51 protein-coding genes and 1 pseudogene (2 of these 52 running past the window's edge) are annotated in these 56,462 nt (G+C 71.8%); 26 read left to right on the top strand and 26 right to left on the bottom strand.

The annotated features are described in order from the left end of the window. The 5 genes from OG519_RS31730 to OG519_RS31710 form a co-directional block, all read left to right on the top strand. Window positions 1-497, top strand: partial view of an ExsB family transcriptional regulator gene (locus OG519_RS31730; RefSeq protein WP_405591286.1) — the 3' portion only. It extends 283 nt beyond the left edge of the window; the window shows 497 of its 780 coding nt (coding positions 284-780); its start codon lies off the left edge, out of view; it ends in the stop codon at window positions 495-497. After that, window positions 487-1,305 (top strand): nickel pincer cofactor biosynthesis protein LarB, encoded by an 819-nt coding sequence (gene larB, locus OG519_RS31725; RefSeq protein ID WP_405591283.1) that lies wholly within the window; start codon window positions 487-489, stop codon window positions 1,303-1,305. Before OG519_RS31730 ends, larB begins: the two co-directional genes overlap by 11 nt. Further along, entirely contained in the window at window positions 1,302-2,588 is a 1,287-nt protein-coding gene (gene larC / locus OG519_RS31720; RefSeq protein ID WP_405591280.1) for a nickel pincer cofactor biosynthesis protein LarC, read from the top strand. The genes larB and larC overlap by 4 nt, the downstream gene beginning before the upstream one ends. A 156-nt stretch (window positions 2,589-2,744) precedes the next feature. Beyond that, the gene (locus tag OG519_RS31715; protein WP_405591277.1) at window positions 2,745-4,010 is read left to right on the top strand and encodes an MFS transporter; all 1,266 of its coding nucleotides are present in this window, start codon (window positions 2,745-2,747) and stop codon (window positions 4,008-4,010) included. 91 nt (window positions 4,011-4,101) lie between these two features. Continuing rightward, window positions 4,102-5,475 (top strand): hypothetical protein, encoded by a 1,374-nt coding sequence (locus OG519_RS31710; protein ID WP_405591275.1) that lies wholly within the window; start codon window positions 4,102-4,104, stop codon window positions 5,473-5,475. Between the two features lie 29 nt (window positions 5,476-5,504). Here OG519_RS31710 and OG519_RS31705 read toward each other — a convergent pair whose 3' ends face one another. Both OG519_RS31705 and OG519_RS31700 read right to left on the bottom strand, forming a co-directional pair. Then, on the bottom strand, window positions 5,505-6,284 hold the full coding sequence (locus OG519_RS31705; RefSeq protein ID WP_405591272.1) for a hypothetical protein: 780 nt from the start codon (window positions 6,282-6,284) through the stop codon (window positions 5,505-5,507). Next, complete coding sequence (locus OG519_RS31700) at window positions 6,281-7,078, bottom strand: hypothetical protein (protein WP_405591269.1); 798 nt, start codon at window positions 7,076-7,078, stop codon at window positions 6,281-6,283. Before OG519_RS31700 ends, OG519_RS31705 begins: the two co-directional genes overlap by 4 nt. A 265-nt stretch (window positions 7,079-7,343) precedes the next feature. Here OG519_RS31700 and OG519_RS31695 point away from each other — a divergent pair, with 265 nt between their 5' ends. Then, window positions 7,344-8,408, top strand: a complete 1,065-nt coding sequence (locus OG519_RS31695) for an LLM class oxidoreductase (RefSeq protein ID WP_405591267.1) — start codon at window positions 7,344-7,346, stop codon at window positions 8,406-8,408. Window positions 8,409-8,460: 52 nt separating this feature from the next. Here OG519_RS31695 and OG519_RS31690 read toward each other — a convergent pair whose 3' ends face one another. From OG519_RS31690 to OG519_RS31670, 5 genes are all read right to left on the bottom strand, one after another. Continuing rightward, on the bottom strand, window positions 8,461-8,829 hold the full coding sequence (locus OG519_RS31690; protein ID WP_405591265.1) for a DUF2267 domain-containing protein: 369 nt from the start codon (window positions 8,827-8,829) through the stop codon (window positions 8,461-8,463). Window positions 8,830-8,922: 93 nt separating this feature from the next. Then, complete coding sequence (locus OG519_RS31685) at window positions 8,923-9,996, bottom strand: HTTM domain-containing protein (RefSeq protein WP_405591262.1); 1,074 nt, start codon at window positions 9,994-9,996, stop codon at window positions 8,923-8,925. Between the two features lie 164 nt (window positions 9,997-10,160). After that, window positions 10,161-10,931 (bottom strand): DUF5819 family protein, encoded by a 771-nt coding sequence (locus OG519_RS31680; protein WP_405591260.1) that lies wholly within the window; start codon window positions 10,929-10,931, stop codon window positions 10,161-10,163. Window positions 10,932-11,145: 214 nt separating this feature from the next. Next, window positions 11,146-12,429 carry an ice-binding family protein gene (locus tag OG519_RS31675; RefSeq protein WP_405591257.1) on the bottom strand — a complete coding sequence of 428 codons (1,284 nt, stop codon included), beginning with the start codon at window positions 12,427-12,429 and terminating at the stop codon, window positions 11,146-11,148. A gap of 366 nt (window positions 12,430-12,795) precedes the next feature. Further along, on the bottom strand, window positions 12,796-14,688 hold the full coding sequence (locus OG519_RS31670) for a hypothetical protein (RefSeq protein ID WP_405591255.1): 1,893 nt from the start codon (window positions 14,686-14,688) through the stop codon (window positions 12,796-12,798). Window positions 14,689-14,903: 215 nt separating this feature from the next. Here OG519_RS31670 and OG519_RS31665 point away from each other — a divergent pair, with 215 nt between their 5' ends. Continuing rightward, window positions 14,904-16,157 (top strand): serine hydrolase domain-containing protein, encoded by a 1,254-nt coding sequence (locus OG519_RS31665; protein ID WP_405591252.1) that lies wholly within the window; start codon window positions 14,904-14,906, stop codon window positions 16,155-16,157. Between the two features lie 179 nt (window positions 16,158-16,336). Here OG519_RS31665 and OG519_RS31660 read toward each other — a convergent pair whose 3' ends face one another. Further along, a complete protein-coding gene (locus OG519_RS31660; RefSeq protein ID WP_405591249.1) occupies window positions 16,337-17,284 on the bottom strand; it encodes a beta-ketoacyl-ACP synthase 3 in 948 nt (315 codons plus the stop codon). An 89-nt stretch (window positions 17,285-17,373) separates the two neighbouring features. Between OG519_RS31660 and OG519_RS31655 the strand changes: the two genes are divergently transcribed. Then, the gene (locus OG519_RS31655; protein ID WP_405591246.1) at window positions 17,374-18,003 is read left to right on the top strand and encodes a TetR/AcrR family transcriptional regulator; all 630 of its coding nucleotides are present in this window, start codon (window positions 17,374-17,376) and stop codon (window positions 18,001-18,003) included. 78 nt (window positions 18,004-18,081) lie between these two features. Here OG519_RS31655 and OG519_RS31650 read toward each other — a convergent pair whose 3' ends face one another. Next, complete coding sequence (locus OG519_RS31650) at window positions 18,082-18,543, bottom strand: ATP-binding protein (RefSeq protein WP_405591243.1); 462 nt, start codon at window positions 18,541-18,543, stop codon at window positions 18,082-18,084. Between the two features lie 326 nt (window positions 18,544-18,869). Between OG519_RS31650 and OG519_RS31645 the strand changes: the two genes are divergently transcribed. The 4 genes and pseudogenes from OG519_RS31645 to OG519_RS31630 all read left to right on the top strand — a co-directional run bounded on the left by OG519_RS31645 (window position 18,870) and on the right by OG519_RS31630 (window position 21,889). Then, on the top strand, window positions 18,870-19,691 hold the full coding sequence (locus OG519_RS31645; protein ID WP_405593139.1) for a helix-turn-helix domain-containing protein: 822 nt from the start codon (window positions 18,870-18,872) through the stop codon (window positions 19,689-19,691). A 29-nt stretch (window positions 19,692-19,720) separates the two neighbouring features. Further along, window positions 19,721-19,936: pseudogene (locus OG519_RS31640) on the top strand (DUF397 domain-containing protein); the annotation flags it as partial. Between the two features lie 202 nt (window positions 19,937-20,138). Further along, a complete protein-coding gene (locus tag OG519_RS31635) occupies window positions 20,139-20,966 on the top strand; it encodes an SAM-dependent methyltransferase (RefSeq protein WP_405591240.1) in 828 nt (275 codons plus the stop codon). Window positions 20,967-21,091: 125 nt separating this feature from the next. Next, window positions 21,092-21,889, top strand: coding sequence for an SAM-dependent methyltransferase (locus tag OG519_RS31630; protein ID WP_405591237.1), 798 nt, complete (start codon window positions 21,092-21,094; stop codon window positions 21,887-21,889). Between the two features lie 67 nt (window positions 21,890-21,956). On the opposite strand, the gene OG519_RS31625 is transcribed toward OG519_RS31630, so the two are convergent. Both OG519_RS31625 and OG519_RS31620 read right to left on the bottom strand, forming a co-directional pair. After that, window positions 21,957-22,526: an FBP domain-containing protein gene (locus OG519_RS31625; RefSeq protein WP_405591234.1), complete on the bottom strand. Its 570-nt coding sequence runs from the start codon at window positions 22,524-22,526 to the stop codon at window positions 21,957-21,959. 144 nt (window positions 22,527-22,670) lie between these two features. Beyond that, entirely contained in the window at window positions 22,671-23,012 is a 342-nt protein-coding gene (locus tag OG519_RS31620) for a DUF5713 family protein (RefSeq protein ID WP_405591231.1), read from the bottom strand. A gap of 222 nt (window positions 23,013-23,234) precedes the next feature. Here OG519_RS31620 and OG519_RS31615 point away from each other — a divergent pair, with 222 nt between their 5' ends. Continuing rightward, window positions 23,235-23,525: a DUF4190 domain-containing protein gene (locus tag OG519_RS31615; protein WP_405591228.1), complete on the top strand. Its 291-nt coding sequence runs from the start codon at window positions 23,235-23,237 to the stop codon at window positions 23,523-23,525. A gap of 75 nt (window positions 23,526-23,600) precedes the next feature. Here OG519_RS31615 and OG519_RS31610 read toward each other — a convergent pair whose 3' ends face one another. Then, a complete protein-coding gene (locus tag OG519_RS31610) occupies window positions 23,601-24,344 on the bottom strand; it encodes a class I SAM-dependent methyltransferase (protein WP_405591225.1) in 744 nt (247 codons plus the stop codon). Between the two features lie 563 nt (window positions 24,345-24,907). Between OG519_RS31610 and OG519_RS31605 the strand changes: the two genes are divergently transcribed. Further along, complete coding sequence (locus OG519_RS31605) at window positions 24,908-27,526, top strand: protein kinase domain-containing protein (protein WP_405591222.1); 2,619 nt, start codon at window positions 24,908-24,910, stop codon at window positions 27,524-27,526. Between the two features lie 202 nt (window positions 27,527-27,728). On the opposite strand, the gene OG519_RS31600 is transcribed toward OG519_RS31605, so the two are convergent. Then, window positions 27,729-29,177, bottom strand: a complete 1,449-nt coding sequence (locus OG519_RS31600; RefSeq protein ID WP_405591219.1) for an amidohydrolase family protein — start codon at window positions 29,175-29,177, stop codon at window positions 27,729-27,731. 203 nt (window positions 29,178-29,380) lie between these two features. Between OG519_RS31600 and OG519_RS31595 the strand changes: the two genes are divergently transcribed. The 5 genes from OG519_RS31595 (at window position 29,381) to OG519_RS31575 (ending at window position 33,621) form a co-directional block, all read left to right on the top strand. After that, window positions 29,381-30,196, top strand: coding sequence for an IclR family transcriptional regulator C-terminal domain-containing protein (locus OG519_RS31595; protein WP_405591216.1), 816 nt, complete (start codon window positions 29,381-29,383; stop codon window positions 30,194-30,196). Between the two features lie 107 nt (window positions 30,197-30,303). Next, window positions 30,304-31,500, top strand: coding sequence for a CaiB/BaiF CoA transferase family protein (locus OG519_RS31590; protein WP_405591213.1), 1,197 nt, complete (start codon window positions 30,304-30,306; stop codon window positions 31,498-31,500). Beyond that, window positions 31,493-32,353 carry a citryl-CoA lyase gene (locus OG519_RS31585; protein WP_405591210.1) on the top strand — a complete coding sequence of 287 codons (861 nt, stop codon included), beginning with the start codon at window positions 31,493-31,495 and terminating at the stop codon, window positions 32,351-32,353. Before OG519_RS31590 ends, OG519_RS31585 begins: the two co-directional genes overlap by 8 nt. Before the next feature lie 45 nt (window positions 32,354-32,398). Further along, window positions 32,399-33,262 carry an extradiol ring-cleavage dioxygenase gene (locus tag OG519_RS31580; protein ID WP_405591207.1) on the top strand — a complete coding sequence of 288 codons (864 nt, stop codon included), beginning with the start codon at window positions 32,399-32,401 and terminating at the stop codon, window positions 33,260-33,262. Beyond that, entirely contained in the window at window positions 33,259-33,621 is a 363-nt protein-coding gene (locus tag OG519_RS31575; RefSeq protein WP_405591205.1) for a hypothetical protein, read from the top strand. Before OG519_RS31580 ends, OG519_RS31575 begins: the two co-directional genes overlap by 4 nt. A gap of 24 nt (window positions 33,622-33,645) precedes the next feature. Here OG519_RS31575 and OG519_RS31570 read toward each other — a convergent pair whose 3' ends face one another. After that, complete coding sequence (locus OG519_RS31570; RefSeq protein ID WP_405591202.1) at window positions 33,646-34,518, bottom strand: polysaccharide deacetylase family protein; 873 nt, start codon at window positions 34,516-34,518, stop codon at window positions 33,646-33,648. Window positions 34,519-34,995: 477 nt separating this feature from the next. Here OG519_RS31570 and OG519_RS31565 point away from each other — a divergent pair, with 477 nt between their 5' ends. Then, window positions 34,996-35,793, top strand: coding sequence for a LysM peptidoglycan-binding domain-containing protein (locus OG519_RS31565; RefSeq protein WP_405591199.1), 798 nt, complete (start codon window positions 34,996-34,998; stop codon window positions 35,791-35,793). A gap of 70 nt (window positions 35,794-35,863) precedes the next feature. Here the strand turns inward: OG519_RS31565 and OG519_RS31560 are convergent, their stop codons facing one another. From OG519_RS31560 to OG519_RS31545, 4 genes are all read right to left on the bottom strand, one after another. Next, the gene (locus OG519_RS31560; protein WP_405591196.1) at window positions 35,864-38,371 is read right to left on the bottom strand and encodes an ATP-dependent Clp protease ATP-binding subunit; all 2,508 of its coding nucleotides are present in this window, start codon (window positions 38,369-38,371) and stop codon (window positions 35,864-35,866) included. 161 nt (window positions 38,372-38,532) lie between these two features. Beyond that, the gene (locus OG519_RS31555) at window positions 38,533-38,715 is read right to left on the bottom strand and encodes a hypothetical protein (protein ID WP_405591193.1); all 183 of its coding nucleotides are present in this window, start codon (window positions 38,713-38,715) and stop codon (window positions 38,533-38,535) included. A 175-nt stretch (window positions 38,716-38,890) separates the two neighbouring features. Then, a complete protein-coding gene (locus OG519_RS31550; RefSeq protein WP_405591190.1) occupies window positions 38,891-39,868 on the bottom strand; it encodes an NAD-dependent epimerase/dehydratase family protein in 978 nt (325 codons plus the stop codon). Between the two features lie 198 nt (window positions 39,869-40,066). Further along, entirely contained in the window at window positions 40,067-41,080 is a 1,014-nt protein-coding gene (locus OG519_RS31545; protein ID WP_405591187.1) for a methyltransferase, read from the bottom strand. A 44-nt stretch (window positions 41,081-41,124) separates the two neighbouring features. Between OG519_RS31545 and OG519_RS31540 the strand changes: the two genes are divergently transcribed. Both OG519_RS31540 and OG519_RS31535 read left to right on the top strand, forming a co-directional pair. Next, complete coding sequence (locus OG519_RS31540) at window positions 41,125-42,288, top strand: helix-turn-helix transcriptional regulator (RefSeq protein WP_405591184.1); 1,164 nt, start codon at window positions 41,125-41,127, stop codon at window positions 42,286-42,288. A 472-nt stretch (window positions 42,289-42,760) separates the two neighbouring features. Then, window positions 42,761-43,789, top strand: a complete 1,029-nt coding sequence (locus tag OG519_RS31535; RefSeq protein ID WP_405591181.1) for a polysaccharide deacetylase family protein — start codon at window positions 42,761-42,763, stop codon at window positions 43,787-43,789. Window positions 43,790-43,918: 129 nt separating this feature from the next. On the opposite strand, the gene OG519_RS31530 is transcribed toward OG519_RS31535, so the two are convergent. Then, window positions 43,919-44,335 carry a hypothetical protein gene (locus tag OG519_RS31530; protein ID WP_405591178.1) on the bottom strand — a complete coding sequence of 139 codons (417 nt, stop codon included), beginning with the start codon at window positions 44,333-44,335 and terminating at the stop codon, window positions 43,919-43,921. Between the two features lie 242 nt (window positions 44,336-44,577). Between OG519_RS31530 and OG519_RS31525 the strand changes: the two genes are divergently transcribed. The 3 genes from OG519_RS31525 (at window position 44,578) to OG519_RS31515 (ending at window position 46,863) form a co-directional block, all read left to right on the top strand. Then, window positions 44,578-45,249 (top strand): HemK2/MTQ2 family protein methyltransferase, encoded by a 672-nt coding sequence (locus OG519_RS31525; protein ID WP_405591175.1) that lies wholly within the window; start codon window positions 44,578-44,580, stop codon window positions 45,247-45,249. A gap of 17 nt (window positions 45,250-45,266) precedes the next feature. Beyond that, window positions 45,267-46,292 (top strand): iron-containing redox enzyme family protein, encoded by a 1,026-nt coding sequence (locus tag OG519_RS31520; protein WP_405591172.1) that lies wholly within the window; start codon window positions 45,267-45,269, stop codon window positions 46,290-46,292. Between the two features lie 382 nt (window positions 46,293-46,674). Next, on the top strand, window positions 46,675-46,863 hold the full coding sequence (locus tag OG519_RS31515; protein WP_405591169.1) for a hypothetical protein: 189 nt from the start codon (window positions 46,675-46,677) through the stop codon (window positions 46,861-46,863). Between the two features lie 72 nt (window positions 46,864-46,935). Here OG519_RS31515 and OG519_RS31510 read toward each other — a convergent pair whose 3' ends face one another. The 4 genes from OG519_RS31510 to OG519_RS31495 form a co-directional block, all read right to left on the bottom strand. Beyond that, a complete protein-coding gene (locus OG519_RS31510) occupies window positions 46,936-47,565 on the bottom strand; it encodes an HAD-IA family hydrolase (protein WP_405591166.1) in 630 nt (209 codons plus the stop codon). Between the two features lie 222 nt (window positions 47,566-47,787). Further along, on the bottom strand, window positions 47,788-48,585 hold the full coding sequence (locus tag OG519_RS31505; RefSeq protein ID WP_405591164.1) for an aldo/keto reductase: 798 nt from the start codon (window positions 48,583-48,585) through the stop codon (window positions 47,788-47,790). Between the two features lie 124 nt (window positions 48,586-48,709). Further along, a complete protein-coding gene (locus tag OG519_RS31500) occupies window positions 48,710-50,959 on the bottom strand; it encodes a histidine kinase dimerization/phospho-acceptor domain-containing protein (RefSeq protein ID WP_405591161.1) in 2,250 nt (749 codons plus the stop codon). 161 nt (window positions 50,960-51,120) lie between these two features. Beyond that, window positions 51,121-51,618 carry a carboxymuconolactone decarboxylase family protein gene (locus OG519_RS31495; RefSeq protein WP_405591158.1) on the bottom strand — a complete coding sequence of 166 codons (498 nt, stop codon included), beginning with the start codon at window positions 51,616-51,618 and terminating at the stop codon, window positions 51,121-51,123. A gap of 47 nt (window positions 51,619-51,665) precedes the next feature. Between OG519_RS31495 and OG519_RS31490 the strand changes: the two genes are divergently transcribed. Beyond that, complete coding sequence (locus OG519_RS31490; RefSeq protein ID WP_405591157.1) at window positions 51,666-53,105, top strand: PLP-dependent aminotransferase family protein; 1,440 nt, start codon at window positions 51,666-51,668, stop codon at window positions 53,103-53,105. On the opposite strand, the gene OG519_RS31485 is transcribed toward OG519_RS31490, so the two are convergent. The 3 genes from OG519_RS31485 to iolD all read right to left on the bottom strand — a co-directional run. Next, complete coding sequence (locus OG519_RS31485; RefSeq protein WP_405593137.1) at window positions 53,039-54,268, bottom strand: glycoside hydrolase domain-containing protein; 1,230 nt, start codon at window positions 54,266-54,268, stop codon at window positions 53,039-53,041. The two genes, OG519_RS31490 and OG519_RS31485, sit on opposite strands and share 67 nt — an antisense overlap. A gap of 121 nt (window positions 54,269-54,389) precedes the next feature. Further along, window positions 54,390-55,889, bottom strand: a complete 1,500-nt coding sequence (locus OG519_RS31480; protein WP_405591154.1) for a CoA-acylating methylmalonate-semialdehyde dehydrogenase — start codon at window positions 55,887-55,889, stop codon at window positions 54,390-54,392. Beyond that, window positions 55,886-56,462, bottom strand: partial view of a 3D-(3,5/4)-trihydroxycyclohexane-1,2-dione acylhydrolase (decyclizing) gene (iolD, locus tag OG519_RS31475; RefSeq protein WP_405591151.1) — the 3' end only. It continues 1,493 nt past the right edge of the window; 577 of the gene's 2,070 nt are visible here — the last part of the coding sequence; the start codon falls outside the window, past its right edge; the stop codon is at window positions 55,886-55,888. Before iolD ends, OG519_RS31480 begins: the two co-directional genes overlap by 4 nt.

Genomic DNA, 56,462 nt, shown 5'->3' with positions numbered 1-56,462 from the left:
GTCTCGCCCGTGTCGCGACGGGGACCAACGCGGACGACCTCGCCGACCCCTTCCGTCCCGGCATCCAGGCGGCGGCGCGCCACGGGGTGGTCACCCCGCTCGCCGACGCCGGGCTGACCAAGGAGCAGGTGCGTACCGCGAGCCGGGAGTGGGACCTGCCCACCTGGGACAAGCCCGCCTCGCCCTGCCTTTCCAGCCGGATCGTGCACGGCCTGGCCATCAGCCGGGAGCGGCTGGCCCGGGTCGACGCCGCCGAGCAGGCGCTCAGGGAGAGTCTGCGCCGGGCCGGCATCGACGCGTACGACCTGCGGGTCCGTGACCTCGGCGACCGGGCGGTGATCCAGGTGGACCGGTCAGCGGTGCCCGAGGTGCAGGCCTGTACGGAGGCGCTCGCCGCCGTCCGCGGCACCGGTTTCGACTCGGTGGAGGTCGATCCGGCCGGATTCGCCTCGGGGTCCCTCAACACGATCGAGGAGCGGCAGAGCGATGGATTGTGACGATGTCGGCGCGCTGCTGCGCAAGGTGGCCGCGGGGACGGAGAGCCCGGAGACGGCGCTGCGCGCCTTGCTGGCGGGGCCGTTGACCGGCCGGGCCGACCCGAGCGGCATCGAGGACCTCGGCTTCGCCCGCCTCGACACGGGGCGGGCCCCGCGCACCGGCGACCCCGAAGTGATCTACGGGGCCGGCAAGACGGCGGCCCAGACCGTGGCCCTGCTGCGGGCGCTCGCCCGGCAGCCGGGGCATCGCTCCGGCGTCGCCACCCGGCTGCCCGACGAGACGCTGGCCGCGGTCGCCGAGGCGTTCCCGCGAGCGCGTATCGACCCGGAGGCACGCTGCGCCGCGGTCGGCGGGCTGCTGGCGCCCCGGGGCCGGGTCCTGGTGGTCTCCGCGGGCACCTCCGACGAGCCGGTGGCACGTGAAGCGGCCTTTGTCGCGCGGGAGTTCGGCTGCTCGACGGGGATGGTGCGGGACGTCGGGGTGGCCGGCATCCACCGGGTGCTCGCGGTACGGGACGAACTGGACGCCGCCGACTGCCTGATCGTCGTGGCCGGGATGGACGGCGCGCTGCCGAGTGTGGTGGCCGGCCTGGTCGGCGCCCCCGTCGTCGCGGTGCCGACCAGTGTCGGGTACGGGGCCTCCTTCGGCGGTGTGGCCGCCCTGCTCGCCATGCTCAACTCCTGCGGTCCCGGCGTCGTGGTGTGCAATATCGACAACGGCTTCGGCGCGGCGGTCGCGGCGGCCAGGATGACCCGCCGCCCGGTACGGGCGGCCGCCGAAGAGCCCGAGCCTCGGGTGGGCCCGTGAACACGGCGGAAGGACTCACCACCGAGGCGGCCGGCGCCGCCTCGGAGACGCTCGCCTGGTTCGACTGCTCGACGGGGGCCGCGGGTGACATGATCCTGGGCGCGCTGCTCGATGCCGGAGCGCCGTTGGCGGCGGTCCAGTGCGCGGTCGACGCGGTCGCGCCCGGCGCCATCCGGGTCGACGTCGAAAAGGTGCTGCGCTGTGGCATGTCGGCGACGAAAGCTCAGGTCCGTACCGCCCCCGGCCCGCCGCACCGCACCTGGCACACCATCCGGGCGATGCTCACGGAGGCGGCGCTGCCCGAGCCCGTGCGGGACCGGGCGCGATCGGTCTTCGCCGCCCTCGCGCACGCCGAGGCCGCCGTCCACGGCATCGCCGTGGACGACGTGCACTTCCACGAGGTCGGCGCGCTCGACGCCATCGGCGATGTGGTGGGAGTGGCCGTGGCGCACCATGCGTTGGGCATCACCGGCGCCACCTCGACCCCGCTCACCCTGGGCAGCGGCAGGGCGCGAACCGCCCATGGGGACATCGCCGTTCCGACACCGGCCGTCCTGCGGCTCCTCGCCGATCACCAGGCGCCGGCCCGCTCCGGCGACCTCCCGTACGAGATGTGCACCCCGACCGGAGCGGCGCTCATCGTCTCGATCTGCTCCGAGTGGGGCGGTCTGCCCCCGCTCCGGGTGCGGGCCAACGGCGTCGGCGCCGGCACCCGCGACCTCCCCGGCACCCCGAACGTCGTCCGGGTCGTGCTCGGAACCGCCCAGCGGGACTCCCCGCCGGGCGGCCCGGCACTGACCGAGGCGGTGGTGGTCGAAGCGAACGTCGACGACCTCGATCCGCGGATCTGGCCGCACGTACTGACCCGGCTGCTGGCGATCGGCGCCTCCGACGCCTGGCTCACACCGATCCTGATGAAGAAGGGGCGGCCCGCCCACACCCTCTCCGTCCTCTGCGCACCGTCCGCGCTCGCCGCGGTGCGGGAGACGGTCATGACCGAGACCTCCACCATCGGCACCCGCGCCTACCGGGTGGGCAAGCACGAGTTGGCGCGCCAGACGGAGACGGTGGTGGTGGGCGGCGCCGCGGTCCGGGTGAAGGTCGCGCGGTATCTGGGCCGGGTCGTCAACGTCCAGCCGGAGTACGAGGACGTGGTCGCCGCGGCGGCGCGGCTGGGGATCCCGGTGAAGACGGCCCTGGCCCGCTCGATCGCCGCCGCGGCGCACCTCACGGAAAGCAGCACGGACAGCACCCCGGAAAGCCAGCGGTCGGATCCATCATGAAGCAGGTGATCGTGGCCGGGGCCGCGCAGTTCCTCGCACCCCTGGCAGGGGCGCACACCTCACCTTTCGCGACATCCCACCGCCCTGACGGGGCGCACACCTCACCCCTCGCGGGAGCGAAACCCCGCCCGACCCTTGCTCACCCTCTGGAGATCCATGTCCTTCCTGCGCCCCGGCTTCCGCGGTGAGCGTGCCCTGGTCACCGGAATCGCCATCGACGCGACCGGCTCCGGCATGTACGTCCCCTTCAGTCTGGTCTTCTTCCGCCACGTCACCGGGTTGCCGTTGACCGTGATCGGCCTCGTGCTCACCGCCACGGGGCTGGTCGGCGTCGCCGCGCTGCCGGTCGCCGGCGCGGCCGTCGACCGCTTCGGCGCCCGCGGCGTGCAGCTGTCCCTCTACGTCCTGCGCGGGGTCAGCTTCGCCTGCTTCCCGCTCGCCGACCACCTGCTCACCTTCGCCGGCCTGGCTCTGCTCACCGCGGTCGGCACCCGGGCCTTCCCCGCCGTGCTCCAGGCGAGGATCGCCGAACTCGTCGACGGCACCGACCGGGACCGGATGCAGGCGCTCCAACGCAGCCTCGGCAACGCCGGCCTCGGCGCCGGCACCCTGATCGCGTCGCTGCTGATCGCCACCGCCGGGGACGCCGGCTATCTCTTCGCCGCCTATCTGAACGCGGCCAGCTTCATCATCGCGGCGCTGCTGGCCCTGCGCACCCCGGTCAGCGTCGCCCCGGCCGCCAAGAACCCCGCCGCACCCGGCGGTTCCTACCGGATGGTCGCCAGGGACCGGCCGTTCCTCACCCTCATCCTCGCCAATCTGCTGGTGGCACTCGGCTACACGTCGCTGACCGTACTGCTCCCCATCTACGCCGTCGGCTGGCTGGACATGCCGCAGGGGCTCACCGGTGTCGCGTTCCTGGTCAACACGGTGCTCTGCGCGACCCTCGGCGTGCCCGTCGCGGCTCTGGCCCGGCGCCGTTTCACCACCCGGAGCCGGGCGGCGGCCGGCGGAGCCGCGATGTTCGCGACCGCCTTCCTCGTGCAGATCCTGCTCGGCACGGTCCGCCCGCACAACGTGCCGCTGCTGATGGCCGGGGTGCTGACGGCCGTGATCATCATGACGGCGGGTGAGCTGGTGCACAGCCCGGCCTCCGGCGCGCTCTCCCAGGCGGCGGCCCCGCGGGCGCTGCGCGGCCGCTACCTGGCGGCCTACCAGCTCTCCTGGTCGATCGCCTACGCACTGACGCCCACCCTTTTCACCGCGCTGCTCGCCGTCGACGGCCGCCTGCCCTGGCTGCTGGTCACGGTCACCACACTGCTCGGCGGCCTGCTGCTGCTGCGCGTCGAGCGCTCGCTGCCGGCCGAGGCGGTCCGCTATCCGGCGCCGCCCGTCACGGCCGCGGCGACCTCCCCCGCCTGATCCCGAGTTCGCCGACCCCCCGGCGGGCGGGCCCGGATGCCCGGTGCCGTCGATCCGACCGGCACCACAGAAGACGCAGAGAGAGGTTCGCATGGACCACGCCTCCTTGACGGCGGAGTACCTGGCCACACTGGAGAGCACCCGGCCGAGGGCGAGTGAACTGCTGGGAGCGCTGCCGGAGAACAAGATACTCAACAGCGACAAACCGGGCGGCGTGGGTCGGTGGCTCTCCCGCCCGGTGTTCCTCGGCGCCGCCGAGCACGCCCGGCTGGCGGCCGACCTGGACACCTTGCTGACCGCGCTGGCCGGCCTCCCCGACCGGCTCTTCGGCGGCGACTTCGCCGCCTTCGCCCGCGCGGTGGGACTCGACGAGGTCCAGGTCGCCGCGGTGCTGCGGGGCCGGGGCGCGGCCATGACGCGGCAGACCCGGGCGGACATGATCTTCGACGGCGCCGGGTTCAAGCTGCTGGAGCTGAACATCGGCAGCTCGGTCGGCGGGATGGACAACGTCGACATCTGCCGGGAGCTGCTCGAACACCCCGCGCTCGCCGGATTCGCCGAAACCCATGGGCTCGGCTTCGTGGACTCGCTGCGCGAGCAGGTGAACAACGTGCTGGTGGAGAGCGGGTTCGCGGCGGGCGACCGGCCGGTCGTCGCCCTGACCGACTGGCCGGGCAGCTTCGCGAAGGAGGTCTCGTACATGACCGCTCTGTGCGAGCGGTGGGCGGAGTTCGGGCTGGCGGCCTACCCCTGCCACCTTGGACATCTGGACGTACGGGACGGCCGGGTGTGGCTGGGCGACAAGGCGGTGGACATCGTCGTCCGCACCTTCCTCATCGGGGACGTGCTCTCGCCCGAGGTGCGGAGTCTCATGGAGCCGGTCTTCGACGCGGCGCGACGGGGCGAGGTCAGGATCTTCACTCCGATGGACACCGCGGCCTATGCCAGCAAGGGCGCGCTCGCGCTGCTCTCGGACGAGCGCAACCGTCATCTGTTCAGCGCGGCGGAGTCGGCGAGCCTGGACCGCGTCCTGCCCTGGACCCGGATGACCCGGCCGGGTCCGGTCGCCCTGGAGAGCGGCGAGCGCGTCGACCTCGTCGAGTACGCGCTCGCCCACCAGCGCGAACTGGTCCTGAAACCCACCTCGTTGTCCGGCGGCAAGGGCGTGCTGCTGGGCTGGGCCGACGATCTCACCCCCGAGCTGTGGCGGACGGAGATCACCGCGGCCCTCGACGGCCCTTACGTCATCCAGCGGCGGATCCGCGCCAACCTGGAGTCGTTCCCGGACGAAAGCGGTGAGCTGCGCCCCTTCCGGGCCGTCTGGGGCATCGTCACCGGCGTCAACGGCTTCGCCGGCGCCAGCGTCCGCGCCATCCCGGCGGCCGCGGGAGAGGTCGTGGTGAACGTGGCGAACGGCGCCCACGTGGGCGCCGTACTCCATCAGACGGCGCCGGCCGTCTCCTAGGCCGACACGCGACGCGCCCCGGCCGTCGGTCAGACGCCGACGGCCGTGTCGGAGGTCAGCAATGCCGTCAGCCGGTCGCGGACGCCGTCCTTGCCCTGGCCCCGGCTCGGCACCAGCCGGTCCTTGTCGCCCGGGTCCCGGGCGAGGACGTGCAGTTGTCCGTCGTGGCGGGCGAGGACGAGGTCGGTGCTGGCCCCGGCGACCTCGGCCGAACCCCGCGCCGTGTACTGGGTGACCGTGATCAGCGCGGACCGTTCGGCGGCGGCGAGCACCGCGTCGGTGTCGGTCGCCGGATCGGGGTCCGCTTCGGGCCCTTTCGGCAGCCAGTCGGTGAGCATGTCGAGGGCCCCGTCGAGTTTGTAGAGGCCGATCTGGTGGACGCCGAGCGCGTCGATCCGGACCATCAGCACGATCTCCTCGGGCTGCGGAAGCACCAGGATCCGCCAGGGCTCGCCCGGCACCGTCCCGGTCGCGCGGGCGTCGAGCACCCGCCGGGCCCGCTGCTGGAACGCCACCGCGATGCCCAGGTCGCCCCGTACCTGGATCTGCTCCCCGGTGGAACCGGCCAGCAGCAGTTGGCGCGCCGCCAGTGAGCGGACGGCCTCGGCGAGCACGTCGTCCGAAGGGCGCGCCTCGAGGAAGTCCACGATCGCGTCCACCGCGGTGAGTTCGGCGATGGTGTACGCGCCGAGCAGCACCGGTCCGGTGTCGACCAGGTCCACCACGGCCGCGACCAGCCCTTCGGGTACGGCCGCCTCGCCGGGGCCGCCCGGGGCCGACGCGGGAACGTTCCCTTCGTCGTCGGTCATGACGATCCTCCCGTCCGCGGCATGGTGAACGGCGGTGGCTGATGGGACTCGTGGAGGACCGCGGCGGCCGAGCGCGACGGCGTCTCGGTGACCCAGACCTCGGAGTTGCCGAACAGGCCCCGGCCGGACCTGCCGGAGAGGGCCTGGCCGAGTTCGCCGGCCAGATCGGCCCGGTCCGGCGGCGGGAACCGGCCCGCCAGGTCCTCGGACACGGCGGTCACGTCGTCGTCCAGCTCGATCCGGCGCAGCGACCGGGTGAGCGCCGAGGCGACCGGCGGGGTGAGGGAGGTGGGCAGCGCCAGGTTCGGCGACAGGTACATCGGGCGCCGCTCGGTCATCCGGGACAGGCCCCAGGGGCCGACATTGCTCCGGGTGAAGCGGTAGATCAGATAGTCCACCAGATGCCGCAGGTCGCTCGGGCTGGGCAGCTTGCGCGTGCCGAAGGCGGCCGGGGTCTTCTCCAACTGCACCCAGGTCCCCTGCCGGGTGCGCCCGTGCAGCTTCTCCCTGACCACCTGGCCGCGCATCCCGATGTCGGGGTAGCGCTTCTTGTCGATGTCGTGGTGGTGGCTGGACAGCCGCGGATAGCTGACCTTGGCGAACCGCCACTCCTCGTAGAGCCCCGGATCGTCCACCAGCACATGGCCGCCGCACAGCAGGTCGTGCAGTTGCGGCACCTGGAGGCCGTTGCGCTCCAGGTCGGTGACGATGACCGCCTCCTCGGGGCTGAGGGCCTCCGCCGCCGTCATCAGTCCCTTGCGGTACTCACCGGCCCGGGCGGTGATCTCGATCATCAGCCGGACCCTTTTGCGCACCTCGTCGGCGTGCCGTTCGCGCGCGGACCGGGGGGCCGCGGCACCGGGCCGCCCGGGGTGCGCGACGGACGAAAGGGGGTGTTTGGGGTCCACCCGGCCAGTACAGCACGGGGGACGGCGGGGCGCTCGCGCTGCGCGCCGGCCGGGCTCCGGGTGCGCGCCGCCACCGGCCGCGCCCGCCCCGAGCGGTCGGATCGGCGGCCGTCCCCAACAATGGAAGGGACCGGCGAGCGCGGGAGGATCCATGACCGAAGCGACACCGGCGCGCCACGGCCCCGTGGACGTCGAAGGCCGGACCAGGCGGCCGTTCTCCGAGCACCGGGCCATGGCCAGGGCGTACCCCGGCGGCAGGATGACGCTGGGGGCGATCGCGCCGCTGGAGGGCTATCGCGGCGCCGTACCGTCCCTGGCCGGGCACACCGAGCTCATCCAGCAGGCCGAACGGGCCGGGTTCGCCTCGGTGTGGGTCAGGGACGTGCCCCTGCTCGACCCCTATTTCGGCGACGCGGGCCAGGTCTTCGACCCCTGGGTCTATCTGGGCCACCTCGGCGCGTGCACCGGCTCGATCACGCTCGGCACCGCGAGCATCGCGCTCCCGCTCCGCCATCCGCTGCACACCGCCAAGGCGGCATCGACGGTCGACCGGCTCTCCGGCGGCCGGCTGCTGCTCGGCGTCGCCACCGGTGACCGGCTGATCGGGTTCCCGGCCTTCGGGCAGGACAGCGAGACCCGGGACGAACGGTTCCCGGAGTCGCTGGCCTACTTCCGGGCCGTACTGGAGCAGCGGTTCCCGGAGGTCGACTCACCGCTCGGCCGGACGCACGGCACGGATCTGCTGCCCAAGCCGGTGTACGGGCGGATCCCGGTACTGATGCGGGGTCGCGGCGGGCAGGACATCGATTGGATCGCGGAGAACACCGACGGACGGCTCTCCTACACCCCGCCGTTCCAGCAGCAGGCGGCGAACATCCGGGCCTGGCGTGCGCTGACCGGCGGCGACAGCGCCGAGACCGGCAGCGTGTTCAAGCCCTACGCGCAGGCCACCGCGCTCGACCTGAGCGAGAATCCGCTGGCCCTGCCGAGCCGTATCCACCAGGGCTACTCCGTGGGCCGCTCGCCGTTCCTCGAAATGCTGCTGGCGTGGCAGGAGATCGGCGTCGACCAGCTCATGCTCAACTTCAAGCAGAGCCGGCGGCCGGTCTCGGAGGTGATCGACGAGCTGGCCGAGTACGTACTGCCGCACTTCCCGCCCGGTGTCCCGGTCACGGACGAGGAGAAGCCGCTGGTCAAGGTGGGCGAGGCGGCTTGAGGGCAGGTGAGGACCGCGAGGACCCGCGAGGACCCGCGAGGACTCCGGCGGGCTACGGAATCGCCTGGAGGAACTCGTGGCCGAGCTGCGACATGGCGTTGTCGAACCCGGTTTCCGAGACCGCCGCACGGAGTGTCGCCAGGACCGCGCGAAAGCCCCGGTCGCTCTCCGGCCCGGAGAGTCCGACGTGCCGCTGGATCCTGACCACCGCCTCCTGGAAGTCAAGCCGCTCGTGGCGCTCGGCTCCCTGCCGCACGTAGTCGCCGAGCTCGTCGGGGAGTTCGGGGGCCAGCTCGCGCGCCTCGCCGGAGCTGAGCATGTGCCCCAGCAGCTCCAGTGAGGCGCGGCTGAGGTCGGCGGCCTCCTCGCGCGTCAGACGCGCACGGGTGGCCACGGCCTGAACGAATTCCGGGAAGTCCATCGATCGTCCTCTTCTCGGTGTGCGGAATGCGAAAGCCCCACCGCTCCTCGCCCACCCCCGGCCATGATCCCACCCGATCGTGCGAGCCGCCCGTCAAGCACCGCCGCCCGCGGCCGGGAGTGTCGTGGCGTCCCCGGGTTGCGTCGGTACGAAGCTCCGGCCGGCCGCCGGCCGGTGGCGTGCGGCCGCCGGCCCGTCGGAGCTTCGGAAGGCGCGGCGGCAGAGGTCACCGCAGGCGCGGTAGAAGCGGTCCGGCAGGAAGGCGGCGTCGGCGACGATCATGGCGCCGGAGAAGATCGGCAGTCCCATGAGCACCGCGATACCGATGTGCATCCCCAGCAGCAGGACGAGGATGACGTACTTGAGCCGGCTGAACAGCGCGAAGGGGAAGGCGATCTGGAGCAGCACGGTCAGATAGCTGGCGAAGCTGATGAAGAGCGGGTGGCCGTCGACCAGTGCGGACAGTCCGGGCCAGGGCCGGAAGAGGGCGAGGTTCATCACGTAGTGCAGCGCGGTGCCGTTCTGCCAGGACGCGCCCTGCACCTTGTAGAGCCCGGCGGAGCCGTAGAGCAGGCAGACCTGGGCGGCGATGACGAACATCGCGCAGTTGTGGACCGTGGTGACCACGGATGCGCGGGCCGGCCCGGCCTGCGACCACACCTCGCTCGCCGCCCGCCACAGCGCCCACCGACCGGGCCGTCCGCCGCGGGCACGGCGCGCCCTTCTGCGCGCGTCCAGCGACCAGTGACGGCCGCAGGCGGTGCAGGTGAGGTAGAGCGCCATCAGGAGGATCAGATTGTCGCCCCCGTCGGTCATGAAGATGGCCCGCGCGTGGAAGGCCGCCACCACGACCGCGAACAGGACGGACATCAGCCGGGTCCGCCAGCCGAGGAGGAACAGCGCGCAGACGGCGACGGCCGCCACGTAGCAGAAGTCGAGGTAGAGCGTGCTGTCCCACCAGGTGAGGAAGCTGAACCAGCCGGTCTGCTGGAACAGCTCCCTGGCCAGCGCCGGTGTCCACGGCGAGTCGGGGCCCCAGATCTCGTCGCGGTGGGTGAACTCCCGCAGCAGGAAGCCGAGATAGATCAGCCCGTAGCCGATCCGCAGCACGGCGGCGGCGTAGAGGGAGATGGGCCGGCCGGTGAGCAGGGCGAACGCGTGATCCACGCGGGACGCCGCGCGAAGGGACGGCCAGGGTGCGGGGATGGGTGCGGGAGCGGGCGCGGGCGCGGGTGCGCGCTCAGCTGCCGGCCCGGAAGCGGGGGCGGGTGCGGGGGCGGGCTTGGGAAGGGCGCTCGCTTCGGGTGCGGGCCTCGCCGTGCGGTCGGTCGTCATGCGTTCTTCGCCTTCCACCAGGGCAGGATCCGGGTCTCCAGCGCCGCGGCGGGCACCGGCAGGGTGTGGCCCGAGGCGTCGTACCCCGGTACCGACCGTGTGAGCACGCGGAGTTGGACGTTCTCGACGGCGCCGACCCGGCCCCCGGTGACGCGTTCCACGGCGATGTTCCGCAGATACTCCTGCCACATCGCGGCGCGCTCGGAGTAGGACACATCGCTGTTCCCGTGCGATTCCACATAGCCGGTCCACGCCCGGCGCAGCATGTTCTGGGCGGTGTGGCTCGGGAAGACGCTGTACCGGACCGAGGCGTTGTCGATCGCGGTCAGATCCGTCCAGCCGCTGACCCGCCGCACCCCGTCGGTGCCACGGCTTTCCGTCCGGACCGAGATCTCCGGCTCCGCCGACTCCGGTTCCGGGGCGAACAGCCGCCAGTTCTGCTCGAAGAAGGGATAGATCCAGCTCTGGATCTGCGGGGCGTACCGCCGGGAGATCTGGTTCGGCGGTGCGACGTGCAGAAACACCATCACCACATGGACGAGGGAGACGGCCACCAGGAGGGCCGCGACCACCCGGGTCGCACCTCGCAGCGCGGGCCGCATCCCTGGCGGCTGCCCCCCGCTGCCCGGCGGGCGGTCCGGCGCGTGTCCCGGCGGCCTGGCACCGGAATCCACCGGCTCGCCGGGGCGGATGTCGTCGGGAACGCGCACGGGCGACCGCCCGCCACCGCTGCCGCCGCCACCCCGTACGTCTGTCGGGCCAGTCATTTCCATCCCGGCCCCTCCTCTCGCAACTCTCACGCCGACTTCTCGCGCTGTTTCTCGCATCGAACTTCTCGCGCCGGCCCCTCGTGCTCCGGCGGGCCTGACGCCCGACGGCGTGCGGCGGATGGGTATCGCTCCGCCGCACGCCGCCGGTCCTGCCTGTCGTGCCGCCCCGCCGCTTGTCACGTGGTGTCAGCGAGCGGCGGGGTGGAGCACGTCAGAACTGCTGGGCCTTGTCCTGGTGCTGGTGCTGCCCGTACTGGTCGTCGGCCTGGCCGTACTGGTCGTTGGCCTGGCCGTACTGCTGCCCGTACTGCTGGGCCGGCTTGTCCGACTTCTCGTCGCACTTCTTCTTGACCGGCTTGTGGGGCTTCTCGTACGGGGGCTGGTACGGCGGGTACGGCTTCTCGTGGTGGGGCGGGTACGGCGGCTTCGGGTAGGGCGGCTTCGGGTAGGTGCCGCCGGTGTTTCCGGCCGTGTTTCCGGCCGTGTTGCCCGCGGTGTAGCCACCGGTCGCGCCCACCGTGTTGCCCGCGGTGTTCCCGACGGTGTTACCGGCGATGTTGCCGCCGGTGATGCTGCCGCCGGCGCCACCGCCCGTGGTCACACCGCCGATGACACCGCCCAGCAGACCGCCGGTGGTGATCCCGCCCGTGGTGATCCCGCCCGTGGTGATCCCGCCCGTGGTGATCCCGCCCGTGGTGATCCCGCCGGTAGTGACACCCGTCGTGGTCCCGCCCGTGGTGACGCCGGTGGTGGTGGCGCCCGTGGTCGGGCCGACGGTCGTGGTGCCGCACTGCGGCAGGGTGATGACGTTGGTGTCCAGCGTCGTCGAGCCGTTGCGGGCCAGGGCCCGGCCGGTGACGTTGGCGCCCGTGTTCAGCCCGGTCGACGTCAGCGACATGATGGTGCCGACGAAGGTGCTGTTGGTGCCCAGCGTGGTGGAACTGCCCACCTGCCAGAACACGTTGCACGGCGAGGCGCCGTTGACGAGGAGCACCCGGCTGGCGGAGGCGGTGGTCAGGGTCGAGCCGATCTGGAAGACCCAGACCGCGTTGGGGTCGCCGCCGGCGTCCAGCGTGAGGTCGCCGGTGATACCGATGGAGGACGCCGCGTTGTAGACGCCGGGCGCCAGTGTCAGACCGCCGAGGTCGCCGGCGATGCTGGCGTCCGGTGCCTGGCTGGCGGCGTTGTTGTAGGCGGTGGTCAGGTCGGTCTGGGCCTGGAGTGCGACCGCGTCGGCCGAGTGGATGGTCCCGTTCACGATGCCGGGCGGGAAGCCGGTGACCGCCGTACCCGGGCTGACGCCCAGGTCACCGGTGATCACCGAAGGACCCGTGTTCGTCACCGACTGGCCGCCGAGGACCGCGAAACTGGTGGCGGTGCCGAGCGGAACAGCCGTCGCGATGGCGCTCGCCGGCGTCGGCGTGATCGCGACCACGGTGCCCGCGACCAGGGCGACCGAGGCGATCGAGGTGGAAACGGCACGCCAACCAGGCATGCCAGGGAATCTCAATTTCATCGATGGGCCTACTCCTGTTGGGGAAATGGAAGGTCCCACAGCGATCCATGACGCTTGGCGGATCGCCATTCACCTCTTCCCGTCAGCAGGCCGAAATTTCGCAAGATCAGACCCTGGACAGCCCAAGGGAAGAGACGGCCACCAAAGTAGATAGGTCCGCTCGATGAAGAAGGGCGCATTCGGGTGAATCTCGGCCCCGGCCCCGGACGGCGCAATCAGAAACCGGCATATGCGCTGGTGGCGGGGTCATCGTCCGGCCCAACAAATCAGGAATCCGCCACGCCCGGCGGCTAAACTGCCGCCCGCCATATGGTGTACGCGCCCCGCATCGGACCCGTTTCGCCCTCAGTCGCCGTTCCTGATGGGGAATGACTTGTCGCTGCCCTCGAAACCCACGTTCACGTTCTCCGCGGCGGAACCGTTGATGACGGCGCGCCCCACATCCTGCTGGAAACGGTGGGCGGTCGCCGTCGGGCTGCCGAAGCGGTCGTCGAGGGCCTGGACGAGACTGTCCTTGGAGACGCCGAGCGACTGGGCGAGGTTGTCGATGTTCCCGTCCCGGTTGTCGAATCCCTTCTCCTCGTTGCTCGGCCCCACATGCACCGATCTCGCCGCGGTCTCCCGGGAAGGACCGTGCTGGTCGATCAGGTTCTGGTCCGCCAGTGAGCGCGCGGTCAGATGGAAGTCGCTGACCTTGAGATTGACCGTGGAGCTGTTGCCGGAGAGCACCTCGCTGCCCGAATTGACTTTCACATTGAGGTGGACGGCCACCTTCACCTCCTTGTCCCCGTCCTTCACCGTCACCACCTCGGGGCGGGAGATGAGGTTCTTGCCGCCGTTGTTGCGGGTGTCGGCGCCGAAGGAGAAGCCGCCGAGGGTGCGGCGCTGATCGCTGCCGGTGCCGGTGATCTTGTCCAGGATCTGGTCCGAGGTCAGCGCCTTCGGGGGCGGCGGCGCGTCCGCGGTCGAGGTCGAGCCCTTCTTCGGGATCGGGGGGACGCCCTTGGTGTTCGACGGGCCGGCCTTGGTGGTCGACGGGCCGGCCTTGGCGCCCCCTTGGTCGCCGAATCCCCTGCTCGTGCCCGCTCCGCCACCGGAGGTCTTGACCGGAATCCCACCGCCGGAGCGCCCGTTCTTCGCCCGCCCGCCGGCGAAGCCGCCACCGGCGACGCCGAGCGCACCGGCCCCCAGGATGGCCCCGGCGTCGAGCTGATCGCCGTTGAGGACCTCGGTGGCGGCCTCGTCGCCCGCCTCCTTACCGAACTCCTTGGCGGCGTCGCCGACAAGACGGGCTCCGTCGCTCTTGACCAGCGGCCCGATCGTCTTGCTCGCGCCGATGGTCCCCTTGAGCCCCTTGATACTGCCGCCGACCGCCTTGGCCAGGCCCGGCGCCAGCTTCTCGATCGCCGCGGCGCCGCCCTTGACCAGCGCGCCGCCGGCCGCCTTGATCAGCGAGCCGCCCGGGACCAGACCGATCAGCCCGGTCAGGAAGTCGCCGAGGCTGAAGTTGCCGCTGGCGATGGCGGATATCTGGGTGATCGCGAAGAGCGCGCCGCCCAGCAGGAGGCCCGCGACAGGGAAGAAGACCGAGACGACCGCGATGAGCAGGCCGAGCAGGATCTGGACGAACGGGAAGTCCTTGAAGAAGTCGGCGATCTTCTGGAAGACGCTCCGTTCGGGGATCGCCTCGCCCGCGGCCCGGTCCAGCACGTCGGCGCAGGAGCGCTGGGCCGACTCCCGCAGTGACCTGGCCTGTTCGGCCAGGCTCTTGGCCGCGCCGAGCTGCTGCCGGCCCTGGTCGATGGCGTCCTGGGTCTGCCGGGCGTCGGCCTTCTCCTGGTCGGTCGCGTCCGGGCCCAGGGTCCTGGGCGGCCGGCCGGCCTGCGGGGCCGCGCTCTGCGCCTGCTCCACCGCCCGGTCGAAGGTGTCCTGAGCCTCCTGGAGCCGCGGGATGTAGTCCGTGTAGGCCTGGGCGGCGTCGTGGTAGGAGTTCATCGTCTTGGTCAGCTTGTCGGGCAGGTCGTCGCCGACCTTCTCCCGGAGCTTGTCGATCGCCGAGCCGCGGCCCTGGGCCAGCGCCCCGTCCCGCTTGAGCACGTTCAGGGCCTTCTCGGCCGCGTCCCCGATGTCCCGGTAGCGCTGGAGGATTCCCCGGATCAGGTCGGGATCGCCAGGTGTCGGGTCCCGGTCCAGTCCGACCAGTTCGAAGTCCGCCGGACTTGAGTGCTGCCGCGGCATACGGGTCCTCCCTGGCCTGTTTCGGAGATGCTTGGTGCATGTCCTACGTGACACACGTGTACGGGGCCGATGTTGTTCACTCCCGCCCCGGCCACCCGCTCGGGATCCACGAGCCGGGGCGTGGCAGGCAACCCGGGGGCGGCGCCGGGGAGTAGGGAGGTACGGGTGCGGTCGCACACGGCTCACCCGTACCGAGACAGAACCGGAGTCCCATCGTGCCTTCGCGTCGCAGCAGTTCCCGCTCCCGCGCCCTCGCCGGAGCGGCCGCCCTGGTCGCCATCGCCTCCGCCGCCCTGACCGCGGGCACGGCGAACGCCACACCGGCCACCGCCGCTCCCGCGCCCGACCTCGCCGGGCTGCGGCAGGCACTCAGCGGCGTGGTGTCGGCCGGTTCACCCGGCGCCCTCGCCCTGGTCAGCGACCACGCCGGGGGCGGTGGGACGGTCAGCGTCGGCACCGGCGACCTGGCGGCCGGCACACCGGTCGACGCCAAGGGCCAGTTCCGGGTCGGCAGCATCACCAAGAACCTCACCGCCGTACTGGTGCTGCAACTGGAGGCCCAGCACCTCGTCGACCTCGACGCGCCCGCCGCCGGCTATCTGCCCACCGGCGTGCTGCCCGCCGACTCGCCGATCACCGTAAGGGAATTGCTCGACCACACCAGCGGCCTCTACGACTACACCAACGACCTGCCCGGCATCCTGGTGGGCGACACCGTCACCGGCTACCAGCAGTTCCGGTACGGCACCTACGACCCGGCCGACCTGGTGGCCCAAGCCCTCACCCACGGCTCGCAGTTCACCCCGGGCAGCCAGTACGGGTACTCCAACACCAACTTCGTGGTGCTCGGGCTGCTGGTCGAGCACATCACCGGCAAGCCCTACCAGCAGGTGCTCGACGAGCGGATCATCGCCCCGCTCGGCCTGGCGCACACCCGCTTCATCGTGCCGAAGACCGGCATCGGCGGCCCGCACGCCATCGGTTACCTCACCGAGGACGACCGCACCAAGCCGCTGTTCGACGCGACGGCGCAGACAGCTTCATGGATCTGGACGGCCGGCGCGGCCATCTCCAGCACCGCCGACCTCAACGCGTACTGGCGCGCGCTCTCCGCCGGCAAGCTGCTGCCCAAGGCCCAACTCGCCGAGATGGAGGCGGCGCGGGCGATCGACTCCACCTCGGGCTACGGCCTCGGCATCCGCCAGTACACGCTGTCCTGCGGGACGCGGGTCTACGGCCACGACGGCATCGTGGAGGGCTACCAGACCTACTCGTACACCACGAAGGACGGCTCCCGGCAGGTCACCGTCTCGGCCGACGCCTCCAACAACACCGCCGTCTTCACCGCCGAGCGGGCCGCCCTCGACCCCGTCTTCTGCGGGCGGAGCGCCGCTCCCGCCGCCCAGCGCGTCGCGGCGGCCGATTCCGTCCGCGTCGCGGCGGAGGAGGCGGCCGGCGTCACTCCGTAGCCGGGCGGTGGCGGGGGCTCCTTCATCGGGAGCTCCCCGAAACTCCTTTGCGGTTCGTCGCCGTTCCTCGCCGTTCTCCGCACGTCCTCGCGACCCGGGCCCCGGCCGTCACCCGGCCGGGGCCCGTTCCGGCGCCCCATGCGTACGGGCGGCCGGTGGCTTGGGCGTCAAGGGCCGGGTCAGGGAGACGTGACGACCTGTCCGGCCCAGGACAGGCCCCCGCCGAAGCCGAGCAGCAGGGTGGGTGTCCCGCCGGGGATCTCACCGCGTTCGACGAGCTTGGCCAGGGCGAGGGGCACCGACGCCGCCGAGGTGTTGCCCGAGTCGACCACGTCGCGCGCCACCACCGCCTGGTCCGCGTCGAGTTGGCGGACGATGGAGTCGATGATGCGCAGATTGGCCTGGTGGGTGACGATCGCCCCCAGTGCGCCCGGCGTGATGCCGGCCCGCCGGCAGGCCTCGGCGGCCAGCGGGGCGAGCGCGGTGGTGGCCCAGCGGAAGACGGCCTGGCCGTCCTGCCGGAAGTGGGGGTGCCAGTCGTCGTCGAGCCGGACGGCCGCGCCCCGGCTCGGGTCGGAACCCCAGACGACCGGTCCGATCCCGGTCCCGTCGCCCGCCGGGTCGAGGCTCACGACCGCGGCGCCCGCGCCGTCGCCCAGCAGGATGCAGGTGGAGCGGTCGGTCCAGTCGGTGACGTCGCTCATCTTCTCCGCCCCGACGACCAGCGCGTGCCGGGCCGCGCCCGCGCGGACGGCGTGGTCGGCGGTGGCCAGGGCCGTACAGAAGCCCGCGCAGGCGTTGTTGACGTCGAAGCCGACGGCTTCGGGGATGCCGAGCCGGCCCGCGACCTGGGTGGCGATGTTCGGGGAGCGGTCCATCGCGGAGCAGGTGGCGACGACCACCATGTCGATGTCGGCGGGCGGCAGCCCGGCGCCGGCCAGTGCCTTGCCCGCCGCTGCCGCCGCCATGTCGGTGACCGACTCGTCGCGGGCGATGCGGCGGGTGACGATGCCGGTGCGCTGGCGGATCCACGCGTCGTTGGTGTCGACCATGCCGGCCAGATCGTCATTGGTGAGGATGTGCTCGGGCTGGTAATGGCCCAGGGCGGAGATACGGGATCCGGGCATGGCGTGCTCCTTGGGTAGGCGAGGCCGAGCCGGAATATAGCATCCGAACGTTCGGACGCTAAAGCGGTGGCGGCCGCTATAGTGATCACGTGAGTCCCAGGAGATCCGCAGCCGACGCCCGGCAGACCCGTGGCGCGATCCTTGCCCGTGGCGTGGAGCTCGCCTCGGCCGAAGGGCTGGAAGGCCTGACGATCGGCCGGCTCGCCGCCGATCTGGACATGAGCAAGTCGGGCGTGCTGGGCCACTTCGGCACCAAGGAGAGCCTGCAACTGGCCGTGCTGGAAACGGCCGCCGAGGTCTTCTTCCGGGAGGTGCCGCAGCGCGCCGTCGCGGCGGCGGCGGGCATGCCGCATCTGCTGGCGCTGTGCGAGGCGTGGATCTCTTATCTGGAGCGGGGGGTCTTCCCCGGCGGCTGCTTCTTCGCCGCGGCGGCCACCGAGTTCGACGACCGGGACGGGCCGGTGCGGGAGGCCGTGGCACGGCTGACGTCGCTGTGGCAGGGGCACGATCTGCGGCGCCATGTGCGGCTCGCCGTCGCGGCCGGGGATCTGCCGCCGGCGACCGACCCTGAGCAGGTGGTCTTCGAACTCACCGGCCAGATGCTGGCGTTGAACTTCGCGCTGCAACTCCACCGCGACCGCGGCGCGCCCGACCGGGCCCGCCGGGCGACGGCCCGACTGCTCGGCCGGCCCCTCGGCGCCCGCGAGGCGGCGCACTGACGTCCAGGACCTGGGGACATCGCGGGGGCGAACGGCGCCGTGTCGGCGCCGGACGTGGGACGTTCGCGGGCGCCGGCCTCAGCCGAGGGCGGCTCGCCCTTCGGGGAGCCGCGCCCACACCACGCTGCCGTAGGTCAGCAGGGACCGCCGCACACCCCATTGTTCACTCAAGTGCTCGACCAGTAAGAGGCCGCGGCCGCCCTCGTCGTCCGGCCCGGCACTGACCGGGAGCAGCTGGCCCGCGACGGTCCCGTGGTCGTGCACTTCCAGATGTATCAGGTTGCCCGCGGTGAGGCCGACACAGCACAGGAACCGCTCGCTGTTGGTGTGGCCTATCACGTTGGTGGCCAGCTCGGACACGATGAGGACCGCGTCCTCGCAGCTCTCCTCGGGCAGTCGCCAGCCGCGCAGCCAGTTGCCCACCGCCGAACGCGACGCCCCCACGCTGGGCCGCTCGGCCGGGAGATCGAGCCAGTGGACTCTGCCCAGCGGCGCCCCGACGAGGAGTTGGGGGGAGGGGCGGGATGTGGCAAGAGGCACGGCTTCGCCTTCCGTCGGCGGACGGGTGTGCTGGGCGTCCAAGACCCCGGTGGGGCCGGTGATCGCCGGTCGGTCGGCCGGCACGGCAGGCCGGGACCCGGGTGCCGCCGTGTCACGGCGGCGACGTGCGTGGCCGGTGGAGTCGATCACAGTGACACTATGCTGGCCGCCCCGTTCATCTCGCAACCGACTCTCTGATAATTTCAACTCGGCAGTATCGAAGCGTTAGTTGGCCTATCGTTCGGTGCTGGTGACACAGACTCAGGAGGCAGGTCGTGAGCGATCCCCGTCCGGTCGGCGGCACCGGCGCTCCCACCGTGCTCCGCATGATCCTCGGCAAGCGGCTGAAGGATCTGCGCGAGGGCGCCGGTGTGACGCTGGAGGACGCGGCCAAGGCGCTGCGGGTCGCGCCCCTGACGATCCGCCGGATGGAGAAGGCGGAGGTCGGGCTCAAAGTCCCCTACGTGGAGAAGCTCCTGCGGACCTACGGGGCCGGTGACCAGGAGACCGACGAGTTCATCGACATGGCCGAACAGGCCAGTCAGCCAGGCTGGTGGCACCGGTACCGCGATGTGCTGCCCGGCTGGTTCACCGCCTATGTGAGCCTGGAGAGCGACGCCCGCACGCTGCGCACCTACGAACCCCACTACGTCACCGGGCTGCTCCAGACCCCCGCGTATGCCCGCGCCATCCTGAGCGCCGGGTTCCCGCACGCCACGGAAGAGGATCTCGAACGCCGGGTGGGTCTGCGGCTGCGCCGCCAGATCCTGCTGGACCGGCCGGACGCGCCGACCCTCTGGGTGGTGATGGAGGAGGCGGTGCTGCACCGGCTCATCGGTGGCGCGGAGGTGATGCGGGAGCAGATCGACCGGCTTCTCGAAGCGGCCGAACTCCCCTCCATCACCATTGACGTCGTGCCGTTCGAGGTGGGCGCCCACGTGGGGGCCTTCGCCCCCTTCACCTACTTCCGCTTCGACGCCCCGGAGTTGCCGGACATCGTCTACACGGAGCTTCTCTCGGGATCCGTCTACTTCGACCAACGCCCCGACGTGGTCGCGCATCTCGAGGCGCACAACCGGATGTCCCTCCTTACCTCCACGAGTGGCAGCAAGGCGATCCTGAATCGCCTGCGGAAGGAGTACGCGTGAGCATCACCGACGACGGCGTCTACAACGGAATGCCCGCTTCCGAACTGGGCGAGCAGGGCTGGGAACGCCCCTGGAGCGGGACGAGCGGCGGCCAGTGCGTGGAGATGATGCGGCTGGCCGACGGCCGGGTCGCGATCCGCCAGTCAACCGATCCGGCCGGCCCCGCCCTGATCTACACCAGAGCGGAGATCAGCGCGTTCCTCATCGGGGTCAAGGACGGCCTCGCCGACCACATGGCGGCCGGCGACCCGGCCGCCGGCACCGACACCCCGCACGACGCCGCGTCCACCGCGCCGCGAAAGCCGCGGCTCCACGTGGTCGCGTCGGCGCCGAGCATCAGGTAGCAGGCACCACCCCACCCGGGCGGCGCGCCGCCCGGAAACAAACCGACGAAACCGACGAAACCGACGAACCGATGAAACCGACGCAACCGTCTGGAGGGACACGATGACCGGCTCCCACGCCGCGCGGGACATCGACACCAGCAAGCCGCACTCCGCCCGCATGTACGACTACTACCTCGGCGGCAAGGATCACTTCGACGCCGACAAGCAGGCGGCGGAGCGGGTGGCGACGGCGTATCCCGGCATCTTCGTGTGCGCCAGGGAGAACCGGGCGTTCATGCACCGGGCCACCCGTGTGCTCGCGCGGGAGCACGGGATCCGGCAGTGGCTCGACATCGGCACCGGTGTCCCCACCGAGCCCAACCTCCACCAGGTGGCCCAGGCCATCGTCCCCCAGGCGAGGGTCGTCTACGCGGACAACGATCCCCTCGTGCTCAAGTACGCCGAGACACTGATGCGCAGCGCGCCCGAGGGCCGGACCACGTACATCGAGGCGGACGCCAACGACCCCGGCACCCTGCTCGACGCCCCCGAACTGCGGGAGGTACTGGACCTGACGCAGCCGGTGGCCCTCTCCCTCAACGCGCTGCTGCACTTCATCACCGACTCCCAGGACCCGTACGGGCTCGTCGGCCGGCTGATGGACGCCCTCCCCTCGGGCAGCGCCCTGGCCATCAGCCACTGCACCCCCGATTTCGACCCGGCCACCTGGGCCCGGGTCACCCAGATCTACACCAGCAGCGGCACGCCGGTCCGGTTCCGCGCCAAGGCCGACGTCACCCGTTTCTTCGACGGCCTGGACCTGCTCGACCCCGGTGTGACGGTCGGCCACCGCTGGCGCCCCGACGCCGGGGCGGGCGCCGGCTCGGCGGCGCAGGAGCCGACCGACGCGGAGGTCAGCCTGTGGGCCGGGGTGGCCGTCAAGCCGTAACCGGGTGTCACCAACCGGCGTCCTCGCCAGCGAAGTTGATGTGCCGCACACAAGTTGATGTGGGAAACTGCTGTCAGCCGGTCGCGGGCGGGGATGGCCGTGCCGGTTGTCGAGAGGAGCGCAGCGTGACGCAGTACGGCTTCCGCGCCGAGGAGATCGATACCAGCAGGCCGCATCCTGCCCGGATCTACGACTACCTGCTGGGCGGCAAGGACAACTACGAGGTCGACCGCGAGGCGGGCAACCAACTCGCCTACGCGGCGCCCGAGGTACGGATCGGCGTGCGGGCCAACCGGGCCTTCCTCCAGCGCGCCGTGCGGTACGTGGTCGGCACCGGCGTCCGGCAGATCCTCGACATCGGCACCGGCCTGCCCACGTCACCGAACGTGCACGAGATCGCCGAGGAGGTCGCCCCCGACGTACGGATCGCCTACGTCGACAACGACCCGATCGTGAACACGTACGCCAACGCGCTCCTCAGCCGCACGGGCGAGACCAGCATCGTGCTCGCCGACCTGCGCGACCCGCGGGCCATCGTGGAGCACCCCGATGTCCGCAAGGTGATCGACTTCGACGAGCCGGTCGCCCTGCTCCTCGTCGCCATCCTCCACTTCCTCACCGACGCGGAGGACCCCGCGCGGGTCGTCGCCGGCCTGCGCGACGCGCTGCCGGCCGGCAGCTTCCTGGTGCTCTCGCACGCGACCGGCGACTTCGCCGACCGCAGCGAGGCGAAGGCCGTCTACAACAAGGCCACCGCCACGCTGAATCTGCGCTCGCGCGCCGAGGTGGAGCGGTTCTTCGACGGCTTCGAGCTGATCGAGCCCGGCCTGGCCCAGGCCCCGTTCTGGCGCCCGGACACTCCCCCGCCGCCGCGGTCCGCCGAGATCGGCTTCTACGGCGGGGTGGCCCGCAAGAACGGCTGACCAGTACCGGCCTAGGTCATCTGACCGACCGGGTGGCCGGAAGCGCCGCCTTGGGAAGCGCCGTCTCTCAGTGGGCGGGCGCGCCCGGATCCGGGGTCGCCTGCCGTGCGGCCGGTGACCCGAGGCCGGTCACCTTCGCCAGAAAGCCGTCCAGATTCCGCAGCGTGCGGGCGATCTGCTCGTCCAGGGTGAGCGTCTCCTCCAGCCGCTTGGCCAGCGCCGAGGTCTTCTTGCCGCGCACATAGAGGGAGCAGGCCAGGTCCGCGCACATGTAGAGCGCCACCGTATTGCCCTGCCGCCCGGCCGGCCCGGCCAGCGGCGCGGCCAGCAGGTCGACGCCGCCGCCCGAGTGCCCGGTCAGGCAGAGCGAGCAGAGGCTGCTGCGCAGCAGATTCCGCCGGGTGCCGGGGGCGATCCGCAGAGTGATCCCGACCGGCCCGGCCCCGTCCCCCGCCTCGCCCGTACCCGGCCGCACCAGGTAGGCCCGGTCCGGCGCGCCCGGATCCCGCCACCCCAGGAAGTCCAGATCCGCCCAGGGAAGCCCACCGAGCTCCCTGGGCAGGCTGATCCGCTTCGCCTCGCCCTTGGAGCAGTTGACGAACGAGCCGCGGATCCGCGCTTCACCGAGAGGGTCCATACCCGTGACGCTAACAGCGCGTCCGCCCACCCGTCACCCGCATTTCGCCCGGTCGCGCGGGGGCCGCGCAAGCACCCGGGCATCGGAAGAGCGCGGGGCCGGGGCGCCGCGCATCGGCAGCCAACCGTCGTCCGGCCGGCGGCCTCACCAGTCGCGGGTGGCGATCAGCTCTTCCACCGCCGCGTCCGCGAAGCCGTAGGCGGAGGCGATGAACCAGAAGTCCTCGGCTATCTCCTCGCGGGCGACGGTCTCGATCTCGCTCCCGGCTGCCTCGAACTCCGCCTCCAGCAGGTTGAACTCCTCCGTCGCGGCCTGGGTCAGGGTGTAGAGGGCCGTCAGATCCGGCGGATGCCCAGCCTCGATCCGTTCGCACAGCCGCCGCAGGATCGCCTCGCCCTTGCCCACGACGGGATCGGGGAAGTAGCCGTCCGCGTACAGCCGCTTCAAGAACGCGTGCCCTGCCACCTGCTGGTTGGTGATCGCCATGACGTCTCCCGTCCCGCTCGAGAACCGATGTGCCGATCATGCACCACACCACTGACAGAGCGGGCCGGCCGACGCCGTGGTGGCCCTGGCCGGGAGAATCCCGGCTTACTTCCGGGTGTCAGGGCACACGGATGAGTACCAGAGCGGTCCTGTGGAGGTAATCGGGCCGTCCCGCGGGGGGCGGTACGGCCACGGGGACACGGGGACACGGAGGAGAGTGTCATGACCACGAGCTATGGCAACACCACCGGGACACCGGCCAGGACGGGCAGCAACGGGCTCGCCATCGCCGGGCTGGTGTGCGGCATCGTCGGGATCTTCCTGTTCAACGTGATCCTTGGCCCGCTGGCCCTGATCTTCGGCGGCACCGGCCTGCGCAACGCCCGCCGCGGCGCCGGTCACCACGGGATGGCCCTGGCAGCGGTGATCCTGGGCGCCGTCGACATCGTCCTGTTCGTCGTCACGCTCGCGATCGCCAGCCACAGCGGCGGCTTCAGCTGGCACGTCGGCTGAACCGGCCCCCGCCGCACGACCGACCAGTACCCCACGCCCGGCCCCGGCCGATCATTACGGCCGGGGCCGCGCACGTCATAGGGGCGACTCGGCTGCCGCGATGAGGAAGTTGGGCAGCCGCACATAGCTCTCGATACCGGGAGTGGCGCGCTCGGCCTCCTCCGCTGTCGCGGGGTCGAGCCCCGGCTCGGCGAGTTCCCGCAATCGGCATCCCAGAGCCGCGAGTTCGTTGAGGTAGGCCGAGATCGGCCGGTGGAAGTCGGAGGCGTGGGTCTGGACGATCTCGTACTCCGCCAGGTAACTCCGCAGACGGTACTCGCCGTGCTCGCGCCAGGTCCGCCACAACCGCTCGAAGGCCGGGTGGTTGACCGAGAACACGAACAACCCGCCCGGCCACAGGACCTGTACGCAAGCCCGCATGGCGGGCCTCCAGTCGGGGATGGCCGACAGCACCATGCTGCACACGACCGCGTCGAAGGGACCGCCCAGGTCCGGCAGGCTGGTCAAGTCCGCCTGGACGTAGCGGATCCCCTGCCGCAGTTCGCGCTCCTTGTCCCGGGCGTAGGAGAACATCGCGTCCGTCGGCTCGACGCCCACCACCTCGGCTTCTCGCCCGGCGAGCATCCGGCTGAAGTAGCCCTCGCCGCACCCGGCGTCCAGTACGCGCCGCCCGCGCAGATCACCCAGCATCCGCAACAGCACCGGGTTGACCAAGTGCCGCTTGGCGAAGTCCCCGTCGGGCTCCATCGCCTCGATCACCGCACGCGGTATGGCGTGCCACTGCCGGATCGCGGCCTCGTTCGTCCACTGCGTGGTCATCCGCGCGAGGGTAGTCCAGGGGCGGCGCGCTTCTCGAACGTGACGTTGCTTCGCGGGCGTTCACTGTTCCGGGCCGCCGGGGCGGGGTCAGGGGTGACCCGATCCGTCATGAAGGGGCGATCACCAGTACCCTCTTGATCCTCACGGCTCCGCCTCTCCGGCCCCTGGGTAACGCCCGGGCCCTGCCCGCTTCTTCGACGGTCAGCCTCCCGCGGGGGGAAGGTCGGCGGCCGCCGTGAACCCCGGCAGATCGGCCCGGCTGCCGGCAGAACCCATGTACGGAACCGGGCGTCGAGGGGCTCATGCCGTGACCGGCGGCTTTGCCCGGAAAGAGCGTCGTCCGGTACTCCCCACCCGCGATTCGCGTGGGGGTGCCCTCAGCGGGCCGAACGGCCGGAAGTCCTGGTGGTGAAGCCACGAGGCTTGCGGCCGACCGAGCTTGGGGCGCCCCGGCGCCGCTGGGGGATGCCGTGCCGGGCGGTGTGGCCAGGGCGAAGCTCGCAAGGATTTGGCGCACAAGACAGCGGCCCCGCCACAAGGGGCGGCACGAGGGACGGGATCAGGTGGACGACCACGACGGCACGGGCAAACCGGGCGAGAACAACGGAACGGCCCCGGCGGGACAGCCGGCCGGGCAGCGGCGCCAGGGCCCGAGGCCCGCGGCGAAGGGGCGCAAGGCTCCGGCCAGGACGACCCGCAAGCCCGCGTCGGCTCCCCCACAGGGTGGGAACCAGCGGGCACAGGACGCACCCGCGCAGGAGGTGACCGGCCAGGAAGCGGCAACTCCCGCTGCCGCCCCGGCGGCCGGCCAGGCGACGGCCGCCGAGGCCACCGCCCCGCAGCCGGCTCAGCCGGCCCCCGAACAGTCGGCCCCGCCCGCCCCGGAACAGGGCGCGACCGACGCGGCGCGAGCCGACGCGGGGGCAGCGGCGAAGAACGGACCCGCGGCCGCGACGGCGGACGGGTCCGCACCGACACAGCCGGCGGCAGCGGCGAAGGGGCCGCAGGCCTCGCCCGCCGCGCCCGGAAAGACGGCGGCGACCCGCGGCAAGCCGACGCTGCCCACGCAGAAAGCCGCCGCCACCCCACCCGCCAAGCCGGCCGTGGCCGCGCGGAAAGCCACGCCCGCCAAGCCCGCGGTGGCCGCGCGGAAGACCACCCCGGCGGTGCCCGCCACCCCCGCCACCCCGGGCACACCCGCCAAGCCCGCCGTGGCCGCGCGGAAGACCACCCCGGCGGTGCCCGCCCAGAAGGTGCCCGCCCAGAAGGCACCCGTCCGGGGCAAGGCCGTCGCGGCGAAGGGCGCCAAGCCCTCCGTACCCAGGCAGAAGACCCCCCAGAAGACCCCCGCCACCGCCCAGGTGGCCGGCCCCCAGGTGACGGAACCCGCCGCCGAGCAGCCGGCTCCGCCGCAAGGCGGTCCCTGGCAGGTGCCCGGCTACCTGTACGAGGGAGATCTCGGCGCGCGCGGCTCCGGCCGCGTCGTGAAGGCCCGGGACGAGGCCAACGGCACCCCGGTGGCGATCACGTACCTGTCCGCGGCGCTGGCGACGGACGCCACCTTCCGGGAGGCGTTCCGCGGCGAGGCCGAGCCGCTCGGCGGCCTCAACTCCTCGCACGTCGAGCGCTTTTACGCCTACGCCGAGGACGGCGCGAACGCCGCGGTCGTGACGGAACTCGTCGACGGCGTCACCCTGGACACCCTGCTGCGGGAGACGGGCGCGACCACCCCCGAGTCGGCCCTCACCGTCCTCAAGGGATCGCTGCTCGGCCTCGCCGCCGCCCACGAGGTCGGCGTCGTCCACCGTGCCGTCCGGCCGGCGAACGTAGCTGTCACGACGGACGGCACCGCCAAACTCGCCGGCTTCGGCCTGGCGCCCCGCGGCGGTGAGGGCACCGCGCCCGCGGCCGACGCCCCCTACACGGCGCCCGAGGTGGGGACCGGCGGCCCCGCCACCGCGGCCGCGGACCTCTACGCGGCGGCCGCCACCTTCCAGGACTGCCTCACCGGCTCGACGCCCCACGCGGCGGGCACCGAAGCCGAGCCGCCGGTTCAGCAGGCCGAGACGCCGATCCCCGGCGGCCGGTTCCCCGAGCCGGTACGGCCCCTGCTCGCCTCGGGCTTGGCCGAAGACCCGGCCGAACGGCCCAAGAGCGCCGCCGACTTCGCCGCCGCGCTGGAAGCGGTGGCCGTCGCGGCGTACGGCGAGGACTGGGAGCAGCGCGGGCGGCAGGAACTCGCGGCACTGGTCGGACCGTTGGTGCAGAAGGCCGCCGAAGAGGCCGCACTCGTGGCTCCGCCGGCACCGGCTCCCCAGACGAGCGGCCCCACCCCGGCCGGCCCGGCGGCGACCGCGATCGCCCCGGCCGCCCTCGCGCGGACCGCACCCCCGTCCGTCGCCTTCGGAGGCGCCGGCGCCACACCCACCGGCAACGGACCGGCACCCGGCGCCGAAGGCCCCAAGCCCCGCTTCGGCCGCCGCGCCAAGATCCTCGCCGTCGCCGTCGCGGGCGTGATCGTCGTGGGTGCCGTCGCCGTCACCGCCATGGCGACGGGTAACAACGACGACGACGCCACCGCGACCCCCACTCCGTCGGCCAGCGCCTCGCTGACCTCGGCCCCGGCTCCCGCGACCACCTCGCCCTCGGCCGTCGCCACCACGCCGACCGGCAGCACCTCCCCTTCGGCCGCACCCACGGTCGCCACCCCGGCCGCGACCGAAAGCACACCCGCCGCGACGGCCACCGCGACACAGGACGTCTCGGCCACGCCTACCGGCACGTCGGCCGGCAAGCCCACCGCCGTACCGACCACCCCCTCGGCCGGGCCCACGAAGACCACCGGGTCGACGGCGGGGCCGCAGGTCTCCTCCGTCGCCGTCACCGGCTTCACCTGCTCGGCGGGCAGCCGCACGGCGAAGGCCACCGTGTTCGTGCGGTACGACGGCGCCGCCGCGGGCACCCTGCACCTGTCCTGGTGGCGCAGCGCCACGGGCACCGAGCAGGGGGCGGTCAGGATCACGCCTCAGACGGCGCGGTTCCCCAAGGGGGCGACGAGCTACACCTTCACGAGCAACTTCTCCTTCACGGCGGACGCGAAGCACCCGTACGTCGGCGTGACCGTGTCCACCGACCCGGCGGCCGGCTCCGGCAACGGCTCCTCCCGGGTGGGCTGCAACTGACCCGGCCCGCCACTCGCGGCCGGCCCTGAGGGCGGCCACCTCTCCCGGCGCCCGCCCGAGCGACACCTCGCTCGGGCGGGCGCACGAGGTGGCCGGGGCATCGTCGTGGGCAGCCGGATGACGTCTGTCGCGACGCGGACCGCCGCACCGGGGCGCCCGGTACGACCCAGCCGGACCGGCCGGCCGGCCGCGGGGCCGGGTGTCAGCCGCTGTGGGTGGTGCCGCTCCGGTAGTCGGTGTACGTGTACGGGTTGTCCAGCACCTTCGTCGCCGGCACATCCGGGTTCATGCCCTGCTGCCATGCCTGCGGGCCGAGTTGGTCCTGGAGGTAGGCCACCGTCCCGTCCACGGTCCGGCGGAGGGCGGCCAGGTCGACATCGACCAGGCGGCCGTCCCGCTTCACGATCCGGCCGTCGACCAGCACGGTGTGCACATCGGCGCGCTGGGCCTGGAAGGCGACGTGCCCGTGCGGGTTGAGCAGCGGGAACGACACGGGGGAATGGTCGTTCTTGATGAGCACCAGGTCGGCCTTCTTGCCGGCCTCGACACTCCCCAGCTCCCCCTCGCGGCCGAGCGCCCGCGCCCCGCCGCGGGTGGCCCACTCCACGACCTGGTCGGCCCGCAGCGCGGCGTGGGTGACGGTCTCGCCGCGCGCGTGCGCCTCCAGGTGCTCGCGGGAGCGGTCGGCGCCCAGGGTGCTGCGCATGGCGGAGAAGAGGTCGCCGCTCCACCACACCGAGGTGTCCATCGACAGCGAGACCGGGATGCCGTGGGCGCGCAGCGCCCAGGTGGGCGGGTAGCCCTGGCCCGCGCTCTGCTCGCTTTCCGTGGACACCGAGACGGACCCGCCGGTGGCGGCTATCCGGTGATAGGAGTCGGCCGACAGCGAGGCCCCGTGGACGTACACGGTCTCCGGGGTCATGAACCCGTGCTCGTGCATCAGCCGGATGCCGTCGTCGCCGGTCGCGCCCCAGACCCCGGCGTGGGTCGTCACCGGTACGCCGAGTTCGCGGGCCACCTCGAAGGCGGACTTCTCCGGGAAGGCGGGGTCGCCGGTGACGTCGAAGGCGAGCTGGAAGCCGAGCAGGTCGCCGCCGGTGACCCGGCGGGAGACGAAGTCACGGAACTCCGGTGTGCCGCTCCAGTTCGCGGGCGCGTCCTGGATGTTGCCGTAGGCGAGGACGAAGCGGCCGGGCACCGCGGTCAGGGCGTCGACGGCGGCGTCGGCGTGCTCGGTGGTCCGCAGCCCGTGGGACCAGTCGACGGTGGTGGTGACGCCGGCGTCGAGCGCCTCCCAGCCGCCCAGCAGATTGCCGGCGTGGATGTCCCGCGGGCGGAAGATCCGGCCCCATTCGAGGTAGTACCAGACGAAGTACTGGGTCAGGGTCCAGTCGGCGCCGTAGCCGCGCATCGCGGTCTGCCACAGGTGCCGGTGGGTGTCGATCATGCCCGGCATCACGATGCCGCCACCCGCGTCGATCTCCACGGTGCCGTCCGGGACGGCCAGTTCGGGGCCGACCGCGGCGATCCGGTCGCCGACGACCAGGACATCGTGTCCGGGCAGCACCCGCCGGGTGCTGTCGACCGTCAGGACGGTGCCGCCCCGCAGGACGACAGGGCGGCCCGCGGTGTCCTTCGTGGGATGACTCATCGCCGCACACTCCTTCACGCGTCATTGCGTACAGTCGTCCGCTGAACGGACAGAGGCTGCTTGCGGCCACCTTCGCGCGGGCTCCCGGCGATGTCAATGGACGGTCGGAGCCGGCTGGAACGCTTCCGCCGACGCGCGATGTCCGCCTCGCGGACAGCAGCGGATACGCTCGGGTGCTGTCAGCTCGCGAGGGAGGTCGTGTCATGCCACGTGCGGGAACCGGTCCGGACTTCATCGAGGCGCTGGCGCGCGGGCTCGATGTGATCACCGCCTTCCGTCCCAACGCTCCGGTGATGACGCTCACCGAGGTGGCCGCGGCCACCTCGCTGGCCCGCCCGACCGCCCGGCGCATCCTGCTGACCCTGGAGGAACTCGGCTATGTCCGCGCGGCCGACCGCGGCTACTCGCTGACCCCGCGGGTCCTGGACCTCGGCGTCGCGTACATACGCTCCATGGGGCTGTGGGACGTGGCCAGGCCGCATCTGGAGCGCCTGGTGGCGCGCACCGGCGAATCCTGCTCGATCGCCCAGCTCGACGGCCCGGACATCGTCTACGTGGCGCGGGTCGCGGTGCCCAAGATCGTGTCGCTGGCGGTGCAGATCGGCACCCGGTTCCCCGCTCTCGCCACGTCGTTGGGGAAGGTGCAGCTCGCGGCCCTGCCGCCGGCCGAGCTGGAGGCGGTGCTGGCCGAGCCGACCCGCTCCGGCCTGGTGGCCCGCTGGCAGCCGGACCGGGCCGAGCGCGACGCCGAGCTGCGGGACGTACGGGCGCGCGGGTGGGCGCTGACCGACGAGCAGCTCACCTTGGGCATCAGATCGGTGGCCGCGCCGCTGCGGGACGGTTCCGGCCGGGTGATCGCCGGGGTCAACGTCAACTGCCACGCGGCGGAGACGTCGGTGGAGCGCCTGCTCGAGCACCATCTGCCGCTGCTGCTCCAGACCGCGGGCGACATCAGCGCCGATTTCGCCCGGGCGCGGGAGGTCCCGCACGTCGAGACGGGCGCTCCGGCGGCTTCCTGAACGGGAGCGGGTTCCGGCGCGGCCGGCCTTGACCGCCGTCCGCCCCGGCGGCAGACTCAGGTTCGGACAAGCGTCCGCTGTACGAACAGGGTGAGGTGAGGCAACGGGTGAACGACACCGCCGACACCACGTCGGAAGCGGGTCCCGCGTCCGGACCGCTGTCGGGCGTACTGGTCGCGGACTTCTCCCGGGTGCTGGCCGGCCCGTACGCCACGATGCTGCTCGCCGACATGGGCGCCGAGGTCGTCAAGGTCGAGGGCCCGCAGGGCGACGAGACACGTGCCTGGATGCCTCCGGTACGCGAGGAGGTCTCCACCTACTACCTCGGGGTCAACCGCGGCAAGCGCTCGATCGCCCTCGACCTGCGGGACAGCGGTGACGCCGCCCTGGCGCGCGAACTGGCCCGCCGCGCCGACGTGGTCATCGAGAACTTCAGGCCGGGCGGACTGGCCAAGTACGGTCTGGACTACGCCGCGGTGAGCGCCGCCAACCCCGGCGCCGTCTACGCCTCGATCAGCGGCTTCGGCAGCGGCGCGGGCCGCGATGTGCCGGGCTACGACCTGATGGTGCAGGCGATCTCCGGGCTGATGAGCCTGACCGGCGACCCGGAGGGGCCGCCCTACCGGGCGGGCATCTCGGTGTTCGACGTCATGGCGGGCAACCACGCGGTGATCGGCATCCTCGCCGCGCTGCGCCACCGCGAGGCCACCGGCAGCGGCCAGCACGTCGAGGTCAACCTGCTGTCGTCGGCCCTCACCGGACTGGTCAACCACAGCTCGGCCTATGTGGCCGGCGGTGTGGTGCCGCTCCGGATGGGTAACGCCCACCCCAGTGTCTTCCCGTACGAGCCGCTGCCCACCGCGGACAACGAGCTGATCGTCACCGCCGCGAACGACGGGCAGTTCGCCAGGTTGTGCGGCGTCCTCGGGCTCCCCGACCTCCCCGCCGACCCGCGCTTCGCCCGCAACGCGGACCGCACCAGGAACCGGGAGGAGTTGCGCCCGCTGCTGGCGGAGAAGCTGGCCACCCGGGGCGCGGTGGAGTGGTTCGAGGCCCTCACCGCGGTTGGGGTGCCCTGCGGGCCGATCAACACCATCGACGGCGGCTTCGCCATGGCGGAGCGCTTCGGGCTCGATCCGGTGGTCGAGGTGGGCGAGGGCGAGCGGGCGGTGCCGACCACCCGCAACCCCATCCGCTTCTCCGCCACCCCCGTCGGCTACCGGCGGCCGCCGCCGGCCCTCGACGAGCACGGCGCCGAACTACGCGCGTGGCTGACCGCTCCGCAGGAGGAAGCCGATGCCTGAGCAGCCCCACTCCCCGCGGCCGGTCTACGAGACCGCCCTCGGCGCGTCGTCACCGGACCGGATCACCCTGCTCGGCCACGATCTGGCCGAGGATGTCATGGGCACGGTCGGCTTCGGTGAACTGGCCTTCTGGCTTGCGACACAGCGGCGGCCGGCCCCGGGAGAGGTCCGGGTGTTCGAGGCCGTGCTGGCGGCGCTGGCCGACCACGGCTTCACACCGACCGCCATCGTCACCCGGCTGACCTATCTCTCCGCGCCCGATTCGGTCCAAGGGGCTCTGGCCGCAGGCCTGTTGGGCGGCGGATCACGCTTCCTCGGCGTCACCGAGGACTGCGGGCGGTTCCTGCACGATGTACTGGAGTCGGTCGAAGGACCGCTGCCGACGGACGACGCCGGATGGGACGCGCTGGCGCTGGCCACGGTGACCGCGCGCCGCGAGGCCCGCGCCTTCGTCCCCGGGCTCGGCCACCACGTCCACAAGCAGGGCGACCCGCGCACCCCGCGGCTGCTGCGGATCACCGCCGAGGAGGGCCTCCTCGGCCCGCACCTGGCCCTCTTCAGCGCCATCGGCCGGGTGCATCCGCCGGTGCTCGGCAAGACCCTGCCGCTCAACGGCGCGGGTGTCTGCGGCGCCGCGCTGGCCGACCTCGGGCTGCCGCTCGAACTGCTGCGCGGCTTCGCGCTGCTGGCCCGTACCGCCGGGCTGATCGGCCAGCTCGCCGAGGAGCTGCGCCACCCCGTCGGCAACGACATCTTCCTGTCGGTGGACCTCAACAACCGCTCGGTCGCACCCGATCCGTATCCGCACCAGCCCAGCCGGCCGCACCAGCCAGACCGTTCGCAGCAGCACTGATCTCGGGCGCCCAAGAGCACCCGGCCGAGCAAAGGAGGGGCAGAGATGGCCGAGTTGGTGGCGGTGATCGCGTCCACCCATCATCCTTTCTACTACCGTGCCAGCACATCCTCAGGGGCCGACCGGCCGCCGTTCGCCGATGAGTGGGTACGCAAGATCGAGGCGTTCCGCGCCACGCTCACCCGGGCCCGCCCCGATGTGCTCGTCATGGTCGGCTCCGACCACTTCCACCAGCTGTGGCTGGACAACATGCCGCAGTTCCTGGTCGGCAAGGCGCCGTTCTACGACGGCAACTTCGCCAACGAGCAGCGGGAGTTCGGGCTGCCGAGGATGCTGCTCAAGGGGCAGGAGGACCTCTCGGCCCATGTGCTGCGCGAGGGTCTTGACGCCGGCTTCGACCTGGCCTTCTCCAATGAACTGCGGATTGACCACTCGATCACCTGCCCGATCATCACGCTGCGCCCCGAGGCGGATCTGCCCATCGTGCCGATCTACACCAACATCTTCGCGCCGCCGCTCCCCCAGCCGAAGCGTTTCGTCCAGCTCGGGCGCACCATCCGGCAGGTGATCGAGTCCTGGCCGTCGGAGCTGCGGGTCGCGGTGATCGGCACCGGGCACCTGTCGCTGGAACTGGGCGGCCCGCGGCAGTTCGGCCCGACCGGGCCCGACCCGCGCTTCGACCAGAAGGCGGTCGGCTGGATCGCCGGCGGCGACATCGAGGAGTGCCTGGGCGAGGTCAGCCTGGACAGCCTGCACCTGCCGGGCAACGCCACCCATGGATTCATGGACTTCATGCTGATGATGGGCGTGGCCGGCGAGGGCCAAAAGGCCGACTACGTGGACACGCTCGATCTCTTCCACACCATGGAGGCGTACTTCACCTGGTATCCGAACGGAGCGCCGGCATGAGCAGGTACCTGCTGAACAAGTTCCTCTACACCGTCGACCGCGACGCCGACCTGGTGGAGCGCTATCGCGCCGACCCCGTGGCCACGGTCGCGCGGTGGGAGGAGGAGTACGCCAACCGCCTGCTGAACTGTGTGGCCGACGAGGCCACCACCTGGCTGGCGTTCGACGACACCGAGCGGCTGGCGCTCACCACCTACGACTACCCGAAACTCTTCGAGCTGGGCGCCCACCCCTTCCTCACCCTGACGCTTTTCATCGGCCTGTTCGAGCGGGATCACTCCGAGCCGCTCGGCTTCCAGCTCGAATACGCCCGGCGCCTGTCCCACGTCTCGCTGCCCTACCCGGACATCGCCACCTGAGCCCCCGCTGACCCCCGGGCGGGCTCAGACGTAGTCGTCCAGCCGGGCGACGGTGTAGCCCTGGGCGGCGATTCCCCGCAGCATGGCGGCGACCATTTTCGTCATCGATTCGCCCTTGAGCTGTGCGGGGCCGCGGAAGTGCGCCAGGATGATGTCGCCGGGGTGGAACTTCCGGCCGGGGTCCTGGAAAGTGACCCTTTTGATCTGCATCGTCTCGCGCCAGAGGATGATCGCCCGAAGACCGCCGCAGGACGTCACGGCGGCGCGCGTGTCGGCGTTGAGATCTCCGTACGGCGGGCGGAAGAGGCCGGGCCTGACGCCGTATTCACGCGCCAGTCTGCTCTGCTGCGCGCATATCTCGTGGGTCTGCCGGGCGAGCGACTCGGTGGGCAGATCGGGATGGCTGAGGGTGTGGTCCTGGATCGTGTTGCCGAGCGCCTGAAGCGGCTTGAAGTAGCTGTAGTCGTCTTTGATGATGTCGTCGGTCAGGAACATGGTGAAGGGGATCCTCAGGTCGCGCATCATCGCGACGAAGCGGGGGTCCTTCTCCAGTCCGTCGTCGAAAGTGACGAAGACGATCTTCTGCTCGGTCGGAACGCGACTGATCACGGGTATCTCCGCGCCGCCCGTCCGCACCGGCTTCACCGCGGGCGGGCGGGGCGGCAGCGCGAGCAGCGGTACGCCCCAGGCGCGGAACCGCGCGGCCCGTTCGGCGGCCGCCTTGGCATCGCTCCCCGCGCCGCCCTCCTGATCCCCGTGCGTCACGACCGGGGAGCCGCTGCCGGGAGAGCCGCTGCCGGCGGGCGCCGGCGGCCCGGTGGTGCAGCCGCCGGTGCCCAGCAGAGCGGCCAGTAGAGCGGCCACGGCCAGGGCGGGGAGCAGTGCTTTCGCGCGCATGAGGGGAACGTCCTGTCTCGTCGTCGAACCGTGCTGTCCGAGCACGTGACGGCGGTGCGGGAGGTGCCAGACGGGCTCACCCCGAAGGATGCGGATCACGGTGCGCCGGTTCCACGATCGCCCCTCCGCTCCGATCGAGACTGATTCGTTATTCAATCGATTACGATTCATATGCCAACTGCTGCTACCGGCCCGTGTCCTTTCCGAGACATCCGGCGTGATGCGCGGCATAGGACGTACATCACCTACGAAGCGGGATAGTGCGTCGCGGACCCGCGAAACAGCGGAAATGACGGAGCGGAATTCGGGCGGCGCAAAGCCCACTACTAAGCGGCTTAGCACAAAGGGCAATTGTCGGGTCATTTTTCGACTGCTAAGAATGTGCTCGCCGCAGCGCACCGCTAATCGAAATGCGGGTCGGACAGACGTGGGGACCGGCAACTGCGGACAAGCAATCCCTGGAACGAGGTCCGCTCCATGCCCATTCCCGCCTTCAATCGCTCGATCAAGACGCGTCTGCTCTCCCCGCGTGGCGCCGTTGTCGCCGGCACGTTCGCCCTGACCTGTGCGGTCGTGACGGGGACGGCCCAGGCCGCCACCGCTCCCCCTGCCTCTCCCGCCACCACGCAGCCGACCGCGCAGTCGGCTGCGTCGTCCGCCAAGACCACGTACACGGTCACGGCGGGCGACACGCTCTTCGGCATCGCCCGGTCACAGAAGGTGCCCGGCGGCTGGCCGGCCATCGCGACGGCCAACAAGATCCTCAGCCCGTACATCATCCGGCCGGGCCAGGTCCTGACCCTGCCGGCCGGGTCGGCCAAGGCGGCCGCCAAGACCTCCACCCCGGCCACCGCGGCCACCCCGGCCACGGCGACCACGGCGACCACGGCGACCACCGCCTCCGCCGTCACCGCGTCCGCCACGTCGGCGTCCACGGCGACCGGCCAGACCTACACCGACGACCTGGACGGGTGGATCAAGCACTCGCTGGCGATCATGGCCCAGGACGGCATCCCGGGAAGCTACGACGGCATCCACCGCAACATCATCCGTGAGTCCTCGGGCAACCCGAACGCCATCAACCTCTGGGACTCCAACGCCGCGGCCGGCCACCCCTCGATCGGTCTGCTCCAGGTGATCCAGCCGACCTTCGACGCGTACCACGTGCCGGGCACCTCGAACGACATCTACGACCCGGTCGCGAACATCACCGCCGCGTGCAACTACGCGTACCACGTGTACGGCTCCATCGACAACGTCAACGGCCCGTACTAAGCCCGCCGCCAGGCACGTTTCCCGAGCCGCCGCCCCGGACCGGTCCGCCCGGTCCGGGGCGGCGGCCGCCTCAGTTCACCGGCTGGGAGGTACGGAACCGCAGTCCGTCGTCGGCGGCTTCGACCAGGACATGGCTGCCCGAGGTGAGCCGGCCGTCGAGCAGCAGCCGGGAGAGCTGGTTGTCCACCTCGCGCTGGATGGTGCGGCGCAGCGGCCGGGCGCCGTACTCCGGCTGGTGGCCCTTCTCGGCGAGCCGGTCCACCGCCTCGGGGGTGAACTCGATGGTCACGTCCTGGGCGCGCAGTCGGCGCCGTGTCTCCTCCAGCAGCAGATCGGTGACCTCGCGCAACTGCTCCTTCGAGAGCCGGCGGAAGATCACGGTCTCGTCGATCCGGTTGAGGAACTCGGGCCGGAAGTGTTCGCGCAGCGGGCGCAGCACCTGCTCCCTGCGCCCTTCCTCGTCGGCGTCCGCGCCGCCGGACCCGAAGCCGAGCGTGGCGCCGCTCCTGCTGATCGCCTCGGAACCGAGGTTGCTGGTCATCACGATCACCGTGTTGGTGAAGTCGACCGTACGGCCCTGGGCGTCGGTCAGCCGCCCGTCGTCCAGCACTTGCAGCAGGATGTTGAAGACATCCGGATGCGCCTTCTCCACCTCGTCGAGCAGCAGCAGCGTGTAGGGGTGGCGCCGGACCGCCTCGGTGAGCTGCCCGGCCTCGTCGTGGCCCACGTATCCGGGCGGCGCGCCGACCAGCCGGCTGACGGTGTGCCGCTCCTGGTACTCGCTCATGTCCAGCCGGACCATCCGCTCCTCGCTGCCGAACAGCGCCTCCGCCAGTGCCCGGGCCAGCTCGGTCTTGCCGACACCGGTGGGGCCGAGGAAGAGGAAGCTGCCGATGGGCCGGTCCGGGCTCGACAGCCCGGCCCGGGAGCGCAGCACCGCCTCGGCGACCGCGGTGACCGCCTCGTCCTGGCCGACCACCCGCCGGTGCAGATGGTCGTCGAGGCCGAGCAGCCGGTCCTTCTCCTCCTGGGTGAGGCTGGCCACCGGGATGCCCGTCTGCCGTGACACCACCTCGGCGATGTCCTCGACGGTGACCTCCGTGGTCTGTCCGTCGGTCGGCCGGTGGTTCTGCCCGGCCTCGACCTTCGCGGCCAGTTCGCCGAGGCGGTCGCGCAGTTCGGTGGCGCGCTCGTACTGCTCGGCGGCCACCGCCTGGTCCTTGTCGCGGGTGAGCTGTTCCATCTGCTGCTCCATCGCCCGCACCTCGCCGCCCTTGGCGCCGGCCCGCAGCCGGACCCGCGCCCCGGCCTGGTCCATCAGGTCGATCGCCTTGTCCGGCAGGAAACGGTCGGTGATGTAGCGGTCGGACATCTCGACCGCCGCGAGCAGCGCCTCGTCGGTGTAGCGGACCTGGTGGTGCGCCTCGTAGCGGTCACGCAGGCCGCGCAGGATCTCCACGGCGTCCGAGGTCGTCGGCTCGGGTACCAGGACCGGCTGGAAGCGGCGGGCCAGCGCGGCGTCCTTCTCGATCCGGCGGAACTCGACCAGCGTGGTGGCACCGACGATGTGCAGCTCGCCCCTGGCCAGCGCGGGCTTGAGCATGTTTCCCGCGTCCATCGACCCGCCCTCGGTCCCGCCGGCGCCCACACCCACCACGGTGTGCAGTTCGTCGATGAAGATCACCAACTGGTCGGAGTGCGCGCGGATCTCGTCGATGATGGCGTTCAGCCGCTCCTCGAAGTCACCTCGGTAGCGGGTGCCCGCCACCACACCGGACAGGTCGAGCGCGACCACCCGGCGGTCCGCGAGCGTGTCCGGCACGTCACCGTCGGCTATCCGCTGCGCGAGGCCCTCGACGATGGCGGTCTTGCCGACGCCGGCGTCCCCGATGAGCACCGGGTTGTTCTTGCCCCGGCGGGAGAGGACCTCGACGGTCTGCTCGATCTCCTCGTCCCGGCCGATGACCGGGTCCACGCTGCCCTCGCGGGCCTGGGCGGTCAGATCCCGTCCGAACCGGTCCAGGGTCGGGGTGGGGCTGCCGCCCCGCTGCTCGGGGCGGCCCGGCTGGCGGTGCTGGCCCTGCCGTGGTGCGCCCGGCTCGAAGCGGGCCGCGTTGAGCATCTGCCCGGCGGCCGCCTCGGGGTTCGCGGCCAGCGCCATCAGGATGTGCTCGGGTCCGATGTAGGTGGCGCCCGAGGCCCGCGCCATGTCGTGCGCGTCCAGCAGAGTGCGTTTGACCGCGGGGGTGACGGCCACCGACTGGGGTGCGCCGCGGCCCGAGGCGTCGCCGGCGTGCCGGTCGATCTCGGCGGCGAGCCGGTCGGGGTCGGTATCGGATCGCGCGACCAGGCTGCGGGTGGGCTCGACACTCAGCGCGGCGCGCAGCAGATGCTCGGTGTCGAGTTCACCGCTGCCGTGCTCCGCCGCGTAGGAGGCGGCCGAGCCGACGAGCTGCCGGGCCGGGCCGCTCATCAGCCGCCCGATGTCGATGTGCCGCTGGCCTCCGCCGAGGCGGGCGAAGAAGTCGGCCAACGGGTCCTGGCCGGATCCCTCGGGCCCTGTGAAGCCGTTGCTCATAGCCAACCATTCCGGCGCCCCGGCCGAACGGCGAGGCACTGCTCCCCGGCCGACCCGCTGCGCACTGTTCCGGTGGACGTCTCCCTTCTTCGGCGTATGCCCTACTTGTCCTTGTTCATACCATCTGCCTCGGGCGGCCGGGCGCCGGTGGCACCGGGCCGCTACATGCCGGCGCCGCCCCTCGGCGGGTTCCCAGGTCCGGGGATGTAGTGCTTGACGATCGCCAGGTCGGGGTTGTGGGCAGCCCGGCGATGGGCTTCCGGGTCCTGGTACCTCGCCAGCCGGCGGCGACCGGACATCGTGTCCCTGATCAGGGTGACGGTTCGGGTGAGCAGGTGCTTCATCGTTTCCCCCGTGCTCGGTCCTGGTGGTCTTTCCCGCAGTATGCGCCGGGCGGACCGATTCCATGCCCGAGGTGAGCGGAACTTGAGCTTTGACCGGTGGGCCGGGTTCTCCCGGTACGGGCCGGCCCTTCGCCGGGCGGACGGCGGATGGACCGGCTCGGCAAGGGCCCCCCGATCAGGCCGGGTTGAGGGGCTGCCCGCCCGTGTCCACCCGGCCCTCGGCGACCAGCCAGGCCAGTGCCTCGCGGACGGCCTGAAGCGAGGAGTACCGCGGCGCGTATCCGAGCAGCCGGCGCGCGCGTTCGATGCTCACGTTGCTGCTGTGCGTGATGTGGTCGTACGTGATGTCGGCCGCCTGCGCGTCGACGGCCGAGGCCCACTGCTCGAAGGGGGCGAAGGCGAGCCGGGCCGGCCGGCCGAACCAGCCGGCCACCTCCGCCGCGTACCCCCGGAGGGTGAGCGCCTGCTCGGAACAGATGTGGAAGGCCCGTCCCCGCGACGCGGCGGGATCGTGCAGGGCCGACTCGAAGGCCTGCGCCACGTCGTCGGCGTGGACATGGTGCAGCGTTTCCAGGCCCGCGTTGGGCAGCAGCACCTCCTCACCCCTGGCCAGCGCCCCGTACACCGCCGGGTCGAAGTTGCCCGCCGGATTGACCGGCACCCAGCCCGGACCGCTGATGTGTCCGGGGTGCAGAACGGTGGTGGGTGTGCCGCCCAGCGCCGACTGGCGCAGCAGATGGTCCTCCGCGGCGGCCTTGTTCACCCCGTAGTCGCCGAACGGCTTGCGTGCGGCGTCCTCGCGGACGGGCACCTCCGTCGGCACGCCGTGCACCCATACGGTGCCGCAGTGCACGAGGTGAGCGGTGACGCCGCGCAGCGCCTCGGCGAGCTGCCGGGCGCTGTCGGGGGTGAAGCAGACCATGTCCACCACGGCGTCAGCGCCGTATCCGGCGACGCGCTTGCCGAACGAGCCGGCGGCGTCCTCGGCCGCCCGGTCCGCGTGGACCCTGCGGACGTCCTTCCACGCGGCGTCCGGGTGGTAGGGGTCGCTCGGGCCGCGGGTGATGACCGTCACGTCATGCCCGTGTCGGACGAGCCGCGGCACCAGGAAGCCGCCTACATGACCGGTTCCGCCGATGACCACGACGCGCATTGCAGTTCCTCCGGGAGGTCTCGGCGCGGCAGCACGAAACCTCGTGCCGCGCGGGTGTTGGCCCATCGCCCGCCCGGCGCCCGAGCCGGAGGCGGTGCGCTCTGCACCAGACCAAAAGAATCACCCGAAGTCAATCATTACTGAACCCCGCCGCTCCGCCGGGCCGGTGGAAGGCCGGCCCGGCCGAGCGGCGCCGGCTCAGGCGACGGTCGCCTCGAGCGCGGAGTAGAGCCCGGAGCCCGCGGTGATCCGCCGCAGGGCGAAGCCGCCGGCGGTGAGGAGCCGGCGCCACTCGGACTCACTGCGCTGGCGACCGCCGAGCATCCCGAGCATGGTGATGTCGATCATCTTGGTGGGGTGGGGGACGTCGCCCTCGGGTACCACCATGTCGATCACCACCAGCCGGGCACCGGCCGGGGCGGCCTTCGCGACGTTCCCCAGAATGCGCAGGGCCGAGGTGTCGTCCCAGTCCTGGAGGACGGCGGAGAGCACATAGACGTCCGCGACCGGCACGCCGGTGAAGAAATCCCCGGCGACGATCTCGACCCGTTCGGCCAGCCCGGCGGCCCGCACCGTCGGCCCGGCCGCGGAGACGGTGCTCGGCAGATCGAAGACGATGCCCCTGCGCTCGGGACGCCCGGCGAGCAGTTCCACCAGCAAGGTGCCGTCCGCTCCGCCGATATCGGCGACGATCGCGCCCTCGGGGAGGTCATGGACGGCCAGCAGGTTACCGCGGGCGTGCTGGGTGAACCCGGCCATGGCCTGGTTCTGCAACTCGGCGAGTTCCGGGTTCTCGTTGATCCAGTCGAAGAAGGGCTTGCCGAGGAAGACCGTCGCCGCGGGCTCACCGGTCCTTACGGTGTCCAGCAGATTCCCGAACGGCGCGTAATGGGTCTGCCGGAAATACCGGGCGACGCTCCGGACGGAATCGGCCGGGCCGTCGGCGAGCGTGCGCCCGAGGTCGGTGATGTCGACGGTGTCACCGGAGGTACGGAACACCCCGTCCTGTGCCAGCACACGGATGATCCGTGCGAGCGCGTCGGCATCGGCGCCCACGACGGCCGCCAGGTCATCCACCCGCCGCGGTCCGCCGAGAAGTTCCGTCGCCACCCCGAGTTCGGCGACGACGAACAATGCCTGGGATATCTCGAAACCGGTCAGCAACTGCTGCATCCGCACCGCTGCCGGCAGGGTCGTTTCCGCACTGGCCATGATATGCGCTCCCGATCGGAGAAATATGGTGACGTGGTACCCCCGTGCTGGAGATCATCGCGCAGGCCGCCGGCGGAGGTACCAAATCCCCTGCCAACCTGTGGCGATCCAGCGCCAGGAAACTGTCCGGGGGCCGGACCGGGAGCGAGGTTTTTACCTCGCCGGTTGAACTCGGTGCCCCGCTCGTTCGTATGGCAGGAGAGGGGGCCGCCCGCGGCGGACCCGTGTGCCGCGGCGCCGAGGAGCCCGCCGGCCACCCGATGAGGAGCGCGTACGTGTCGCCGGATGTGTCAACCTACCGTCGTGAATTCAAAGCCCTGAGTGACCGGGCCGACATCGAAGTGGTCGAGTCCGCCCTGGGGGTCGGACAGGTCCGCCACAACTGGCTGGAACTGCGGGACTTCGCCTTCGGGCTGCTGACGTGCACGGTCGGCCCGGTGGCGTTCGTCAACGCGCGGACGACATCCTCGACCGTGTGGAAGGAGGGAATCGCCGGGGATTTCATCGGTTTCACCCGGGTGAGCGATGGCGGGGGGTGGGTGCGGTTCGGGGACGACACCATGGACCTGGCGCCCGGAGACAGTTATGCCTTCTCCACCGAGCGGGGATTCACCTGCCACACCCCGCTCTATCAGAACATCGGCCTGATAGCGGTCCCCCGGCTGCACCTCAAGCAGTTGGGCCTCTCGGAAGAACTGCTCCGGCCGAAGGGTGAGTTCGCCCCTCCCGACAGCGCGGCGGACGTGCTCTTCGATCTTTTCCAGACCCTCGCCCTACGTCTGGAAAACGGGCCCGCCCTGTCCCGTAAAGCGTTGCTGAGCGTCAATGAATCGATTGTCCGGATGGCCGCCGCGGTGCTGGAGGAGAACGCGCCCGCGAAAGACCCCGGGCTTCCGACCGCGGCCAGGAACCTCATCGACGGCCGGCTGGGCGATCCCTGTCTCACCCCGGCCGGGGTCGCGGCGGCACTGCACGTATCGGAGCGCACCCTCTATCGGGCCTTTTCCGGCGCCGACCAGTCCGTCGCCTCCTACATACGGGCAGCCCGACTGCGGCGTATCAAGCGGGAACTGGACACGGTGGGCGGGGCGGCGAACATCCGGGATGTGGCCGAGCGCTGGGGTTTCGCCAACGGCGGCTATTTCGCGAAACTCTTTCAGCAGGAGTTCGGCCTGGCGCCGAGCGAATATCTCAAGGGCCTGCGGTGAAGGGGGACGCCCGCTGATCCGGCGTGCCCGGACGGGGTGAGCAGCCGCCGCCCGTCGTGGAGACCCGCGGCTGGCCGAAACTTTCGGCGGTTCTGACGGCCGGAAAGAGATCTTTTCGACCATCCCTGCCCGGCAGACCACGTCCGTTCGGCCGCGCAGGGCCATTGAGCAGGCTGAACACCAGGCTCAGAGATCACCGACCGCAACGCAGCTTTCGCAACTCCTGCCGAAAGCGTTGACAGTCCCGCGAAGCCGGACCAACACTGTCGCCGTCGACAGCCTTCCCCCTCCCGGGGCACCACCCCCCATTCCAACGGCACCTGGACCTGGCCCACCGTCTCCCGCACCGCACCTGACCCCAGCTCCGTCAGCTCCGTCAGCTCCGTCCGGAGAACCGGAGCCGGAGCCATCGACCGCCCCACCGATCGATGCCCCGTCCCGTCCGCACCGTGACCACGAGGAGTCCCCCCACATGCGAACCGCACCGCATCGGCCCTTACGCTCCCTGCTCACCGGACTGGCCGTCGCCGCCACGGCCGTGGCGAGCGTCGTCACCCTCAGCGTCGACGCCACCCCTTCGCACGCCGCCACCTGCAACGGATACGTCGGACTCACCTTCGACGACGGCCCGTCCAACGACCACACGCCGAGCCTGCTCAACGCGCTCAAGCAGAACGGTCTACGGGCCACGGTGTTCAACGAGGGGCAGTACGCCGCCTCCTACCCGTCCCAGGTCCAGGCCGAGGTCAACGCCGGGATGTGGGTCGGCAACCACAGCTACACCCATCCGCATCTGATCCAGGAGAGCCAGGCGCAGATCGACTCGGAGGTCTCCAGGACCCAGCAGGCGATCGCGAGCGCGGGCGGCGGCACACCGAAGCTCTTCCGCCCGCCGTACGGTGAGACCAACTCGACGCTTCAGGCCGTCGAGGCCAAGTACGGCCTGACCCAGATCATCTGGGACATCGACTCGCAGGACTGGAACGGCGCCAGCACCGACGCGATCGTGCAGGCCAACGCGCGGCTCACCAACGGCCAGATCATCCTGATGCACGAGTGGCCCGCCAACACCCTCGCCGCGATCCCCCGCATCGCCCAGGGCCTGGCCGCACGCGGCCTGTGCGCCGGCATGATCTCCCCGCAGACAGGCCGCGCCGTGGCCCCTGACGGCGGCGGCACCGGGGGCGGGACCGGCGGCGGCACTGGTGGAGGCACCGGCGGCGGTACCGGCGGCGGCGGCTGCACCGCCACGCTCTCCGCCGGCCAGCAGTGGAGCGACCGCTACAACCTCAATGTCGCCGTCACCGGCTCCAGCAACTGGACCGTGACCATGAACGTCCCCTCCCCCGAGAAGATCATCGCCACCTGGAACATCGCCGCCAGCTACCCCAGCGCCCAAGTCCTCACCGCCAAGCCCAACGGCAGCGGCAACACCTGGGGCGTCACGCTCCAGACCAACGGCACCTGGACCTGGCCCAGCGTGTCCTGCACCTCCAGCTGACTCCTTCCAGCCGGCCCCTGACACCCCAGCTCACCGCACCCGTGGCGCGGCGGCCGCAGACCGCCGCGCCACGGGTGCGCCCAGCGGCCGACCAGGGCGGGATCACCACGAAAACAACGACCAGAGCGGTCAGCGCCCGCGGCGCCGGAAGCGGTCGGTCCAGCGGCGCCGCCCCGCCACCGGGTGCGGGGTCAAAGGCGCGGCCGACGAGGGCCGCCCTCCTGCCTGGGCCGGCCGGTACGGCCCCTCGGCCGCCGGAGGGTGCAGGCCCTCCAGGGTGTAGCGGGTGGTCGCGATGCACTCCACGATCTGCTCGTCGGTGAAGTTCTCCGACCCCGACACATGCGGTACGAAACCGATCAGCACTCCGTCGCTGACGATCTCCGCGTCCAGGCCCGCGGCGCCGTCCACGTTCCACAGGGCCTCGATGTTCTTGTCGAGGACCACCCGGATCCCGTGCTTGTAGACACCCGCGTGTTCGACATGCGCCATGACCCTGCGGGCCTGTAGCTGCTCCGTCAGACGTCCGGCTCGATCCGCGTCCACCCGGCGGCCCCTTCCACCTGCGCGTTCACCGCGCGGGGCTTGCTCCCGCGCCTCCTGCTTCCACGCTACTGCGGTCGGGACGGCAACTCGCCGCTCACCGGGCGACCGAAAGTCGGTGGCGGTCGCGGGACAGCGGGGCCGCGTCGCCCGCCCGGTGGTGCTCCGGCCGGACCCGGGGGACCCTGAAGAGGCTCGGCCGTCGTGCTCGCGGAGGTCGACGACACGTACGAGGTGATGCCCGTATGGCCATACCACTGAGCAGAGGCCCCGACCGGCTGCTGACGCTGCCGGGTGTGTACGTCCCGCAGCACGACACCCGCGCGCTGATCCGCGCGATGGGCAGGGAGGACATCGGGCCCGGCACGGACGTGCTGGACATCGGCACGGGCAGCGGAGCGCTGGCGGTGTGTGCCGCGCGCACCGGGGCATGTGTCACCGCCATCGACATCGCCCGGCGCGCGGTGGCCTGTGCCCGGCTGAACGCCGCGCTGACCCGGCAGAAGGTCACCGTGCGCCTCGCGGACCTGGCATCGCTCGACCATACGTTTGACATGGTGGTCAGCAACCCGCCGTACGTCCCCGCCCCGGCCGGGAAACCGCCGGTCCGCGGCATCGCCCGCGCGTGGGACGCCGGTCACGACGGCCGGGCGGTCATCGACCGTATCTGCGGCGCCGCCCCGACGATGCTGCGACCGGGTGGCGTACTGCTCATGGTGCACTCCGGGCTCAGCGGCGCGCACACCACGCTCCACCACCTGCGGCGCGCCGGGCTCACGGCCGAGATCACCGACCGGGAGCTGGTGCCCTTCGGCCCGGTGCTGCGGTCACGGGCGCCATGGCTGCGCCTGCGCGGTCTGCTGGGCGGAAACCAGGAGGCGGAGGAGCTGGTGGTCATCCGGGCCGAGCGCCGTTGAGGACCCGGGACCCCGCCATGACCACCTTCCGTGAGCCGCGCGCGGCGGCGCCCGCGCTCCCCGCGGACAGGGGACACCTGTCCTCGGCGGTGCTCGGCCGGCTCCGCGGCGAGCACGGGCCACCGCCGCCGGCCCCGGCGGTGGCGAGCGCCGATCCCTACGGCGACGATCTGCAACTGGCCCTGTACACCCTCTACGAACTGCACTATCAGGGGTTCGAAGGAGTGGACGACGATCAGGAGTGGGACCCCGGTCTGCTGAATCTGCGGCAGGCGCTGGAAGGGTCCTTTCTCGCCGCGTTGCGCGCCGGTGTTCCCGGCACGGTGAGCGCCTCCGACGCTCTGGGCCGCATCCTGGTCGAACCCGTCGAGGACGAGGGCGACGGGGTCGGCCACTATCTGCGGGACGAGGCCGCCGCCGACCAGGTACGCGAATACGCGGCCCTGCGCTCCCTGTACCACCTCAAGGAAGCCGACCCGCACGCCTGGGTCATCCCCCGGCTGCACGGCCCGGCCAAGGCCGCCATGGTCGCGGTGGAATTCGACGAGTTCGGCGCCGGCCGGGCCGAGCACATCCACGCCAGGCTCTACGCGGAACTGATGCTCGACCTCGGTCTCGACACCGCGTACGGCCGCTATCTCGACGCCGCGCCCGCCGAGGCGCTGGCCACCGTCAACCTGATGTCGCTGTTCGGACTGCACCGGGCCCTGCGGGGCGCCCTCATCGGGCACTTCGCCGCGGTCGAGATCACCTCGTCGCCGGGGTCGCGGCGCCTCGCCCAGGCGATGCGCCGGATCGGGGCCGGCCCGGCGGCGGCGAGATTCTACGAGGAACACGTCGAGGCCGACGCCGTCCACGAGCAGGTGGTAAAGCGCCAGGTGATCGCCCCGCTGCTGGCCGCGGAGCCCCGCCTCGAAGCTGATGTCGCCTTCGGCATCGAGGCCACCGGCCTGCTCGACGAGCGGCTCGGGGAGGCGCTGCTGCGCTCCTGGCGGGGCAGCCGCAGCGCGCTGCGGCTGCCCCTGGCCCCGGACGGCGGATGAGCGGACGAGCTAGACGAGCGGCGGGCGGCGCGTGCTCAGGCGCCGCCTCCCGCCGCTCGGGGTGCACCCAGTGGGATCACTGGTCCCCGGGGTCAGAGCGCCGCTCGCACCGCCGTCGGCCTCAGCGGCTCGATGGCGGCGGCGACGGCGGCCGTGAGGTAGTCGATCCGCCCGTCGCCCGCAGCATCACCACACCGCCCCGGACGGCCGCCAGGATGCTGCGGGCCCGGTCGGGCGCGACCCCCTCGACCCCGCCGGCCTCCTCGGCCTCGTCGGCCCCCTCATTTGACTCGTCACCTCCTTGACCGGTGACGCGCTAGCTGCGAAGGTGTGTGCCAGAAACACAGACGGCGCGAACCGCACTGAGAGAGTGGAGCCGGCCATGGAGATCAGGATCATCACCGACGGAGCCGCCACGCGCCTCGCACGGTTCGGCAAGCTGCCGGAGCGGGTGCGCCACGAGGACATGGTCGAGACCCAGGTCGCGCCGAACGACCCGGCGAAAAGCGCGTACGACCCCGAGGCGTCGTGGAACCACTTCAACTGCCTGGCCATGGACCTGGGCCTGTAAGGACGGCAGGACGAGTGACGGATGACGTCGTAGCGTCGAGCAGGGGCACACCGCGTCGAGCGGTACGCCCCTTCAGACCGCGTCGGTCAGCGGCACGCCCAGCAGTGTCTCAAGCCGGGCGATCGTCTCCAGCGGCTCCCGGGCGTGGACGGTGGTGAAGCCCAACTCCGCAGCCGGGGCCAGATACTGCTCCGTGTCGTCGACGAACACACACTGCTCGGCGGGCAGATCGAGCATCTTGAGCATGAGCTGGAAGATCTCCGGTTCCGGCTTGCGCAGCCGGCACTCCTCGGAGATCACCACCGCGTCGTACAACCGCTCCAGGTCGTAGCCGTCGTAGAGGTTCCACGGGTCGAGACCGGCCGAGTTGGAGAGCACGCCGACCTTCACCCCTGCCCGGCGCGCGGCGGCAGCGGCGGCTATCAGCGAGGCCTCGGGGCGCAGATCGGCGAACATCCGGCCCATGAGGTTGTCCGGCGGGACACCGAGCCTGGCGGCGGCGTCGGTGTTCCACTGGGCCTGGGTGATCGCGCCGCGCTCGAGTTCATGGGTCCGGCGGGTCGCCTCCTCGTCCAGGTACAACGCGGTGATCGCGGCCCCCTCGGGCAGTCCCTCGCGTTTTTCGAAGGCCAACACGGCGGGAAGCAGCGGGGTGGTCAGCACACCGCCGAAGTCGAGGACGAGGCCCCTGCTGGTTGTCATGGAGAAACCCTAGTGCGGTCGGTGGTGAGCGGCCGTGGCGATCCGCCCGTCGAGACCTCCGGCGACGACCGGCTCAAGCGGTGGTGCCCAGCGTCGCGACGGGAGATTACGCGTCAAGCAAGCACGGACACGTGTGAGGTGCCCGGCCGTTGCCGGCGCCGGTCCGGCGACCCCTCCCGAGGGAGGGGGGCGCCGGCGTCGCGGCGGGCGACCGCCGACCGGTCAGGCCTTGTTCAGACCGGTGATGGCCGTCATGTCGTCCTCGGTCAGCTCGAAGTCGAACAGCTCGAAGTTCTCCCGGATCCGCTGCGGCGTGACCGACTTCGGAATGATGATGTCACCGCGCTGGAGCTGCCAGCGCAGTGTCACCTGGGCGGTCGACCGACCGGTCCGGGCCGCGATCCCGCTGATCACCGGGTCGTTGAGCACCTTGCCCTGGGCGATCGGCGAGTACGCCTCGGTGGCGATGCCGTGCTCGGCGTCGAACGCCCGCAGGCTGTCCTCGGTGCGGTAGGGGTGCACCTCGATCTGGTTGACCGCGGGCACGGTCGTGTTGGCCCCCATCAGGCGGCGCAAGTGGTCCTGCCCGAAGTTGGAGACCCCGATCGCCTTGACCCGCCCGGAACGCTCGATCTCCTCCAGGGCGCTCCAGGTGTCCACGAAGTCCCCGTCGGTGGCCACCGGCCAGTGGATGAGGAAGAGGTCGAGGTAGTCGAGCCCGAGTTCGTCCATGGTCCGGTCGAACGCCCGCAGCGCGTCGTCGTGCGCGTGGGCGTTGCCCGTCAGCTTGCTGGTGACGAAGATCTCGGCGCGGTCGATCCCGGAGTCGCGGACCGCCTGGCCGACCCCCTTCTCGTTGCGGTAGGCCTGTGCGGTGTCGATGTGCCGGTAGCCGACCTCCAGCGCGGCGAGGGTCACCTCCCGGGTGTCCTCCGGCGGGATCTGATAGACCCCGAAGCCGAGCTGCGGGATCTTGACACCGTTGTTGAGTGTGACGTCGGGTACTGCGGTGGATGACATGCGGTTCCTTGATCGTCTCGATGGGGCCGGTGTCCCCGCCGGTCGGCGGAGGTCCGGCCATCTGTGCCTAGAAGATCACATCCCCGGCTTCCGCCATCGAAACCCCCCTCGTGTCCGGACCCGGTCAGCCGTTACGGGCCCGCCAGTCGGTGACGCGGTCGACCACCGCCGGATGGGCGGTCTGGTCGGACTCGTCGAGCGACGCGGCCGGCGGCAGCGCGACGGGCAGGCCGAGAGTCATGGTGAGGCCGCCACCTGGGGTTTCCTCGGGCTGAAGGGTCGCGCCCATGGCGTGGGCGAGCGCCCGCGCGAGGGTGATGCCGGAATCCCCGGCATCCCGCCGCGCCGCACCGTGGCCGACGACACGGAGCTCGACCCGGCCCGCGTGGGCGCTCGCGGTCAGCAGCACGTTCTCCTCGCGTGGGCTGACGTGCTGGACGTGCGCGATCACATTGACCAGGATCCGTTCCAGGATCTTCGGATCGGCCAGTGCCTCCGGGACGCTGTCCGGGATCCTCAGGTCGACGTGGTGGCAGGAGGGCGCCAGGCCGTCCAGCACGCCGGAGACGATGTCCTCGACGGCCAGTGGCTGCGCGTCGACGCCGAGCGTGCCCGCCTGCACCCGGCTGACGTCCAGCAGGCTGCCCACCAGCCGGTCAAGACGCCTGAGCGAGATCCGCGCGGTCCTGATGAGCGCGGCCCGTTCCGCGTCGGTGCCGGCCGTGGGACCGGTGGCGCCGGCCCCGGCCAGTTCCTCGACCGCGGTCGCCGCGGCGGTCAGCGGGACCCGCAGATCGTGCCCGGCCTCGTTGAGCAGCACGGTACGGGCCCGGTCGGCCTCGGCGACCGGCCGCAGCCGTTCGGTCTCCTCCTCGAGACGTTGCAGGCGCAGCGCGATGGCGGCCTGCACCGCGTACGCCTCCAGGACCCGCCGGTCGGCGGCGGCGAGGGTCCGGCCGCGCAGGATCAGCGTCAGTTCCCGGCCGACCGGGATGTCGACATCGCCCTCATAGGGGCTGGCGCACGGCTCGGGCCCGGCGCAGGCGGCGATCCGCCAGTGCCTGGGGTCGCGCTGGCGGTCCGGTGTGAGTGGTGCTCCCGGCCGGTGTTCGAGCAGCGCGGCCGACGCGAGATCGAACGTCTCCAGCAGCCGCTCCAGCAGCGCGTCGAGGCTGCTCTCGCCGCGCAGCCCGCCGCCGGCCAGGACGGCGAGCACCGCCGCGTCGGTGGCGGCGCCGCTGGACTTGCCGCGCTTGCCCCCCTCCCGGCGCCCGGACTCGGGCTGTCCGAGACCGGCCTGCTCGTGGGTGACGAGGTGGACGTCGATCGGCCCGGAGCGCGCGGTCGTGGTCATCCCGACTCCGGGTGCGAACATCTGTCCGAATCGCCTCCGGCGTGAGACGCCGAGCACCAACTGGGTCGCGTTCACCGCCCGGGCGAAGTCGAGCAACGCGGTGGGGATGTCGTCCCCCATGACCTGGTGGTAGGTGCCGCCGAGGCTTTCGACCAGCACCCGCTGGTCCTCCAGGCCGCCTGGGGAGCCGCCGGCGGCGAGGCCGTCGCCGCCGGCCACATGCACGGCGAGCAGGTCGGCGCCTCTGGTGCGCTCGGCGATACGTGAGGCCCGCCGGATCAGGGTGTCGCCCTCGGGGCCGCCGGTGAGCGCGACGACGACACGTTCCCGCGCCTCCCAGGTCGCGGCGATCTTGTGGTCGGCCCGGTAGTCGTCCAGTTGGTCGTCGACCTTGTCGGCCAGCCACAGCAGGGCCAGCTCGCGCAGGGCGGTCAGATTGCCGACCCGGAAGTAGTGGGTGAGAGCGGCGTCGACCTTGTCCGGGGCGTAGATGTTGCCGTGTGCCATCCGGCGGCGCAGCGCCTGCGGGGTGATGTCGACCAGTTCGACCTCGTCGGCGCGGCGGACCACCTCGTCGGGGACGGTCTCGCGCTGCGGCACCCCGGTGATCTGCCGGACGACGTCGTTGACCGAGTCCAGGTGCTGGACGTTCACCGTGGAGAGCACCGTGACGCCGGCGTCGAGGATCCGCTCGACGTCCTGCCAGCGCTTGGCCATGGGCGAGCCGGGGATGTTGGTGTGCGCCAGTTCGTCGATCACCGCCACCTGGGGCCGCCGGGCGATCACCGCGTCGGCGTCCAGTTCGGCGAAGGTCGTGTCCCGGTAGGGCAGGGTGGCGCGCGGGATGACCTCCAGACCGGTCAGCAGCGCCTCGGTCGAGGGCCGCCCGTAGGTCTCCACGAAGCCGACGGCGACGTCCTTCCCGCGCTCGGCCCGGCGGTGCGCCTCGTTCAGCATGGCGTAGGTCTTGCCGACACCCGGGGCCGCGCCGAGGTAGATACGTAGCTGGCCACGGTCCACCGCACGCCTCCCTTCACATCCCCCCTTCGGGCTATGTGTGCCTCACCCCTCCCATTGTCCGCCCGGCTCGGGGCGGGCGCAGGGACCGGGCGGAGTCAGGCGCCGGGCTGAGTCGGGGCCGGGCGGTGTCAGGCGCCGGGCGGAGTCAGGGCCGGGCGGTGTCAGGCGCCGGGAGTGTAGTGGCCGGGGACCATCCGGGTGGACACCCCGAACCGGTTCCACGCGTTGATCGTGGTGATCGCGACGATGAGGCGGGCCAGCTCGGTCTCCTCGAAGGCGCCCGCGGCCCGCGCGTACACCTCGTCGGGCACGAATCCGTCGGTGAGTACGGTGATCGCCTCGGTCAGCTCGATCGCCGCGATCTCCTTCGCGGTGTAGAAATGCCGCGACTCCTGCCACGCGTCGAGCTGGATGATCCGCTCCACCGACTCGCCCGCCGCCAGGGCGTCCTTGCTGTGCATGTCCAGGCAGAAGGCGCAGTGGTTGAGCTGGGAGGCACGGATCTTGACCAGGTGGAACAGGGCCGGCGCCACGCCCTGCCGGGCCACCGTGTCGAGCCGGATCATGGCCTTGTAGGCGTCCGGGGCGAGCTTCGCCCAGTCCAGCCGGGGTGTGTGTTCCGCGTGGCGCTCGTTCTCCCGCAGTTCGTCAGTCGTCATACCCACGACGCTAGGGGGGAAGTGGCTGTGGACTATGGTCCATTCACATGACGGATTCCCGGGCCATTTCCAGCGCCGCCGCGGCCTCCACGTTCGGCTGGGACCTGCACCTGGAGTTGAGCGGTCCCGGGCTGCGGGCCGGGCTGACCGGCGCCCTGCGGGAGGCGGTACGCACCGGGCGGCTGGCCCCCGGCACCCGGCTGCCGTCGTCCCGCTCGCTCGCCGCCGACCTCGGGATCGCCCGCAACACGGTCGCCGAGTCCTACACCGAGCTGGTCGCCGAGGGCTGGCTCACCGCCCGGCAGGGCTCCGGCACCCGGGTGGCCGGCCGGGTCCGGGCGCGCGGGGCCGCGCCCTCGGCTCCCCCCGCGCGGCCGGCGCGGACCCGGCCCGCGTACAGCCTGGTGCCGGGGTCGCCGAACCTCGCGGAATTCCCCCGTAAGCAGTGGCTCACCGCGGCCCGCCGCGCGCTGACGGCGGCGCCGTACGAGGCCTTCGGGCTCGGCGACGCGCGCGGCCGGGTGGAGCTGCGCACCGCGGTCGCGGATTATCTGGCGCGGGCCCGCGGGGTGTACGCCGCGCCGGAGCGGGTCGTCATCTGCTCCGGCTTCCACCACGGTCTTGCGCTGGTCGCGCGGGCGCTCGCCGCGGGGCGGGTCCGGGCGGTGGCGGTCGAGTCGTACGGCTTCGACGTCTACCGCGACCGGCTGGCCGACGCCGGCCTGCGCACCCCGCCCCTCTACGTGGACGAACGCGGCGCCCGCACCGAGGACTTGGCGCGGCTGCGCGGGATCGGCGCGGTGCTGCTGACGCCGGCGCACCAGTTCCCCACCGGGGTCGCGCTGCACCCGGAGCGCCGGGCGGCGGCGGTGGACTGGGCGCGGGCCACCGGCGGGCTGATCCTGGAGGACGACTACGACGGGGAGTTCAGATACGACCGGCAGCCGGTGGGCGCTCTCCAGGGGCTCGATCCGGAGCGGGTGGTGTACTTCGGCACGGCGAGCAAGTCGCTCGCGCCGGGGCTGCGGCTGGCCTGGATCGTGCCGCCCGCGGAGCTGTTCCCGCGGATCATGGCGGCCAAGGGGGCCTTCGACTGGACGTCGAGCTCGCTGGAGCAGCTCACGCTCGCCGACTTCATCGCGTCGGGGGCCTACGACCGTCATGTGCGCTCGATGCGGCTGCGCTACCGGCGCCGCCGCGACCAGCTCGTGACGGCCCTGGCGGAGCGCGCCCCGGACATCCGGGTGACCGGACTGGCCGCCGGGTTGCAGGCGGTCCTCGAACTCCCGCCCGGCACTGAGCAGTCGGTCGTCCGGGCGGCGGCCGGACGGGGCCTGGCGGTCAGCGGCTTGGCGGAGTTCGGCTACGCGGCGGGCGGCGTGGACTGGCGGTTGCCCGAGCGGGCCGCGCTGGTGGTCAACTACGCCGCGCCCTCCGACAGTTCATGGGCAGGCACGCTGGACACCCTGTGCGGGGTGATGCCGTAGCGGGGTCGGGGTTCCCGTCGTGCGACGAGCGCGCGCCTTCCGTGGTGCCGCCGCCACCGTGGGTGTGAGCCCTTCGCCGGGAGCGGGGCGGGGGTGTCGGGCCGGGTGGACAGGCTGAAGTCCAGCGCGCCGCCGCGGGTGACGACGGAGGCGGGCAGCGCGGTGGACTCCCGCGGCCGGCCGTCAAGCCGCAGGCCGGTGACGTAGGGCGCGTCGTCCGCGGCCCGGGGCGCGTCGACGGTGATCTTCCGGCCGGTGCCGAGGCTGATCACGGCCCGTTTGAACAGCGGGCTGTTGAGGGCCAGCGTCGGGGTGCCGGGGGTGGCCGGCATCATGCCGAGCGCCGCCCAGACGTACTCGGACGACAGCGCGCCGTTGTCGTCGTTGCCGGGCAGTCCGTCGGGGGCGGTGCTGAAGAGCTCGGTCTCGAAGCGCCGGGTGACCTCCTGGGTCTTCCACGGCTGGCCCACGTAGTCGTAGGCCCAGGGCGCGGTGGTGTCGATCTCGTTGCCGGCCCAGTCGTAGGGGTCGTTGCCGCCCGCGTTGAGCCGGCTGAAGAAGTCGTCGAGCCTCGGCACGACCGTGTCCTTGCCGCCCATCGCGGCGATCAGGCCGGCCATGTCCTGCTGGACCGACCAGTTGTACTGGGCGGCGTTGCCCTCGTCGTAGCCGTCCTGGCCGAAGGCGCCGGCCGGCGGGGTCTGGAAGCCGGGCCCGGCCGGGAAGGCGCCGTTGTCGTCCCGCGGGCGCAGATAGCCGGTGCTCGGGTCGTAGATGTTCTGCCAGTTGTTGCCGCGCTTGGCGTACGCGTCGGCCGTCGTGTGGTCGCCGACCGACTCGGCGAGCCGCGCGATGGCGAAGTCGTCGATCGACCACTCCAGGGTCTCCGAGGCGCCCTGGAGGCCGTGACCGCCTTGCGAGGCGGCGTTGTTGGGCGCGTAGCCGAGGCGGACGTAGTCCTCCACGCCGGGGCGTTCGGTCCAGCCCCAGCCGACGCTCCGCGACTGGGTGGCGCCCTTCTTCATGATGGGCAGCGCGGCGCGGACGTCGACGCCCTGGGCGCCGAAGGCGACGTACTGGGCGAAGAGCGGGACGCCGTTGTCAGCCGCGCCTCGCGCAGTCTTCCCCGGCGATGACTGCCCGTCAAGGGAAAGGTCTCCCAGGGGGCGCGCGGAACTGCGCGAGCAACCTGAGCCGGTCCGCGTCCCGCGTGCGACCGAGCCGGCCCCGGCGGTCCCGGTCGCCGTCCCCGGCGGGACGCCGGGACTTGCCGGTGACCGACGGTCAGTCGTTTTGTGGGAAGCCCAGGTTGATGCCCCCGTGGCTCGGGTCGAGCCAGCGGGAGGTGACGACCTTGCCCCGGGTGAAGAAGTGCACGCCCTCCGTGCCGTGGGCGTGGCTGTCGCCGAAGAGGCTGTTCTTCCAGCCGCCGAAGGAGAAGTACGAGACCGGCACCGGGATCGGCACGTTGACGCCCACCATGCCGACCTCCACCTCGTGCTGGAAGCGCCGGGCGGCGCCCCCGTCGTTGGTGAAGACGGCCGTGCCGTTGCCGTACGGGTTGGCGTTGATGACGTCCAGTCCTTCCTCGTAGGACGCCACCCGGACCACGGAGAGCACCGGGCCGAAGATCTCGTCGGTGTAGATCGACATGTCCCGGCCGACGTTGTCGAAAAGGGTCGGCGCCAGGAAGAAGCCGTCGCCGTCGGCGTCGAACTCCCCCTTGGTCCCGTCGACGACCAGCCGCGCACCGGCCTCGACCCCGGCCTCGATGTAGGAGGCGACCTTGTCGCGGTGCTGCCGGGTGACCAGGGGCCCCATGTCGGCGCCGCGGGTGCCGTCCCCGGTGCGCAGCCGGCCCATCCGGTCGGTGATCCTGGCGATCAGTTCATCGGCGATCGGCTCGACGGCGACCAGCACCGAGATCGCCATGCAGCGCTCGCCGGCCGAGCCGAAGCCCGCGTTGACGGCCGCGTCGGCGGCAAGGTCGAGGTCGGCGTCTGGGAGCACCAGCATGTGGTTCTTCGCCCCGCCGAGCGCCTGGACCCGCTTGCCGTGCGCGGTGCCCGTCTCGTAGACGTACTTGGCGATGGGCGTCGATCCGACGAAGGAGACGGCCCTGACGTCCTCGTGGGTGAGGAGCGCGTCCACCGCCTCCTTGTCGCCGTTGACGACCTGGAGCACACCGTCGGGCAGCCCGGCCTCCTTCCACAGGGCGGCCACCGCCAGCGCGGCGCTGGGGTCCTTCTCGCTCGGCTTGAGCACCACCGCGTTGCCGCAGGCGATCGCGATCGGGACGAACCACATCGGCACCATGGCCGGGAAGTTGAACGGCGAGATGACCGCGACGACGCCGAGGCTCTGCCGGATCGAGTAGACGTCGATCGCCGTGGAGGCGTTCTCGGAGAAGCCGCCCTTGAGCAGATGCGGGATCCCGCAGGCGAACTCGGCGACTTCGAGGCCCCGGGTGACCTCCCCGACCGCGTCCGAGAGCACCTTGCCGTGCTCGGCGGTGATGAGGGCCGCGATCTCCTCCTTGCGCGCGTTGAGCAGTTCCCTGAAGGCGAAGAGCACCTGGGTCCGCCTGGCGAGGGACACCTCGCGCCACTGCTGCCAGGCCGCCTTGGCCGAGGTGACCGCGGCGCCGACCACCGCGGCCGAGGCGAGGTCGACCGTGCCGGTCCGCGCTCCGGTGGCCGGGTTGAAGACCGGACCCGTCCGTTCGGCGGTGCCTGCCCAGGGGAGGCCGTCGATGAGGTGGGTGATGCGCCGCGGGTCGCTCACGGCTGGCTCCTTCCGTGCGAGGTTCCGTGCGGGGTTCCGTGCGAGGTTCCGTGCGGGGTTCCGGACGGGATTCCGGGCCGGGTCTCCTCCGGGACTGCTTCCGGATACATTTCCGCCGACCCGTTCGGGGTGAGCAGCGGCCGCTGGGTGTCCTTGTGCCGGGCGTACGTCTCGTGCGCGGCGCGCGTCGAGTCGAGGGTGGACACGGCGCTGACCGGGACGTCCCACCAGCTCTCGCTGTCGGGCGCCTGGACCAGCGGGTCGGTCTCGACGTGGATGACGACGGGGCCGCCGTCGGCCGGCCATGCCTTCGCCTCGGCGATCGCGGCCTGAAGTCCGGACCGCGAGCGCACCTCGATCACATGGGCGCCGAGGCTGCGGGCGTTGGCGGCGAGGTCGGTCGGCAGCCGGGGGCCGTCGAGGTGACCGTCGGCGGAGCGGTAGCGGTACTCGGTGCCGAACCGCTGGGAGCCGAGCGACTCCGACAGCGACCCGATGGAGTGGAAGCCGTTGTTCTGTACCAGGACGACGATCAGCTTGACCCGCTCCTGGACCGCGGTGGCGAGTTCGGTC

This window comes from Streptomyces sp. NBC_01190 (assembly GCF_045039895.1).
GTDB lineage: Bacteria > Actinomycetota > Actinomycetes > Streptomycetales > Streptomycetaceae > Actinacidiphila.
This window is presented reverse-complemented; position numbering and strand designations above follow the sequence as displayed.

What these genes read in the sequence shown, in the direction of transcription:
- larB (WP_405591283.1), top strand. Translation starts at nt 487, where the DNA reads ATGGATTGTGACGATGTCGGCGCGCTGCTGCGCAAGGTGGCCGCGGGG.
- OG519_RS31715 (WP_405591277.1), top strand. Translation starts at nt 2,745, where the DNA reads ATGTCCTTCCTGCGCCCCGGCTTCCGCGGTGAGCGTGCCCTGGTCACC.
- OG519_RS31710 (WP_405591275.1), top strand. Translation starts at nt 4,102, where the DNA reads ATGGACCACGCCTCCTTGACGGCGGAGTACCTGGCCACACTGGAGAGC.
- OG519_RS31705 (WP_405591272.1), bottom strand. Translation starts at nt 6,284, where the DNA reads ATGACCGACGACGAAGGGAACGTTCCCGCGTCGGCCCCGGGCGGCCCC.
- OG519_RS31700 (WP_405591269.1), bottom strand. Translation starts at nt 7,078, where the DNA reads ATGATCGAGATCACCGCCCGGGCCGGTGAGTACCGCAAGGGACTGATG.
- OG519_RS31695 (WP_405591267.1), top strand. Translation starts at nt 7,344, where the DNA reads ATGACCGAAGCGACACCGGCGCGCCACGGCCCCGTGGACGTCGAAGGC.
- OG519_RS31690 (WP_405591265.1), bottom strand. Translation starts at nt 8,829, where the DNA reads ATGGACTTCCCGGAATTCGTTCAGGCCGTGGCCACCCGTGCGCGTCTG.
- OG519_RS31680 (WP_405591260.1), bottom strand. Translation starts at nt 10,931, where the DNA reads ATGACTGGCCCGACAGACGTACGGGGTGGCGGCGGCAGCGGTGGCGGG.
- OG519_RS31675 (WP_405591257.1), bottom strand. Translation starts at nt 12,429, where the DNA reads ATGCCTGGTTGGCGTGCCGTTTCCACCTCGATCGCCTCGGTCGCCCTG.
- OG519_RS31670 (WP_405591255.1), bottom strand. Translation starts at nt 14,688, where the DNA reads ATGCCGCGGCAGCACTCAAGTCCGGCGGACTTCGAACTGGTCGGACTG.
- OG519_RS31660 (WP_405591249.1), bottom strand. Translation starts at nt 17,284, where the DNA reads ATGCCCGGATCCCGTATCTCCGCCCTGGGCCATTACCAGCCCGAGCAC.
- OG519_RS31645 (WP_405593139.1), top strand. Translation starts at nt 18,870, where the DNA reads ATGATCCTCGGCAAGCGGCTGAAGGATCTGCGCGAGGGCGCCGGTGTG.
- OG519_RS31635 (WP_405591240.1), top strand. Translation starts at nt 20,139, where the DNA reads ATGACCGGCTCCCACGCCGCGCGGGACATCGACACCAGCAAGCCGCAC.
- OG519_RS31625 (WP_405591234.1), bottom strand. Translation starts at nt 22,526, where the DNA reads ATGGACCCTCTCGGTGAAGCGCGGATCCGCGGCTCGTTCGTCAACTGC.
- OG519_RS31620 (WP_405591231.1), bottom strand. Translation starts at nt 23,012, where the DNA reads ATGGCGATCACCAACCAGCAGGTGGCAGGGCACGCGTTCTTGAAGCGG.
- OG519_RS31615 (WP_405591228.1), top strand. Translation starts at nt 23,235, where the DNA reads ATGACCACGAGCTATGGCAACACCACCGGGACACCGGCCAGGACGGGC.
- OG519_RS31610 (WP_405591225.1), bottom strand. Translation starts at nt 24,344, where the DNA reads ATGACCACGCAGTGGACGAACGAGGCCGCGATCCGGCAGTGGCACGCC.
- OG519_RS31600 (WP_405591219.1), bottom strand. Translation starts at nt 29,177, where the DNA reads ATGAGTCATCCCACGAAGGACACCGCGGGCCGCCCTGTCGTCCTGCGG.
- OG519_RS31595 (WP_405591216.1), top strand. Translation starts at nt 29,381, where the DNA reads ATGCCACGTGCGGGAACCGGTCCGGACTTCATCGAGGCGCTGGCGCGC.
- OG519_RS31585 (WP_405591210.1), top strand. Translation starts at nt 31,493, where the DNA reads ATGCCTGAGCAGCCCCACTCCCCGCGGCCGGTCTACGAGACCGCCCTC.
- OG519_RS31580 (WP_405591207.1), top strand. Translation starts at nt 32,399, where the DNA reads ATGGCCGAGTTGGTGGCGGTGATCGCGTCCACCCATCATCCTTTCTAC.
- OG519_RS31575 (WP_405591205.1), top strand. Translation starts at nt 33,259, where the DNA reads ATGAGCAGGTACCTGCTGAACAAGTTCCTCTACACCGTCGACCGCGAC.
- OG519_RS31570 (WP_405591202.1), bottom strand. Translation starts at nt 34,518, where the DNA reads ATGCGCGCGAAAGCACTGCTCCCCGCCCTGGCCGTGGCCGCTCTACTG.
- OG519_RS31565 (WP_405591199.1), top strand. Translation starts at nt 34,996, where the DNA reads ATGCCCATTCCCGCCTTCAATCGCTCGATCAAGACGCGTCTGCTCTCC.
- OG519_RS31560 (WP_405591196.1), bottom strand. Translation starts at nt 38,371, where the DNA reads ATGAGCAACGGCTTCACAGGGCCCGAGGGATCCGGCCAGGACCCGTTG.
- OG519_RS31555 (WP_405591193.1), bottom strand. Translation starts at nt 38,715, where the DNA reads ATGAAGCACCTGCTCACCCGAACCGTCACCCTGATCAGGGACACGATG.
- OG519_RS31550 (WP_405591190.1), bottom strand. Translation starts at nt 39,868, where the DNA reads ATGCGCGTCGTGGTCATCGGCGGAACCGGTCATGTAGGCGGCTTCCTG.
- OG519_RS31545 (WP_405591187.1), bottom strand. Translation starts at nt 41,080, where the DNA reads ATGGCCAGTGCGGAAACGACCCTGCCGGCAGCGGTGCGGATGCAGCAG.
- OG519_RS31535 (WP_405591181.1), top strand. Translation starts at nt 42,761, where the DNA reads ATGCGAACCGCACCGCATCGGCCCTTACGCTCCCTGCTCACCGGACTG.
- OG519_RS31525 (WP_405591175.1), top strand. Translation starts at nt 44,578, where the DNA reads ATGGCCATACCACTGAGCAGAGGCCCCGACCGGCTGCTGACGCTGCCG.
- OG519_RS31520 (WP_405591172.1), top strand. Translation starts at nt 45,267, where the DNA reads ATGACCACCTTCCGTGAGCCGCGCGCGGCGGCGCCCGCGCTCCCCGCG.
- OG519_RS31515 (WP_405591169.1), top strand. Translation starts at nt 46,675, where the DNA reads ATGGAGATCAGGATCATCACCGACGGAGCCGCCACGCGCCTCGCACGG.
- OG519_RS31510 (WP_405591166.1), bottom strand. Translation starts at nt 47,565, where the DNA reads ATGACAACCAGCAGGGGCCTCGTCCTCGACTTCGGCGGTGTGCTGACC.
- OG519_RS31505 (WP_405591164.1), bottom strand. Translation starts at nt 48,585, where the DNA reads ATGTCATCCACCGCAGTACCCGACGTCACACTCAACAACGGTGTCAAG.
- OG519_RS31495 (WP_405591158.1), bottom strand. Translation starts at nt 51,618, where the DNA reads ATGACGACTGACGAACTGCGGGAGAACGAGCGCCACGCGGAACACACA.
- OG519_RS31490 (WP_405591157.1), top strand. Translation starts at nt 51,666, where the DNA reads ATGACGGATTCCCGGGCCATTTCCAGCGCCGCCGCGGCCTCCACGTTC.